The 57,399-nt window shown below is 62.4% G+C and carries 52 protein-coding genes (1 of these 52 cut by a window edge); 25 read left to right on the plus strand and 27 right to left on the minus strand.

Annotation, left to right across the window (positions count from 1 at the left end; translation table 11 throughout):
* Nucleotides 1-210 precede the first annotated feature (210 nt).
* Both ACFY68_RS08925 and ACFY68_RS08930 read left to right on the plus strand, forming a co-directional pair.
* Nucleotides 211-1,251, plus strand: coding sequence for an NADP(H)-dependent aldo-keto reductase (locus ACFY68_RS08925; RefSeq protein ID WP_387525750.1), 1,041 nt, complete (start codon nt 211-213; stop codon nt 1,249-1,251).
* Nucleotides 1,252-1,461: 210 nt separating this feature from the next.
* The gene (locus ACFY68_RS08930; RefSeq protein ID WP_346615604.1) at nt 1,462-2,382 is read left to right on the plus strand and encodes a GlxA family transcriptional regulator; all 921 of its coding nucleotides are present in this window, start codon (nt 1,462-1,464) and stop codon (nt 2,380-2,382) included.
* 91 nt (nt 2,383-2,473) lie between these two features.
* On the opposite strand, the gene zapE is transcribed toward ACFY68_RS08930, so the two are convergent.
* The 3 genes from zapE to ACFY68_RS08945 all read right to left on the minus strand — a co-directional run bounded on the left by zapE (nt 2,474) and on the right by ACFY68_RS08945 (nt 5,870).
* Nucleotides 2,474-3,568, minus strand: coding sequence for a cell division protein ZapE (zapE, locus tag ACFY68_RS08935; protein WP_346615553.1), 1,095 nt, complete (start codon nt 3,566-3,568; stop codon nt 2,474-2,476).
* Nucleotides 3,569-3,865: 297 nt separating this feature from the next.
* The gene (locus ACFY68_RS08940; protein ID WP_387525754.1) at nt 3,866-5,209 is read right to left on the minus strand and encodes a tryptophan--tRNA ligase; all 1,344 of its coding nucleotides are present in this window, start codon (nt 5,207-5,209) and stop codon (nt 3,866-3,868) included.
* Nucleotides 5,210-5,234: 25 nt separating this feature from the next.
* Nucleotides 5,235-5,870 carry an alpha/beta hydrolase gene (locus tag ACFY68_RS08945; protein ID WP_387525757.1) on the minus strand — a complete coding sequence of 212 codons (636 nt, stop codon included), beginning with the start codon at nt 5,868-5,870 and terminating at the stop codon, nt 5,235-5,237.
* A gap of 136 nt (nt 5,871-6,006) precedes the next feature.
* Here ACFY68_RS08945 and ACFY68_RS08950 point away from each other — a divergent pair, with 136 nt between their 5' ends.
* Nucleotides 6,007-6,444, plus strand: a complete 438-nt coding sequence (locus ACFY68_RS08950) for a ZapG family protein (RefSeq protein ID WP_346615556.1) — start codon at nt 6,007-6,009, stop codon at nt 6,442-6,444.
* Nucleotides 6,445-6,606: 162 nt separating this feature from the next.
* Here ACFY68_RS08950 and ACFY68_RS08955 read toward each other — a convergent pair whose 3' ends face one another.
* Nucleotides 6,607-7,803 (minus strand): methionine gamma-lyase, encoded by a 1,197-nt coding sequence (locus ACFY68_RS08955; protein ID WP_387525760.1) that lies wholly within the window; start codon nt 7,801-7,803, stop codon nt 6,607-6,609.
* Between the two features lie 127 nt (nt 7,804-7,930).
* Here ACFY68_RS08955 and ACFY68_RS08960 point away from each other — a divergent pair, with 127 nt between their 5' ends.
* From ACFY68_RS08960 to ACFY68_RS08975, 4 genes are all read left to right on the plus strand, one after another.
* On the plus strand, nt 7,931-8,410 hold the full coding sequence (locus tag ACFY68_RS08960; protein ID WP_387525763.1) for an Lrp/AsnC family transcriptional regulator: 480 nt from the start codon (nt 7,931-7,933) through the stop codon (nt 8,408-8,410).
* A 252-nt stretch (nt 8,411-8,662) separates the two neighbouring features.
* Nucleotides 8,663-9,019, plus strand: coding sequence for an S-type pyocin (locus ACFY68_RS08965; RefSeq protein WP_387525765.1), 357 nt, complete (start codon nt 8,663-8,665; stop codon nt 9,017-9,019).
* A complete protein-coding gene (locus ACFY68_RS08970; protein WP_387525768.1) occupies nt 9,016-9,279 on the plus strand; it encodes a bacteriocin immunity protein in 264 nt (87 codons plus the stop codon). The genes ACFY68_RS08965 and ACFY68_RS08970 overlap by 4 nt, the downstream gene beginning before the upstream one ends.
* Nucleotides 9,280-9,517: 238 nt before the next feature.
* On the plus strand, nt 9,518-10,033 hold the full coding sequence (locus ACFY68_RS08975) for an RES domain-containing protein (protein ID WP_387525771.1): 516 nt from the start codon (nt 9,518-9,520) through the stop codon (nt 10,031-10,033).
* Between the two features lie 188 nt (nt 10,034-10,221).
* Here ACFY68_RS08975 and ACFY68_RS08980 read toward each other — a convergent pair whose 3' ends face one another.
* The 4 genes from ACFY68_RS08980 to ACFY68_RS08995 form a co-directional block, all read right to left on the minus strand.
* Complete coding sequence (locus ACFY68_RS08980) at nt 10,222-10,854, minus strand: hypothetical protein (protein ID WP_387525774.1); 633 nt, start codon at nt 10,852-10,854, stop codon at nt 10,222-10,224.
* A 169-nt stretch (nt 10,855-11,023) separates the two neighbouring features.
* Complete coding sequence (gene cysN / locus ACFY68_RS08985; RefSeq protein ID WP_346615563.1) at nt 11,024-12,925, minus strand: sulfate adenylyltransferase subunit CysN; 1,902 nt, start codon at nt 12,923-12,925, stop codon at nt 11,024-11,026.
* A gap of 16 nt (nt 12,926-12,941) precedes the next feature.
* Nucleotides 12,942-13,859: a sulfate adenylyltransferase subunit CysD gene (cysD, locus tag ACFY68_RS08990; RefSeq protein ID WP_003251799.1), complete on the minus strand. Its 918-nt coding sequence runs from the start codon at nt 13,857-13,859 to the stop codon at nt 12,942-12,944.
* A 248-nt stretch (nt 13,860-14,107) separates the two neighbouring features.
* Nucleotides 14,108-14,866, minus strand: coding sequence for a Nif3-like dinuclear metal center hexameric protein (locus tag ACFY68_RS08995; protein WP_346615564.1), 759 nt, complete (start codon nt 14,864-14,866; stop codon nt 14,108-14,110).
* Nucleotides 14,867-15,024: 158 nt separating this feature from the next.
* Here ACFY68_RS08995 and algW point away from each other — a divergent pair, with 158 nt between their 5' ends.
* A complete protein-coding gene (algW, locus tag ACFY68_RS09000; protein WP_387525781.1) occupies nt 15,025-16,188 on the plus strand; it encodes a Do family serine endopeptidase AlgW in 1,164 nt (387 codons plus the stop codon).
* A 129-nt stretch (nt 16,189-16,317) separates the two neighbouring features.
* Here the strand turns inward: algW and ACFY68_RS09005 are convergent, their stop codons facing one another.
* The 4 genes from ACFY68_RS09005 to ACFY68_RS09020 all read right to left on the minus strand — a co-directional run bounded on the left by ACFY68_RS09005 (nt 16,318) and on the right by ACFY68_RS09020 (nt 20,475).
* Entirely contained in the window at nt 16,318-17,082 is a 765-nt protein-coding gene (locus ACFY68_RS09005; protein ID WP_387525784.1) for an amino acid ABC transporter ATP-binding protein, read from the minus strand.
* Nucleotides 17,083-17,092: 10 nt separating this feature from the next.
* Entirely contained in the window at nt 17,093-18,190 is a 1,098-nt protein-coding gene (locus ACFY68_RS09010) for an amino acid ABC transporter permease (RefSeq protein ID WP_346615567.1), read from the minus strand.
* Nucleotides 18,191-18,200: 10 nt separating this feature from the next.
* On the minus strand, nt 18,201-19,379 hold the full coding sequence (locus ACFY68_RS09015; RefSeq protein ID WP_387525788.1) for an amino acid ABC transporter permease: 1,179 nt from the start codon (nt 19,377-19,379) through the stop codon (nt 18,201-18,203).
* A 67-nt stretch (nt 19,380-19,446) separates the two neighbouring features.
* On the minus strand, nt 19,447-20,475 hold the full coding sequence (locus ACFY68_RS09020; protein WP_387525791.1) for an amino acid ABC transporter substrate-binding protein: 1,029 nt from the start codon (nt 20,473-20,475) through the stop codon (nt 19,447-19,449).
* Between the two features lie 329 nt (nt 20,476-20,804).
* Here ACFY68_RS09020 and ACFY68_RS09025 point away from each other — a divergent pair, with 329 nt between their 5' ends.
* Together ACFY68_RS09025 and rhlB are read left to right on the plus strand one after the other, a co-directional pair.
* Complete coding sequence (locus ACFY68_RS09025) at nt 20,805-21,461, plus strand: alpha/beta hydrolase (RefSeq protein ID WP_387525794.1); 657 nt, start codon at nt 20,805-20,807, stop codon at nt 21,459-21,461.
* 100 nt (nt 21,462-21,561) lie between these two features.
* Entirely contained in the window at nt 21,562-23,034 is a 1,473-nt protein-coding gene (rhlB, locus tag ACFY68_RS09030; protein ID WP_387525797.1) for an ATP-dependent RNA helicase RhlB, read from the plus strand.
* A gap of 137 nt (nt 23,035-23,171) precedes the next feature.
* Here rhlB and moaE read toward each other — a convergent pair whose 3' ends face one another.
* The 5 genes from moaE to ACFY68_RS09055 all read right to left on the minus strand — a co-directional run bounded on the left by moaE (nt 23,172) and on the right by ACFY68_RS09055 (nt 27,276).
* Nucleotides 23,172-23,618, minus strand: a complete 447-nt coding sequence (gene moaE, locus ACFY68_RS09035) for a molybdopterin synthase catalytic subunit MoaE (protein WP_346615572.1) — start codon at nt 23,616-23,618, stop codon at nt 23,172-23,174.
* A 2-nt stretch (nt 23,619-23,620) separates the two neighbouring features.
* Nucleotides 23,621-23,866, minus strand: a complete 246-nt coding sequence (moaD, locus tag ACFY68_RS09040; protein WP_387525800.1) for a molybdopterin converting factor subunit 1 — start codon at nt 23,864-23,866, stop codon at nt 23,621-23,623.
* Nucleotides 23,866-24,336: a cyclic pyranopterin monophosphate synthase MoaC gene (moaC, locus tag ACFY68_RS09045; protein ID WP_387525803.1), complete on the minus strand. Its 471-nt coding sequence runs from the start codon at nt 24,334-24,336 to the stop codon at nt 23,866-23,868. The genes moaD and moaC overlap by 1 nt, the downstream gene beginning before the upstream one ends.
* A 137-nt stretch (nt 24,337-24,473) precedes the next feature.
* The gene (locus tag ACFY68_RS09050) at nt 24,474-25,868 is read right to left on the minus strand and encodes a PhoH family protein (protein WP_346615575.1); all 1,395 of its coding nucleotides are present in this window, start codon (nt 25,866-25,868) and stop codon (nt 24,474-24,476) included.
* Nucleotides 25,869-26,148: 280 nt separating this feature from the next.
* On the minus strand, nt 26,149-27,276 hold the full coding sequence (locus tag ACFY68_RS09055) for a polysaccharide deacetylase family protein (RefSeq protein WP_387525806.1): 1,128 nt from the start codon (nt 27,274-27,276) through the stop codon (nt 26,149-26,151).
* A gap of 136 nt (nt 27,277-27,412) precedes the next feature.
* Between ACFY68_RS09055 and yaaA the strand changes: the two genes are divergently transcribed.
* On the plus strand, nt 27,413-28,192 hold the full coding sequence (gene yaaA, locus ACFY68_RS09060) for a peroxide stress protein YaaA (protein ID WP_346615577.1): 780 nt from the start codon (nt 27,413-27,415) through the stop codon (nt 28,190-28,192).
* 60 nt (nt 28,193-28,252) lie between these two features.
* Here the strand turns inward: yaaA and ACFY68_RS09065 are convergent, their stop codons facing one another.
* From ACFY68_RS09065 to ACFY68_RS09090, 6 genes are all read right to left on the minus strand, one after another.
* Nucleotides 28,253-29,470, minus strand: coding sequence for an efflux RND transporter periplasmic adaptor subunit (locus ACFY68_RS09065; protein ID WP_387525809.1), 1,218 nt, complete (start codon nt 29,468-29,470; stop codon nt 28,253-28,255).
* Nucleotides 29,463-30,926 carry a TolC family protein gene (locus ACFY68_RS09070; RefSeq protein WP_387525812.1) on the minus strand — a complete coding sequence of 488 codons (1,464 nt, stop codon included), beginning with the start codon at nt 30,924-30,926 and terminating at the stop codon, nt 29,463-29,465. Before ACFY68_RS09070 ends, ACFY68_RS09065 begins: the two co-directional genes overlap by 8 nt.
* A complete protein-coding gene (locus ACFY68_RS09075; protein WP_387525814.1) occupies nt 30,919-32,088 on the minus strand; it encodes an ABC transporter permease in 1,170 nt (389 codons plus the stop codon). Before ACFY68_RS09075 ends, ACFY68_RS09070 begins: the two co-directional genes overlap by 8 nt.
* Nucleotides 32,081-32,746, minus strand: coding sequence for an ABC transporter ATP-binding protein (locus ACFY68_RS09080; protein WP_387525816.1), 666 nt, complete (start codon nt 32,744-32,746; stop codon nt 32,081-32,083). The genes ACFY68_RS09075 and ACFY68_RS09080 overlap by 8 nt, the downstream gene beginning before the upstream one ends.
* Nucleotides 32,743-33,534: a hypothetical protein gene (locus ACFY68_RS09085; protein WP_387525818.1), complete on the minus strand. Its 792-nt coding sequence runs from the start codon at nt 33,532-33,534 to the stop codon at nt 32,743-32,745. The genes ACFY68_RS09080 and ACFY68_RS09085 overlap by 4 nt, the downstream gene beginning before the upstream one ends.
* A gap of 90 nt (nt 33,535-33,624) precedes the next feature.
* Entirely contained in the window at nt 33,625-34,074 is a 450-nt protein-coding gene (locus tag ACFY68_RS09090) for a hypothetical protein (RefSeq protein ID WP_387525820.1), read from the minus strand.
* A 917-nt stretch (nt 34,075-34,991) separates the two neighbouring features.
* Between ACFY68_RS09090 and ACFY68_RS09095 the strand changes: the two genes are divergently transcribed.
* From ACFY68_RS09095 to ACFY68_RS09160, 14 genes are all read left to right on the plus strand, one after another.
* Nucleotides 34,992-36,308: a nucleotide sugar dehydrogenase gene (locus ACFY68_RS09095; RefSeq protein ID WP_387525823.1), complete on the plus strand. Its 1,317-nt coding sequence runs from the start codon at nt 34,992-34,994 to the stop codon at nt 36,306-36,308.
* An 82-nt stretch (nt 36,309-36,390) separates the two neighbouring features.
* Nucleotides 36,391-37,872: a glycosyltransferase family 2 protein gene (locus tag ACFY68_RS09100; protein ID WP_346615585.1), complete on the plus strand. Its 1,482-nt coding sequence runs from the start codon at nt 36,391-36,393 to the stop codon at nt 37,870-37,872.
* A gap of 36 nt (nt 37,873-37,908) precedes the next feature.
* Nucleotides 37,909-39,075 carry a PilZ domain-containing protein gene (locus tag ACFY68_RS09105; protein WP_387525826.1) on the plus strand — a complete coding sequence of 389 codons (1,167 nt, stop codon included), beginning with the start codon at nt 37,909-37,911 and terminating at the stop codon, nt 39,073-39,075.
* 150 nt (nt 39,076-39,225) lie between these two features.
* Nucleotides 39,226-40,620, plus strand: a complete 1,395-nt coding sequence (gene algK / locus ACFY68_RS09110) for an alginate biosynthesis TPR repeat lipoprotein AlgK (protein WP_387525829.1) — start codon at nt 39,226-39,228, stop codon at nt 40,618-40,620.
* Nucleotides 40,617-42,095: an alginate export family protein gene (locus ACFY68_RS09115; RefSeq protein WP_387525832.1), complete on the plus strand. Its 1,479-nt coding sequence runs from the start codon at nt 40,617-40,619 to the stop codon at nt 42,093-42,095. The genes algK and ACFY68_RS09115 overlap by 4 nt, the downstream gene beginning before the upstream one ends.
* Nucleotides 42,096-42,114: 19 nt before the next feature.
* Nucleotides 42,115-43,674 (plus strand): mannuronan 5-epimerase AlgG, encoded by a 1,560-nt coding sequence (gene algG / locus ACFY68_RS09120; RefSeq protein ID WP_387525835.1) that lies wholly within the window; start codon nt 42,115-42,117, stop codon nt 43,672-43,674.
* Nucleotides 43,675-43,687: 13 nt separating this feature from the next.
* Nucleotides 43,688-45,130 (plus strand): alginate O-acetyltransferase, encoded by a 1,443-nt coding sequence (locus ACFY68_RS09125; protein ID WP_387525838.1) that lies wholly within the window; start codon nt 43,688-43,690, stop codon nt 45,128-45,130.
* A gap of 8 nt (nt 45,131-45,138) precedes the next feature.
* Nucleotides 45,139-46,242, plus strand: a complete 1,104-nt coding sequence (locus ACFY68_RS09130) for a mannuronate-specific alginate lyase (RefSeq protein WP_387525841.1) — start codon at nt 45,139-45,141, stop codon at nt 46,240-46,242.
* Nucleotides 46,243-46,433: 191 nt separating this feature from the next.
* Complete coding sequence (locus tag ACFY68_RS09135) at nt 46,434-47,891, plus strand: MBOAT family protein (protein ID WP_346615592.1); 1,458 nt, start codon at nt 46,434-46,436, stop codon at nt 47,889-47,891.
* Between the two features lie 11 nt (nt 47,892-47,902).
* Complete coding sequence (locus ACFY68_RS09140; protein WP_387525844.1) at nt 47,903-49,060, plus strand: alginate O-acetyltransferase; 1,158 nt, start codon at nt 47,903-47,905, stop codon at nt 49,058-49,060.
* Between the two features lie 21 nt (nt 49,061-49,081).
* Nucleotides 49,082-49,729, plus strand: a complete 648-nt coding sequence (locus tag ACFY68_RS09145) for an alginate O-acetyltransferase AlgF (RefSeq protein WP_346615594.1) — start codon at nt 49,082-49,084, stop codon at nt 49,727-49,729.
* Nucleotides 49,730-49,766: 37 nt separating this feature from the next.
* Entirely contained in the window at nt 49,767-51,221 is a 1,455-nt protein-coding gene (locus tag ACFY68_RS09150; RefSeq protein ID WP_346615595.1) for a mannose-1-phosphate guanylyltransferase/mannose-6-phosphate isomerase, read from the plus strand.
* Between the two features lie 153 nt (nt 51,222-51,374).
* On the plus strand, nt 51,375-51,839 hold the full coding sequence (locus ACFY68_RS09155) for a multidrug transporter (protein WP_387525848.1): 465 nt from the start codon (nt 51,375-51,377) through the stop codon (nt 51,837-51,839).
* Between the two features lie 131 nt (nt 51,840-51,970).
* The gene (locus ACFY68_RS09160) at nt 51,971-52,795 is read left to right on the plus strand and encodes an SDR family oxidoreductase (protein ID WP_387525851.1); all 825 of its coding nucleotides are present in this window, start codon (nt 51,971-51,973) and stop codon (nt 52,793-52,795) included.
* A 130-nt stretch (nt 52,796-52,925) separates the two neighbouring features.
* Here the strand turns inward: ACFY68_RS09160 and ACFY68_RS09165 are convergent, their stop codons facing one another.
* The 4 genes from ACFY68_RS09165 to ACFY68_RS09180 all read right to left on the minus strand — a co-directional run.
* Complete coding sequence (locus tag ACFY68_RS09165; RefSeq protein ID WP_387525854.1) at nt 52,926-54,377, minus strand: efflux transporter outer membrane subunit; 1,452 nt, start codon at nt 54,375-54,377, stop codon at nt 52,926-52,928.
* Nucleotides 54,374-55,435, minus strand: coding sequence for an HlyD family secretion protein (locus ACFY68_RS09170; RefSeq protein WP_387525857.1), 1,062 nt, complete (start codon nt 55,433-55,435; stop codon nt 54,374-54,376). Before ACFY68_RS09170 ends, ACFY68_RS09165 begins: the two co-directional genes overlap by 4 nt.
* A 27-nt stretch (nt 55,436-55,462) precedes the next feature.
* Nucleotides 55,463-57,004, minus strand: a complete 1,542-nt coding sequence (locus tag ACFY68_RS09175; protein WP_387525860.1) for an MFS transporter — start codon at nt 57,002-57,004, stop codon at nt 55,463-55,465.
* Nucleotides 57,005-57,118: 114 nt separating this feature from the next.
* Nucleotides 57,119-57,399, minus strand: the 3' end of a protein-coding gene (locus ACFY68_RS09180) for a LysR family transcriptional regulator (protein ID WP_387525863.1). 625 nt of this gene lie beyond the right edge of the window; 281 of the gene's 906 nt are visible here — the last part of the coding sequence; its start codon lies off the right edge, out of view; it ends in the stop codon at nt 57,119-57,121.

The following is a 57,399-nucleotide window of genomic DNA, read 5'->3' on the forward strand; positions in this document are numbered from 1 at the left end:
TACTGGATAGTGCACAGCTTGCCAAGGGCAAGCGCGCAGCCGAACACAGACGCTTTTGGGGGCTCGGGTCGGGCACGCCAATGTTCGACGGGGTTCTTCCTGCGCGGCGGTGCATCACTCCCACCACACGGAGAGGTGCCGAATTATCCAGATTGCGCGAAAAATTTCAACCTGCTTTTATGGGCTTCTTTGCCAAGGAGTGTTTTCCCGATGGAATACCGCAAGCTCGGCCGTACCGACCTCGACGTCAGCGCCCTGTGCCTGGGCACCATGACCTGGGGCGAGCAGAATGACGAGGCCGAGGCCTTTGCCCAGATCAATCGGGCCAAGGCCAGCGGGGTCAACTTCATCGACACCGCCGAAATGTACCCGGTCCCTCCCCGCCCCGAAACCTACGCCGCCACCGAACGCATCATCGGCAACTGGTTCCGCCAGCACGGCGACCGCGATGACTGGATCCTGGCCAGCAAGGTGGCAGGCCCCGGCAACGGCATCAGCCATATCCGCGATGGCCAGCTCAAGCACAACCGCCAGCACATCGTTGCAGCGCTGGACGCCAGCCTCGAACGGCTAAGCACCGACCGCATCGACCTTTACCAGTTGCACTGGCCGGAACGCAGCACCAACTTCTTCGGCAAGCTGGGCTACCAGCATCTGCCCCACGACCACTTCACCCCGCTGGAGGAAACCCTGGAAGTGCTCGATGAACAGGTGCGGGCGGGCAAGATCCGCCACATCGGCCTGTCCAACGAAACGCCGTGGGGCACCATGAAGTTCCTGCAGCTGGCGGAAAGCCGCGGCTGGCCGCGCGCGGTGTCGATCCAGAACCCGTACAACCTGCTCAACCGCAGCTTTGAAGTGGGCCTGGCGGAAGTGGCCATCCGCGAGCAGTGCGGCCTGTTGGCGTACTCGCCACTGGCCTTCGGCATGCTCTCGGGCAAATACGAGAACGGCGCGCGCCCGGAAAAAGGCCGCCTCACCCTGTTCAGCCGCTTCGCCCGCTACTCCAACCCGCAAACCGTGGCGGCCTGCAGCCGCTATGTGCAACTGGCCCGAGACCATGGCCTGGATCCGGCACAGATGGCCCTGGCGTTCGTGACACGCCAGCCGTTCGTGACCAGCAACATCATTGGTGCCACCGACCTGGTGCAACTGGAGAGCAACCTCAAGAGCGTGGAGCTGAACCTGAGTGACGAGCTGTTGGCGGCTATCGAAGCGATCCATCAGGACCAGCCGAACCCTGCGCCGTAGCCGGGAGGGGGCCGCGTTGCGGCCCTTTCTCGACACAAGGCCGCTGCTACATTCTGCGGGGTAGACACAATCGCCAAAAAATAAGACGATCCAGCCGGTGATTGACCACTCTACCCTATAAGAACAATGACAATGATGTTTACCCAACCCTCCGCGTCGTTGCGGCGCGTCAGCATCCTGGCCATTGACAAGGTGTTCGCTTCGACCTTGATGCAGGCCAAGGATTTCTTCCACCTCGCCAGCCTGCGTTACAGCAAGCAGCTGGGCCTGGGCTTGCAGCCCATGTTCGAGATCAGCCTGGTGAGCCCGGACGGGCAGCCCGTGGACAGCTTCAGCAATGTGCAGCTGCCGGTCGATGGCGGCCTGGACGATGCCGATGTGATCATCCTCCCCGCCTTCTGGGAAGACTTCGACAACCTGTTGCAGCAGTACCCACAGGTGCTGCCATGGCTGCGCGCGCAGCATGCGCGGGGCGCAGTGCTCTGCGCCGAGGCCAGCGGGGTGTTCTGGCTGGCTGAGTCAGGCCTGCTCGACGGTAAGGAGGCGACTACCTACTGGCGCTTTTTCGCCAGTTTCGCCGAACGCTTCCCGAAGATCCGGCTGAACCAGGACAAGCACCTGACCGATGCCGACAACCTCTACTGCGCTGGCGGCACCACTTCGGCCTGCGACCTGTACATCTACCTGATCGAGCGTTTCTGCGGCGCCAACGTCGCCCGTGCCGTGGCCCGCGACATTCTCTATGAGGTGCAACGCAACTACACCCCTGGCCGCATGGGCTTTGGTGGCCAGAAGCTGCACCAGGACCTGATCATCCTGCAGATCCAGCATTGGCTGGAGGAACACTTCGCCGACAAATTCCGCTTCGAGGACGTCGCCCGCAACCATGGCATGAGCATCCGCAACTTCATGCGTCGTTTCCAGGGCGCGACCGGCGACAAGCCATTGCATTACCTGCAGCGGCTACGGATCGAAACGGCCAAAGGGTTGCTGTCCAGTACGCGCAAGAGCATCAAGACCATCAGTTATGAGGTCGGCTACGACGATGCGAGCTTCTTCGCGCGGCTGTTCCGCCAGCATACGGAGTTGTCGCCGAACCAGTATCGGCAGCAGTTCATGCAAGAGGCCTGAAATGGCTGGGGCCGCTGTGTGAGCGGGCTTGCCCGCTCACACATCGATCACGCAAGGTTGAGCAAGACAGTTGCTCCCACAACTGTAATGATTACGGCTTGTGCGCGCGCGACAGGAATTCGTGCGACTGCATTTCCAGCAACCGGCTCAGGGTACGCTGGAACTCGAACGCCAGCCGCCCACCGGTGTACAGGTCTTTGAGCTCCACCTCAGCCGAAATGATCAGCTTGACGTTGCGGTCGTAGAACTCGTCCACCATGTTGATGAAGCGCCGGGCGATGTCGTCGGTGGCGACACTCATCTGCTCGACGTTGCTCAGCAGCACGGCATGGAAGATCTTGCCCAGTTCGATGTAGTCGTTCTGGCTGCGCGGCCCGTCACACAGGGCGCGGAAGTCGAACCAGGCGACGTCGTCACAGGTACGCAGGGCGTGGATCGGGCGGTTTTCGATCATCAGTACGTCATTGTCGACAGCCTGGGTGCACTCCGGCGTCAGCGCCTTGAAGCTTGCCCGCATGCTCTGCTCGGCCGCTTCGTTCAACGGGTAGTGGAACAGCTCGGCCTGCTCCAGGTGACGCAGGCGGTAGTCGACGCCGCTGTCGACGTTCACCACGTCGGTGTATTGCTTGATCATGGCGATGGCCGGCAAGAAGCGCGCACGTTGCAGGCCGTCCTTGTACAGGCCGTCCGGGACGATGTTGGAAGTCGCCACCAGCGATACGCCATTCTTGAACAGCTCTTCCATCAGGGTGCCGAGAATCATGGCATCGGTGATGTCGGAAACGAAGAATTCGTCGAAGCAGATCACCCGGGCTTCTTCACTGAAGCGCTTGGCAATGATGGTCAGCGGGTTCTTCTCGCCCTTGAGGGTTTTCATTTCCTCGTGCACGCGCTTCATGAAGCGGTGGAAGTGCGTACGCATCTTCTGCTTGAACGGCAGCGCCTCGAAGAAGGTATCGACCAGATAGGTCTTGCCTCGGCCTACTCCGCCCCAGAAATACAGGCCCTTGACCGGCGTCTGCTCCTTTTTGCCGAACAACTTGCCGAACACGCCGGGCTTGTTGTTCTGCGCGGCCACCAGGTCGTCGTACAGACGCTGGAGGTGACGCACCGCAGTTTCCTGCGCCGCATCATGGAAGAAGTCGGGACGTTTCAGATCTGCTTGATATCGTTCTAGGGGCGTCATGATTTCGTTAGCGAGGCAACAAAAAACGGGCCGTCACTGTAGCGACCGGCCCGCTTAATGGCAATCAGACTTGCGTCAAACTGTCTCAGTCCGCATGCAATCCCTGTAGGAGCGGCTTCAGCCGCGAACACGGGCGAAGCCCGTGCCATGCACCGCGGCGGATGCTTCGCGGATAAATCCGCTCCTACAAAAACTGTCTCAGTCCGCATGCAATCCCTGTAGGAGCGGCTTCAGCCGCGAACACGGGCGAAGCCCGTGCCATGCACTGCGGCGCCTGCTTCGCGGATCAATCCGCTCTTACGAAGGCTGGAGCGCTTCACGCAAGCGTTCGACGGCCGTGTCACGGGCTTCGGCGCTGTCGAACTGCGGCCCGTCGGCAACCTGCTCACCACCCAGCCACAGGCTGAAGCCCAGGCCTTCGACACGCACGTCGGCTTCGTCGCCCTGCTGCAGTTGCTTGCTCACGGCTCCCGCGCTCTTACCGTCGGCGAAGCTGCGCGACAGCAACAATTGCTCGCCATCGGCGGCCAGCAGGCGGAAGCGGAAGCTGCCGTCCTCATCACGGAAGCTGACGAAACGCGCGCTCTTGGCGGCTTTTTTCTTCACTTCGGTAGTGGCCTGCACGCTGCTGCGGAATGAGCGCAGGCCTACGGCCTCGCGCAGTTGCTCGAGGAACGGCGTGGCGATCTTGCGCGCCTTGGTGGCGCCAGCCAGAAGGATGTCTTCCAGGTCCGCTGGGCGCGAAATCAGCTGGTGATAGTGCTCGCGCTTCTCGGCCAACTGGCCGTCGAGCAACTGGAACAGCCGCTGCTTGGCATCACCCCAGCCCAGGCCCTGCAACAGTTCTTCGCGGAACTCGGCACATTGCGCCGGCGACGAGAAGGCCTGGAACAGGGTGAACAGGTGCGAGTTGTCCGGGTCCTTGGCTTCGCCGGGCGCACGCGAATCGGTGACGATGCGCGAGATGGCATCCTTCATGTCCTTGGCGCTGGTGAACAGCGGGATGGTGTTGTCGTAGCTCTTGGACATCTTGCGACCGTCCAGGCCCGGCAAGGTCGCCACGCTTTCCTCGATCACCGCCTCAGGCAGGGCGAAGAAGTCTTTGCCCTGGCCAAACAGGTGGTTGAAGCGCTGGCCGATATCTCGGGCCATTTCCACGTGCTGGATCTGGTCGCGACCGACCGGCACCTTGTGAGCGTTGAACATCAGGATGTCCGCAGCCATCAGCACCGGGTAGCTGTACAGGCCCATGGTCACGCCAGCATCCGGGTCTTCGCCGGCCTCGAGGTTCTTGTCCACCGAAGCCTTGTAGGCGTGCGCGCGGTTGAGCAGGCCCTTGGCCGCAACGCAGGTCAGCAGCCAGGTCAGCTCTGGGATCTCCGGAATGTCGGACTGGCGGTAGAACGTCACCTTGTCCGGGTCGAGGCCGCCGGCCAGCCAGGTGGCGGCGATTTCAAGGCGCGAACGCTGGATGCGCAGCGGGTCGTCGCACTTGATCAGGGCGTGGTAGTCGGCCAGGAAGTAGAACGAATCGGCACCCGGCTGCTGGCTGGCGACGATGGCCGGGCGGATGGCGCCGGCGTAGTTGCCCAGGTGCGGGGTGCCGGTGGTGGTGATACCGGTGAGAATGCGCGTGGTCATGGGTGTTCGCTTATTCAGGCTTGGCTCAATTCGAAAGGCGCGGCAGCAGCAGATCCTTCAGATCGGTCAGCTTGCCATGGAAGAAGTGTCCGCATTCTGCCACTTTCAGTAGCTCATGGGGGCGCGACAGGCTGTCGGACCATTCGTAAACCAACTGCGGCGCGACGACTTCGTCGGCATCGGGCTGCACCACGGTGATCGGGCAACGCTGGGGCAGCGGGAACTCTGCGGTCAGGCGCATCACTGCCGGGGCAATCATGAACAGCTGTTGCAGCGAGACATCGGCGCTTTCCAGCCGGCCCGCCAGGCTGGTAGCGACGAAACCACCGAACGAGAAACCCATCAGCACCAGCGGCAACTGCGGATGTTTTTCACGCAACCAGGCGGCGGCGGCCTCGGCATCAGCCACCTCGCCAGCGCCCATGTCATGGCTGCCGGCGCTCTGGCCCACGCCGCGGTAGTTGAAGCGCAGGGTCACGTAACCGGCATCACGCGCCGTGCGCTGCAGCGTCGAGACCACCTTGTTGAGCATGGTGCCGCCCTGGACCGGGTTGGGGTGGCAGATCAGCACCGCGCCGCGGGCGTCGGCCACGTCCAGGTACAAGGCTTCCAGCTGGCCGACAGGGCCGTCGATGAACAAGGGGGTTTCGCGGACAAGCAAGGCACTAACTCCGTGACCTCGAAGGGGGTCGATTCGTCTAGGTGAGGAATTCTGTTCTGATTTGCGATCGCTCGCGGTATACAGCGCAGGTCTGAGCCGTTAACGTAAAGCAAAGCCGTTTATAGAGGAAGGACTCGTGGAACTCTCGCTCCTTGTTTGGTTGTTGCCAACCCTGGCCCTGGTCATCGGTGTGGCGGTCGGTTTCATCGTGGCCCGCCTGCTGCCCAATGCGGCGCCCAGCAACACCCAGCGCCAACTGGATGACATCCAGAAGCGCTTCGACAGCTACCAGAACGAAGTGGTCACCCACTTCAACAGCACCGCCATGCTGGTCAAGAAACTGACCCAAAGCTACCAGGACGTGCAGGATCACCTGGCCGAAGGCGCCAACACCCTGGCCCTCGACGACGTCACCCGCCAGCGCCTGCTGGCTGCCCTGCACTCCGAAGCGGCCCAAGGCCCACGTGACCGCCTGACGCCGCCGCGCGACACCGCCGAAGTGCCTCGAGACTACGCGCCAAAAACGCCAAACTCGCCGGGCATGCTCGATGAGAGCTACGGGCTCAAGCGCTGATGCGCTGAAATGAAACAAGGCCTCGCGAGAGGCCTTTTTCTTGATCTGGTTTTACCGGCCTCTTCGCCGGCAAGCCCGCTCCCAGAGAAAGAACAGTGCCCTTGAGGCCCCCGCTGTACCTCTAGGAGCCGGCTTGCCGGCGATAGGGCCAGACCAGGCCACCTATCTGCAAGACCCCAATGCCTGCTCCACATCCGCGATCAGGTCCTCGACATCCTCCAACCCCACCGACAACCGCACCAACCCCTCCGAAATGCCATGGTGCGCACGCTCCTGCGGCGTATAGCTCGAATGCGTCATGCTCGCCGGGTGCTGGGCCAGCGACTCGGCATCGCCCAAACTCACCGCGCGCGCAAACAGCTGCAAGGCGTTCATGAAGCGCCGCCCCGCTTCGATCCCACCTTTGAGCTCGAACGCAATCATTCCACCTGGCAAGCGCATCTGCCGCTGGGCCAGCGCATGCTGTGCAAACGATGGCAGCCCTGGGTAGTGGATAAGCTCGACCTGCGGTTGGCTCTCCAGAAACTCCGCCACCTGCTGCGCATTGGCGCAATGGCGGTCCATGCGCAGAGCCAAGGTCTTGATGCCCCGCATCAACAGCGAAGCGTCCTGCGGCGACAGCACCGCGCCGGTCATATCCTTCAGCCCTTCCAGACGAATCCGGTCAATCAGCGCCTTGCGCCCGACCACCAGGCCCGCCGTGATATCCCCGTGGCCGCTCAGGTATTTTGTCGCGGAATGCACCACCAAGTCGGCACCTATTTCCAGAGGCCGCTGCAAATAAGGGGTGCAATACGTGTTGTCGACCACGATATGCACGTCATGCCCACGCGCTGCGTCGGCCACCGCTGCGATATCGACCAGTTGCATGTTGGGGTTGGCCGGGGTTTCGAAGTAGATCATCCGTGTCTTGCGAGTGATCGCTGCCTTCAGCGCCTTGATGTCGTTAAGGTCCACATGATGGATCTTGACCCCGAACTCGCCGATGCCATGGTGCAGGAAAGCAAACGTGCAGCCATACAACGTACGCCCAACGATCAGCTCGTCGCCCGGCCGTAGCAGCGTCCACATTGTCGAAGTGATAGCCCCCATCCCCGACGCCAATGCCAGCCCCGCCTCGCCCCCTTCCAGTGATGCCATGCGCTGTTCCAGCAACGCCAACGTCGGGTTGGAAATGCGACTGTAGACGTGCCCACCCTCCTCCCCGGCAAAGCACGCCGCACCGTACTCAACGGTTGGGAAGGCATAAGTAGCAGTCTGATACACCGGCGGCACCAAGGCACCGCCGTGGGAAAGCGGGTCGTAGCTGTGATGAATGGCACGTGTGGAGAAACCGTTGTTGTTATGGGAGTCGCGCATGGCAACAGCCTCTGGTGGTTTGCTATAAGCTTATGCCACCGAGCTGCCCGAATTTTTCCAAAGTTGCCCACACACTTGCGGGTTAATTGGAATAAAAACAACAAAAAGCACACCAGGAGGGCAAACCATGCCTGCAAGCCTCGACCGCACCGACCGCGCCCTGCTCGCCGCCCTGCAGGACAACGCCCGCCTCACCGTCTCCGAACTTGCCGACCAGGTAGCATTGACCACTTCGCCCTGCTGGCGGCGGGTCAAACTGCTGGAGGACAACGGCTACATCACTGGCTACCAGGCGATTCTTTCGCCCAAGTCACTGGGGTTCGGCGTCACCGCCTTCGTCAGCATCATGATGGATTCCCACACCAAGGACATGGCCTTGGCGTTCGAAAAGCGGCTGATGGAAATTCCCGAGATCGTGGCCTGCCACAACATCTCCGGCCGCTATGACTTCTTGCTGGAAATCCTGGCGCGGGACCTGGAGTCGTTTGGCGAATTTACCCGGGAAGTGCTGCAGCGGTTGCCGGGGGTGAAGGAGATTTATTCGAGTTTTTCCTACAAGGCGGTTAAGGAAAAACGCGTGATTCCCGTGTCGGAAACGCATATCTGAATCAGATCATTTAAACCGGTGGGAACACGCCTACCGGTTGCCAGGTCGCGCCTGAAGCCTGGTAGAGATCATCCAGCAGCTGAGCATTGTCGAAAATGGCGTGCAGCTAACAGCAAACCTTGATTCAAAGAAGCCTGAGCGCACACACCGTTTGGGCGGGCCACCCAGCCAAGAATATTCCTACAGTCATTGAGAAAAAAACTCACGCGCATTACAGCATCATGAATATTCACATCCCTAACCAGGACGCCCATGATTTCAGCAGCTCTTCAAGAGAGAAACACTGACATGGCCGCTCACCTCCCAGATCACATCGCAAAAAAGCTGGCAGAACGAATTTTCCACGACTTCGACGATTTCTCCCAAGCCTTCTGGCTGGCAATCGCCGAAGACCCCATCTACTCCCACCAATTCATCCCCTCCCAGCTCAACCGCATCAAACGGGGCTGGCCTCCCCGCGCGCCCTTCCGTGATACCGCAAAAGGCCTGCGTTCTTACCAGATCTGCCATCTCACCCCACCCGAATTCGGCGGCCTGAGGTATGACGCCGACAACCTGCGCATCATGAGCGTCATGCAGTACGCGCTCTCTTCGGAGGTGGCGTGGTGATCAGCCAAAAACACAACCTCGCGGAATACACCTATGCCGAGTTCGAGTCCGTGGTGGAAGAATTGCTGCAGGCTGCCGGCACTTCAGCTTGGCAAGATCGCCTGCTGGAGCACTTCATCGCTGTAGCAGGCCACCCCGACGGCTCGGACCTCATCTACTACACCGAAACCGCACACGAATGCTGCGCCGAGCAGGTGATCGCACAGGTGGTGGCTTGGCGAAAATCGCAGGGACTTGCCTTGTTCAAGGATACGAAATGAGAAAAACTGCACTCTTGTTGATCCCGATTTTGTCAGGATGTATGCATGGGAGACCCCTGCTTTTACCTGATAAGCAGGACCTGAAGTTCGCTTGCGACATGGACCCCTATAAACAAGGGTGCGAGAGGCAAAGCGACTACGATCAGCATTTCAAATCGATTGAGGGCAAGAAAGCCAGCTGGACCAAGGCTGTTGAATAGCGGCTTGGTCAACAGCGCGGTCAGATCGGAGAGCGGTCATGAGCAGTGAGGTACAGCGGTATGAGAACGACATTAAAAGAAAGGTACAGCAAGCACTGAACAACTATCCGGAACTGGTGCGACAAATACGGATAGGTACAATCTTGCATCGGGTTCAACCTTCCCGCTACGACGCCAACCCTGTCCACTGCCGCGCCGATTCCGATACCCGCTACGCTGACACTGCCAAACGGGTCGGCGTTTATTACTTGGGTTTCACTGAAGAAGTTGCGTTGGCGGAGTCTTTTCAGCCTGGCCAGGGCGTTGATGATCAGCCGGTACGCCTTTCTCAACTGGAGCAGACGTCGCTGCACCGGCTCAAGGCTGCTCGCGATCTGAATGTCGTAGACGTTGCCGCCTTGGCGAACAGGGCCACTCATCACAAATTGCGAGATATCGTACAGGCCAAGGGGCAAGGCAGGCAGGGATACGCCCTGACGCAGAGATTCAGCCAGGCGTGCATGCAGCTATTGAGATTGACGGGCTGCTTTACCAGTCAGCGGTGTACACCGTAACCGGCTCGATGAATGGCTGCAATGTTGTTTTGTTCGAAGGCCGCACACTCCAAGTTCTAGCGATGAGCCATCGGCTTGTATTAGAGGCGGTACTCTCGAATGGTCAAACTGCCATCGAATTTCTGGACAGCCTGGGTGTTGCCCTGGAGTAACGGCTCCAGCACTCGACCTTCGATAAGGTCCGCGATTCACTGCCCCGCCTCCATGGCATTTACGTAGTCCCGCTTGATGATTGCCAAGGCATCGCTGTCGTCCAGCAACTCGAAACGTGGCACTTCATTGCTCGGCTCCCCAGGCTCGGAATAATCCATTTTGCCGACCAGGTGCTGAACCAGAAAATTCATGGCCTCGGTATCAGCAGGGTCGACATCGAGCGCCTTGATCAGAGTCGCAACAACCGCCCGTGGCTTGTTATCGGCAAACTGAAACGCTGGGTAGTATTTTCTGCGGTTACCGATGTTGGTGTAAGCCAGCAGGTAGCCAGCCTTGGTCTTCTGGCTCAGTGCTTGTTTGGTAATACCCAATATCTCGTGCGCGGCTTTGGGGTCCAGTAACTCGCAACGGCTGGCTACACGCTCAAAGGCGCGCGCTTTCATCCTGGCCGCCGCTTCCTGATTGCGCGTTGCGACACTTCGCTTCGAGTCCACGTCTACCTTCGCCAGTGCGGCAAACGCTTTTTCGTCGGCAAGGGCCACGGCTTTAAGCACTACCGCTGCCGATGCGCGGGCAAGATGCTCTTCAAATCGCTCACGCAATGCCGCTTTGGCTGCCTCGAGGTGAGCGATTGCGGGGGGGATTTCTTTGTGCGCAGCAGTCGTCATGGTACCTCCTCAGGGGCTAAATAGACCCTCAAGGCACAGCCTAGACCGAGCTAACGACACTGTCAACTTGTCAATCTGTTCAACTGTCAACCCGCCACGAGTTTCGAGCCATGCACGCTTCATAAACAAAAAACCCCGCCGAAGCGGGGTTTTGCATGGCAGCCAGTACTTAGATCGCGCCACGCTGACGCAGCACATCCAGCACCAACTTGACGCCTTCGTCGACACTGGTGTTCTGGGTATCGATCACCAGGTCAGCATCCAGTGGCACATCGAACGGGAAGCTTTCACCCGGGATGTTGTCGCCACCGGCAGCGTACAGGCCCTGCGGGTCGCGCTCACGGCAGGCCAGTGGCGAGGCCTGGACGTAAACGGTCACTAGGCGCTCCTTGCCAATCAGTGCCTTGGCCTGTTCGCGGCCTTCGGCATCCGGGGCCACGAACGCGGCCAGGGTCAGCAGGCCGGCTTCGTTGAACTGGCGCGCCACATGGGCAGCGCGGCGCCAGTTCTCGGTGCGGCCAGCGCGGTCTTGTGGCAGGCCCTTGTTCAGGTCGTGGCGCAGGTTCTGGCCATCGAGCACGTACACCGCACGGCCCATGTCGAACAGCTTGCGCTCGACGGCGTAGGCCAGGGTGCTCTTGCCAGCGCCGGACAGGCCGCTGAACAGCACGGTGGCCGGCTGCTGGCCGAAGCGCAGCGCACGCTCTTCGGTGGAAACGTGGGCCAGCTTGCCATGCTGACCGGTGCTGCCGTGTGGCAGCACTGGCGGGGCGATGATCATGCCGGCGCCGACGGTGCCGTTGGTCAGGCGGTCGATGACGATGAACGCACCGGTGGTGCGGTTGCTGTCGTAGCCGTCCAGGGCGATGGCGCTGTCCAGCGACACCTTGACGCGACCGATCTCGTTCAGCTGCAGCGCGCTGGCTGCGTCCTTCTCGAGCGTGTTCACATCGACCTTGTGGGTAATGCTTGCGATCGAGCCCGGCACATAGCTGGTGGCGCGCTTGATGTCGTATTTCTTGCCTGGGAGCATCGGCTCTTCGGCCATCCACACCAGCATGGCGTCGAACTGATCGGTCACCGGCGGCACGTTGTCGGCATGTACCAGCAGGTCGCCACGGGAGATGTCGATCTCGTCTTCCATGGTCAGGGTCACGGCCTGGCCTGGGCCGGCGTTTTCCAGTTCACCTTCGTAGGTGACGATCGATTTGACCCGGCTGCTCTTGCCCGAAGGCAGTACGACGATTTCGTCACCCTTGTGCACCACGCCGCTGGCGAGTGTGCCGGCAAAGCCGCGGAAGTTCAGGTTCGGGCGGTTGACGTACTGCACCGGGAAGCGCAGGTCGGTGAAGTTGCGGTCGGCAGCCACTTCCACGGTTTCGAGGATTTCCATCAGCGCAGGGCCGGTGTACCACGGCGAACGCTCGCTGCGGTTGACCACGTTGTCGCCCTTGAGCGCTGACATCGGCACGAAGTGCAGGCTGCTCGGGGTCAAGTTGATGGCCTCGGCAAACTTCAGGTAGTCAGCCTTGATTGCCTCGAAGACGCCTTCATCGAAGCCTTTGAGGTCCATCTTGTTGACCGCGACGACGATGTGCTTGATGCCCAGCAACGAGGCAATGTAGCTGTGGCGACGGGTCTGGGTTTGCACGCCATAGCGGGCATCGACCAGGATGATCGCCAGGTCACAGGTGGATGCACCGGTGGCCATGTTGCGGGTGTACTGCTCGTGGCCCGGGGTGTCGGCGATGATGAACTTGCGCTTGGCGGTGGAGAAGTAGCGGTAGGCGACATCGATGGTGATGCCCTGCTCACGCTCGGCCTGCAGGCCGTCGACCAGCAGCGCCAGGTCGACTTCTTCGCCGGTGGTGCCGGACTTCTTCGAATCACGAGTGATGGCTTCGAGGTGGTCCTCGTAGATCATCTTCGAATCGTGCAGCAGGCGCCCGATCAGGGTGCTCTTGCCGTCATCCACGTTGCCGCAGGTGAGGAAACGCAGCAGTTCTTTGCGCTCGTGCTGAGCCAGATAAGCGAGGATGTCTTCGCTGATCAAATCGGATTGGTGCGACATGGAGTAACCCTGAAAATTAGAAGTAGCCCTGACGTTTTTTGTCTTCCATGGAACCGGCGCCATCGTGGTCGATGACCCGGCCCTGGCGCTCGGAAGTGCGCGTCAGGAGCATTTCCTGAATGATGTCGGTCAGCGTTTCGGCTTCCGACTCGACAGCGCCCGTCAACGGGTAGCAACCGAGGGTACGGAAACGCACCTTCTTCTTGACGATGCGGGCTTTCTCTTCCTCGGAGAGGTGCTCGAGAATGCGCTCGTCGTCGATCATGATCAGGGTGCCGTTCTTCTCGATCACTTCACGCTCGGCGGCGAAGTACAGCGGCACGATCGGGATGCCTTCGAGGTAGATGTACTGCCAGATGTCCAGCTCGGTCCAGTTCGACAGCGGGAAGACGCGGATCGACTCGCCTTTGTTGACCTTGCCGTTGTATACGTTCCACAGCTCGGGGCGCTGATTTTTTGGGTCCCAGCGGTGCTTGCTGTCACGGAACGAGTAGACACGCTCCTTGGCCCGCGACTTCTCTTCGTCGCGGCGGGCTCCGCCGAAGGCGGCGTCGAAACCATGCTTGTCCAGTGCCTGCTTGAGGCCCTGGGTCTTCATGATGTCGGTGTGCTTGGAGCTGCCATGGGTGAACGGGTTGATGCCCTGCGCCACACCCTCTGGGTTGACGTGGGTGATCAGCTCCAGGCCCATTTCCTCGACCATCTTGTCGCGGAAGCTGTACATCTCCTGGAATTTCCACTGGGTGTCGACGTGCATCACCGGGAACGGCAGCTTGCCCGGGAAGAAGGCCTTGCGCGCCAGGTGCAGCATCACGGCGGAATCCTTGCCGATCGAGTACAGCATCACCGGGTTGTCGAACTCGGCGGCCACCTCGCGGATGATGTGGATGCTCTCCGCCTCCAGCTGTTTCAAGTGCGTCAGTTTGTCGACCATGGCTACTCACGAAAAACGATCTTATGGACGGCCTTCGGGCCGTGTTCGAGCGAGCCACTTTATCACAGCGGCTGATTCTATTTAGGCGCCGGGCTAGATCGAAAAGGTCTAACGATATGACTGAGGGTTTGGCTATCAATGCACCGCCTTGCAGCTCAACCCCCGGCTCCCATAGGCTCACCACACACCTTGAAGCCTGCAGTATCCCTGTGGGAGCCGGCTTGCCGGCGATGAGGCCGGACCAGACCTCAAATCGGGTTCGGGCAATCGATGAACAGGTGCTCCACGGCAAACCGCCGGGCCAGGTAATCCCCCAGCGCCTGCACACCATAACGCTCGGTGGCATGGTGCCCGGCCGCAATGAAACTGACACCGTTTTCGCGGGCGCTGTGATAGGTCTGCTCGGACGCCTCGCCACTGATGAACAGGTCCACGCCGGCCGCAATCGCGGTGTCGATGTAGCCTTGCCCGCCGCCGGTGCACCAGCCGACCCGGCGGATCATCGCGTCGCCTTCGACCAGCAGCGGCTCACGCCCCATGACTTCCTGCACGCGACGGGCAAAATCCCGCGCGGTCATGGGCTCGGCCAGTGAGCCAACCAGCCCGACCACCTTGGGGTTCTCAGGGTCAAGCGGCCCCTCGACAGTGATGTCCAGCTGCCGCGCCAGTTGCACGTTGTTGCCGACTTCCGGGTGCACGTCCAAGGGCAGATGGAACGCCAGCAGGCTGATGTCGTGCTTGAGCAGGGTCTTCAAGCGGCGCTGCTTGATGCCGGTGATGCACGGGTTCTCGCCCTTCCAGAAATAGCCGTGGTGCACCAGTATCAGGTCGGCCTCGGCCTCGACCGCCGCATCCAGCAACGCTTGGCTGGCGGTAACGCCGCTGACGATGCGGCTGACCTGCGGCCGGCCTTCGACCTGCAGGCCATTGGGGCAGTAATCCTGGATTTTCGCACTGCCCAGGTAGCGCTCGGCTTCCTCGACCAGGGTATTGAGGGCGACGGCCATGGAAAATCTCCTCGAAATCTGCACGTTCAACGGGAACAACGCCCGTATAATGGCCGCCATTATGGGCCGTCGCCGGCGTTGGGGAAACCGGTGTATGATCGCGCGCGTTTGCGCCCCGCCGCGCCATCATGGCTCTCGCCCACTCCCAGGATTCGTTCATGTTCAAGGCTTTGCGTTATTTTGGCTGGCCCCTGCTTACCGGCATTCTGATTGCCATGCTGATCATCCAGCGCTTCCCGCAATGGGTCGGCCTGCCGAGCCAGGACGTCAACCTGCAACAGGCGCCACAAACCACCCAGATCATGCAGGGCCCGGTGTCCTACGCCGATGCCGTGACCCTCGCCGCACCAGCGGTGGTCAACCTGTACACCACCAAAGTGGTGAACAAGAGCGCCCACCCCTTGTTCGAAGACCCGCAGTTCCGTCGCTTCTTCGGCGACAACCTGCCCAAACAGCGGCGCTGGGAATCGAGCCTCGGCTCAGCGGTGATCATGAGCCCCGAGGGCTACCTGCTGACCAACAACCACGTCACCAGCGGCGCCGACCAGATTGTCGTGGCGCTCAAGGACGGCCGTGAAACCCTGGCCCGGGTGATCGGCAGCGACCCCGAAACCGACCTTGCGGTATTGAAGATCGACCTCAAGAGCCTGCCGGCGATCACCATTGGCCGTTCCGACAGCATTCACATCGGTGACGTCACCCTGGCCATCGGCAACCCCTTCGGCGTCGGCCAGACCGTCACCATGGGCATCATCAGCGCCACCGGCCGCAACCAGCTGGGCCTGAACAATTACGAAGACTTCATCCAGACCGACGCTGCGATCAACCCGGGCAACTCCGGCGGCGCGCTGGTCGATGCCAACGGCAACCTGGTCGGCATCAACACGGCGATCTTTTCCAAATCCGGCGGTTCGCAGGGCATCGGCTTCGCCATCCCGGTCAAGCTGGCCCTGGAAGTGATGAAGTCAATCGTCGAGCATGGCCAGGTGATCCGTGGCTGGCTGGGTATCGAAGTGCAGCCGTTGAGCCAGGAGCTGGCCGAGTCGTTCGGCATGGAGGGGCGCCCGGGCATCGTAGTGGCGGGGATCTTCCGCGACGGCCCGGCGCAGAAGGCCGGGTTGCAACTGGGCGACGTGATCCTCAGCATCAACGGCGAACCGGCCGGTGACGGGCGCAAGTCGATGAACCAGGTGGCGCGGATCAAGCCCAACGAGAAGATCACCATCGAGGTGATGCGCAATGGGCAGCAGTTGAAGCTGATCGCCGAGGTGGGGCTGCGGCCGCCGCCTGCTCCGGCAGCTGCCCCAAAAGAAGAGAAATAACAGAAGGGCTGCTTTGCAGCCCATCGCCGGCAAGCCGGCTCTCACAAGTTCTGCGCATATCCTGAGAGCGGCGCCGTACCTGTGGGAGCCGGCTTGCCGGCGATGGGCCGCAGAGCGGCCCCAGTTGCATCAGTGCAGGATCTGGCTGAGGAAGAGTTTGGTCCGGTCACTGCGCGGCCGGTCGAAGAAATCATCCGGCGCCGCCTGCTCCACGATCTCCCCCTTGTCCATGAAGATCACCCGGTTCGCCACGGTGCGGGCAAAGCCCATCTCGTGGGTCACGCAGAGCATGGTCATGCCGTCCTCGGCCAGGCCAACCATGGTGTCGAGCACTTCCTTGACCATTTCCGGGTCCAGCGCCGAAGTCGGCTCGTCGAACAGCATGATCTTCGGCTTCATGCACAGCGCCCGGGCAATCGCCACGCGCTGCTGCTGGCCACCGGACAACTGCCCGGGGAACTTGTGCGCCTGCTCCGGAATACGTACCCGCTCCAGGTAATGCATGGCGATTTCCTCGGCCTTGCGCCGCGGCATCTTGCGTACCCACATCGGCGCCAGGGTGCAGTTTTCGAGGATGGTCAGGTGCGGGAACAGGTTGAAGTGCTGGAACACCATGCCCACCTCGCGGCGGATTGCCTCGATCTGCTTCAGGTCGTTGGTCAGCTCCACGCCATCGACCACGATGCGGCCCTGCTGGTGTTCTTCCAGGCGGTTAAGGCAGCGGATGGTGGTGGACTTGCCCGAGCCGGACGGCCCGCACAGCACGATACGTTCGCCCTGACGCACGTTCAGGTTGATGTCCTTGAGTACATGGAACTGGCCGTACCATTTGTTCACGCCCTGCATCTGGATGATGCCTTCGAGGCCAGCAGGCTGCTTGATCGCTTCACTCATTTCGAAACTCCTAACGCTTGTGGCCAGTATCCAGCTTGCGCTCCAGGTGCATGGAGTAGCGGGACATACCGAAACAGAAGATCCAGAACACCAGGGCGGCAAACACGTAGCCCTCGGTGGCCATGCCCAGCCAGGCCGGGTCGGCGGCGGCTTGCTTGACGCTGTTGAGCAGGTCGAACAGGCCGATGATGATCACCAGGCTGGTGTCCTTGAACAGGGCGATGAACGTGTTGACGATGCCAGGAATAACCAGCTTCAGGGCCTGCGGCAGGATTACCAGGCCCATCGAACGCCAGTAGCCCAGGCCCATGGCCGCGGCCGCTTCGTATTGCCCTTTGGGGATGGCCTGCAGGCCGCCGCGTACCACCTCGGCGATGTACGCCGACTGGAACAGGATCACGCCGATCATCGCCCGCAGCAGCTTGTCGAAACTCATGCCCTCGGGCAGGAACAACGGCAGCATCACCGACGACATGAACAGCACGGTGATCAACGGCACACCCCGCCAGAACTCGATAAAGGTCACGCAGACCACTTTCACCGCTGGCATCCGCGAACGGCGCCCCAGCGCCAGCAAGATACCCAGCGGCAAGGCGCCGACGATGCCCACGGTGGCTATCACCAAGGTCAGCATCAGCCCGCCCCACTGGCTGGTCGGCACGCTTTCCAGGCCCAGGTAGCCGCCATGCAGCAGCGTGTAGGCGAGGATCGGGTACAGCACCAGGAAGCCCAGGCCGTACACGGCCTTGCGCGGGAACCGCTTGATGAACAAAGGCGCAGCGCCAAGCACGGCAAGCCACACGGTCAGGTCCACGCGCCAGCGCAGTTCGGCCGGGTAGTAGCCATACATGAACTGGCCGAAGCGTTGCTGGATGAACACCCAGCAGGCACCCTCCTTGGTGCAATCGGCGCGCGTGGTGCCGACCCAGTTGGCGTCGATCAACGCCCACTGCAGCAACGGTGGCACGATCAACCACACCAGGTACACGGCGAACAGGGTCAGCAGGGTGTTGAGCCAACTGGAGAACAGGTTGGCACGCATCCAGGCGAATACGCCGACGGTTTTCACCGGTGGCGGCATGTCAGGTTTGAAAACATGAGCATTCACGGGCGTATCCTCACCGCTCGATCAGCGCAATGCGCTTGTTGTACCAGTTCATCAGCAGCGAAATGCTGATGCTGATGGCGAGATAGACACTCATGGTGATGGCAATCACCTCGATGGCCTGGCCGGTCTGGTTGAGCACGGTACCGGCGAACAGCGAGACCATCTCCGGGTAGCCGATACCGGCTGCCAGCGATGAGTTTTTCGCCAGGTTCAGGTACTGGCTGGTCAGCGGCGGAATGATCACCCGCAAGGCCTGAGGGATGATCACTTTGCGCAGGGTCGGGCCCTCGCGCAGGCCGAGCGAACGGGCGGCTTCGGTCTGGCCATGGCTGACCGAACGGATCCCCGAGCGCACGATTTCGGCGATGAACGCGGCGGTATAGATAGTCAGTGCCAGCGTCAGCGCCAGCAGCTCGGGTATCAGCACCCAGCCGCCCACGAAGTTGAAGCCCTTCAGCTGCGGTACTTCCCAGTGCACCGGGCTGCCGAACAGCAACGCACACAGGCCGGGGATGGCAATCAGCAGCGCCAGCCCCACCCAGAACTTGTGGAACGGTTCGCCGGTTTCGTTGAAGCGCTTGTTGGCGTAACGCACCATCGCCACGATAGCCACGATCGCCAGCACCACGGCAACGACAAACGGCCAGAAGCCATCAGCCATGGCAGCGCCAGGCATGTTCAGGCCACGGTTGCTGATGAAGAACATATCGTCGATGTTGATGCTCCCCCGTGGCCCCGGCAGGGTCAGGAACACGGCGAAATACCAGAACAAGATCTGCAGCAACGGCGGGATGTTGCGGAAGGTTTCCACATACACCGTCGCCAGTTTGTTGATCATCCAGTTCGGGGACAGGCGCGCCACACCGATGATGAAGCCCAGCACCGTCGCCAGGATGACGCCGATGAAGGTCACCAACAGGGTGTTGAGCAGGCCGATGACGAACACCCGCGCGTAGCTGTCGGATTCCACATAGGGGATCAGATGCTGGGCGATACCAAAGCCGGCACTGCGGTCGAGAAAGTCGAAACCCGAGGTGATCCCCCGGTGCTGCAAGTTGGTTTGAGTGTTGTGGAACAGGTACCAGCCCAGGCCCACCACGAAGACGATCGTGAGAACCTGGAACAGCCACGCGCGCACACGCGGATCGTTCAGGGATAGCCCCTTTTGTGCGCCGATTCGATTTTGCATGAAGTGCCCCGGACAGTAGGGATTCGAACAGCCTGCGGCGGCGGGATGCCGCCGCAGGGTGCAGCCATCAGCGCACAGGTGGCGCGTACTGGATGCCGCCGTTGTTCCACAGGGCGTTCATGCCACGGTCGATCTTCAAGTCAGTGCTCTGGCCCAGGTTCTTCTCGAACACTTCGCCATAGTTGCCCACTTGCTTGACGATCTGCACTACCCAGTCCTTGGGCAGTTTGAGGTCCTTGCCGTACTCGCCGTCAGCGCCGAGCAAACGGGCGTTGTCCGGGTTCTTGGTCGATTTGGCTTCAGCCTCGACAGTCTTCGAGGTGATACCCGCCTCCTCGGCGTTGAGCATGGCGAACAGGGTCCACTTGACGATGCTGAACCACTCCTCGTCGCCTTTGCGCACCACTGGGCCCAACGGTTCCTTGGAGATGGTTTCCGGCAGCACCACGTAGTCGGTCGGCGCGGCCAGCTTGGAGCGCTGGGCGAACAGCTGCGACTTGTCCGAGGTCAGCACATCGCAACGGCCCGATTCCAGCGACTTGGCGCTTTCGTCAGAGGTGTCGAAGGTGATCGGGGTGTACTTCAGGCCATTGGCGCGGAAGTAGTCGGAAACGTTCAGCTCGGTGGTAGTACCGGCCTGGATGCAGATGGTCGCGCCATCGAGCTCCTTGGCACTGGAAACCCCCAGCTTCTTGTTGACCAGGAAGCCAACGCCGTCATAGTAGGTGACACCGGCAAACACCAGGCCCATGCCGGCATCGCGCGAGCTGGTCCAGGTGGTGTTGCGCGACAGCACGTCGACTTCGCCAGACTGCAGCGCAGTGAAGCGTTCCTTGGCGTTGAGCTGGCTGAACTTGACCTTGGTGGCGTCGCCGAACACGGCGGCGGCCACGGCGCGGCAGACGTCGGCATCGATACCGACGATCTTGCCCTGCGCATCAGGCACCGAGAACCCTGGAAGACCGTCGCTCACGCCACACTGGACGAAGCCCTTCTTCTTTACCGCATCGAGAGTGGCGCCGGCCTGGGCGGTGCTCACGGCGCCCAGCGCGGCGGCAGCGGTGAGGACTGCCAGGGTGGTTTTCAACATCTTCATTCACAACCTCCAAATCGCTCTTGTTGTATGAGCCGGAATTGCACCGCACCCTTATGAGGCGCATCCGACCCGTGTTGGCTTGTTCTTGGGTCAATTGGCGCAATGGGCTGTTCTATGACAGCCTTGCGTGCAAGGGTGTTACCGTGCCGGCCTGACCCTTGCATCGGATGTTCCATAGCAAACGGCGTACCACAGTCGACGGCTAAAGCGTTTAAGCGCACGTCAAGTAGGGAAAGTTGTATCGTTGCGACATTCTTTTTCTGACAATCATTTCCAGCGCCTTCTTTTTGCGCATGCCTTCACCAGATCCGCACACTTTCGGAGCAGTCATGACCAACCCGCTTATTCTCGAACCCCAGAAAACCGCAGACGCTTGTGTGATCTGGTTGCATGGCCTGGGCGCCGACCGTTACGACTTCCTACCGGTTGCCGAATTCATGCAGGAACGCCTGCTCAGCACGCGCTTCGTCATGCCCCAGGCGCCAACACGGCCGGTTACCATCAACGGCGGCTATGCAATGCCCAGCTGGTACGACATCAAGGCCATGACCCCGGCCCGCGCCATTGACGAAACGCAATTGGAAGAATCGGCCGAGCAGATCATTGCGCTGATCAAGGCCGAACAGGGCAAAGGCATCAACTTGTCACGGATCTACCTGGCGGGGTTCTCTCAAGGGGGCGCAGTGGTGCTGCACACTGCCTATATAAAGTGGCAAGAAGCGCTGGGCGGCGTGATCGCACTGTCCACCTACGCCCCAACCTTCAGCGACAGCCACCAGCTCAGCGCCTGCCAGCAGCGCACCCCTGCCCTGTGCCTGCACGGTGTGCATGATTCGGTGGTAATTCCGGCCATGGGCCGTACCGCCTTCGAGTACCTCAATACCTGGGGTGTTGCCGCCCAATGGCATGAATACCCGATGGAGCACGAAGTCGCTGTCGAGGAGCTGAGCGACATCCACAATTGGCTGAGCAAGCAGCTGCAATAAGCAGTATCTCTTGTAGTTGTGGGCCTATTCCGCTACGCCGCGTCCGGATCTTGCATTACACTGCCCGGCGTACATTCCTTAATCAGTTGATGAGACGATCGTGCTCAAGGCACTCAAAAAAATATTCGGCAAGGGAGACGCCGCGCCTCAGGCCGTCGCTCCTGCTGCCAGCGTCACGCCGCCCGCGCCCGCCGCGGCCCCCGTGGCTCAGCCCGAGCCGCAGCCCAGCCAACCGCGTGCCAAACCCGCCGCCAAGCCGGCCGTCGAGGCTCAAGCGCCTGCCGCAATGCCCGCTGCCGACAAGCCGGCCAAGGACAAACCGCGCCGCGAGCGCAAGCCCAAACCCCAGGCCAGCCTGTGGAAGCCGGAAGACTTCGTGGTCGAGCCGCAGGAAGGCAAGACGCGCTTTCATGACTTCAAGCTGTCCAACGAGGTGATGCACGCCATTCACGACCTGGGCTTCCCGTACTGCACGCCGATCCAGGCCCAGGTACTGGGTTACACCCTGCGTGGCCAGGACGCCATCGGCCGTGCCCAGACCGGCACTGGCAAAACCGCCGCGTTCCTCATTTCGATCATCTCCCAGCTGCAGCAGACGCCACCGCCCAAGGAACGCTACATGGGCGAACCGCGCGCGCTGATCATCGCGCCGACCCGCGAGCTGGTGGTACAGATCGCCAAGGACGCCGCTGCCCTGACCAAGTACACCGGCCTGAACGTCATGACGTTCGTCGGCGGCATGGACTTCGACAAGCAGCTCAAGGCCCTGGAAGCGCGCCACTGCGACATTCTGGTGGCCACCCCGGGCCGCTTGCTGGACTTCAACCAGCGCGGTGACGTGCACCTGGACATGGTCGAGGTGATGGTGCTGGACGAAGCTGACCGCATGCTCGACATGGGCTTCATCCCGCAGGTACGCCAGATCATTCGCCAGACCCCACCGAAAAGCGAGCGCCAGACCCTGCTGTTCTCCGCCACCTTCACCGATGACGTGATGAACCTGGCCAAGCAGTGGACCACCGACCCTGCCATCGTCGAGATCGAGCCGGAGAACGTCGCCAGCGAAACCGTCGAACAGCACGTCTATGCCGTGGCCGGCAGCGACAAGTACAAGCTGCTGTACAACCTGGTAACCCAGAACAAGTGGGAACGGGTGATGGTGTTCGCCAACCGCAAGGACGAAGTGCGGCGCATCGAGGAAAAACTGGTGCGCGACGGCATCAACGCCGCCCAGCTGTCGGGTGATGTGCCGCAGCACAAGCGTATCCGTACCCTGGAGAGCTTCCGCGAAGGCCGCATCACTGTGCTGGTGGCCACCGACGTGGCAGGGCGCGGCATTCACATCGACGGCATCAGCCACGTGATCAACTTCACCCTGCCGGAAGACCCGGACGATTACGTGCACCGTATCGGCCGTACGGGCCGTGCCGGCACCAATGGTGTGTCGATCAGCTTTGCCGGTGAGGACGACTCGTATCAGCTGCCTGCGATCGAAGAGCTGCTGGGGCGCAAGATCAAGTGCGAGATGCCACCGGACGAGCTACTCAAGCCGGTGCCGCGCAAGCATCATTGATAGCGGGGGCTGCTTTGCAGCCCAATCGCCGGCAAGCCGGCTCCCACAGGTTTCCACCGAACTCGAGAACCGTGTTGTACCTGTGGGAGCCGGCTTGCCGGTGATCCGGGGCAAAGCCCCGGCCATTCAATCAGGCCTTACCAGCGCCCCGCCGCGTCCTGATCGCTCTGCTTGCCTTCCACCCAGCGCGGCCCCTCCTGAGTGTTCTCCTTCTTCCAGAACGGCGCGCGGGTCTTCAGATAATCCATGATGAAATTGCAGGCATCGAACGCCGCCTGCCGGTGCGCACTGGCCACGCCGACGAACACGATCGGCTCTCCCGGCTGCAGTGCACCAATGCGATGCAGCACCTCGACCTTGAGCAACGGCCAGCGCTGTTCGGCCTCGACCACGATCTTGGCCAGGGCCTTCTCGGTCATCCCCGGATAGTGCTCGAGGAACATCCCCGCCACATCTCGACCGTCGTTGAAATCACGCACATAGCCGACAAAGCCGACCACCGCCCCCACGCCGACATTGGCGGCGTGCATGGCATTGACCTCTGCGCCCGGGTCGAACGCCGCCTGCTGCACTCGCACCGCCATGCTCAGCCTCCGGTGACCGGTGGGAAAAACGCCACCTCATCGCCCGCTTCCAGCGGCTCGTCCAGCCTGCACAGCTCTTCGTTGCGTGCGCACATCAGGTTCTGCTCGGCCAGCACCTCGTACTGCCCACCCTTGGCGACCAAGGCCAGGCGAACATCGTCGACCACCTTGAAGTCACCTTCCAGGCGCTCGGCATCCACACCGAGCAACTCGCGGTAACGGGCGAAATACATCACTTTCACATTCATTACGCCTCCACCTTGTAGTGGCCGCTCTTGCCGCCCAGCTTTTCAAGCAGGCGCACCTGCTCGATGACCATGCCCTTGTCCACGGCCTTGCACATGTCGTAAATGGTCAGCGCGGCGACGCTGGCGGCTGTCAGCGCTTCCATCTCCACACCGGTCTGCCCGGCCAGCTTGCAGCGGGCGACAATGCGCACGGCATCCGCGCCTTCGGCAATGAGTTCGACCTTGACGCTGGTGAGCATCAGCGGATGGCACAGCGGGATCAGGTCGCTGGTCTTTTTTGCCGCCTGAATGCCGGCAATACGCGCCACGGCGAACACATCGCCCTTGGGGTGCTCGCCATCGACGATCATCTGCAAGGTCTGCGGCAACATGCGCACGCGGGCTTCGGCAATGGCCTCGCGCTCGGTCACGGCCTTTTCAGTGACGTCGACCATGTTGGCGCGGCCCTGGGAATCAAGATGTGTCAGCACTGCTCTGCTCCTGTGAAGGGAACACAGAGTGTAAACCTGTGGGTCAGGTTTGAGCAGTGGAATGTACAGTCAGCGGTGGCCTCTTCGCGGGGTTGCCCCGCAAAGAGGCCGGGCGGAGCGCCGCCCGGCGAGGAGGGTTAGAGATGCGACTCGGCATACTCGGCCAGCACCGAGCGTGGGACGCCCTGCAAGGTGATGTGCACGCCGTGGGGGAAGTCCTTGAAGCGCTCGGTCAGGTAGGTGAGGCCCGAGCTGGTCGCGGACAGGTAGGGGGTGTCGATCTGAGCCAGGTTGCCCAGGCAGACCACCTTGGAACCGGAGCCGGCACGGGTGATGATGGTTTTCATCTGGTGCGGCGTGAGGTTCTGGCACTCGTCGATCAGGATGAGGCTCTGCTGGAAGCTGCGGCCACGGATGTAGTTCAGCGATTTGAACTGCAGCGGTACCCGCTCAAGGATGTATTCGACGCTGCCATGGGTGCTTTCGTCATCCATGTGCAAGGCTTCGAGGTTGTCGGTGATGGCGCCCAGCCAAGGCTCCATCTTCTCCGCTTCGGTGCCCGGCAGGAAGCCGATCTCCTGGTCCAGCCCCTGCACGCTGCGGGTGGCTATGATGCGCCGGTAGCGTTTGCTGACCATGGTCTGCTCGATGGCTGCGGCCAGCGCCAGGATGGTCTTGCCGGAACCGGCAGCACCGGTCAGGTTGACCAGGTGGATATCCGGGTCGAGCAGTGCGAACAACGCCAGGCTCTGATGGATATCCCGCGGTTTCAGGCCCCAGGCCTCCTGGTGCAACAGGGGTTCCTGATGCAGGTCGAGCAGCAGCAGCTCGTCGTTGCGGATGCCCTTGATCCAGCCTACGAAACCTTGCTCATCAATGATGAACTCGTTGATGTGCACAGCCGGCAGGTTGTCGATCATCTGCACCCGATGCCAGGTGCGGCCCCGCTCCTGACGGGTATCGACCTTGCTGACGCGGTCCCAGAACGAGCCGGTGACCGAATGGTAGCCCTTGGACAACAGCGACACGTCATCGACCAACTGGTCGGTGCTGTAGTCCTCGGCCGCGATACCGCAGGCGCGCGCCTTCAGGCGCATGTTGATGTCTTTGGTGACCAGCACCACGTCGAAATCGGTGCGCCGGGCGCGGACTTCGAGCAACTGGTTGATGATGATGTTGTCGTTGAGGTTCTCCGGCAGCAGCTTGTTCGGCTCGTTGCGCGGGGTCATCAGGATGGACAGGAAGCCCTTGGGCCCACTTTTGTTGCGTTGGATCGGTACACCCTGCTCGACATCGCTGGGCGAGGCATCACCTAGGGTCTGGTCGATCAGGCGGATGGCCTGGCGACATTCGGCGGCGATGGTCTGTTTACCGGTCTTGAGCTTGTCGAGTTCCTCCAGCACCGTCATGGGTATGGCGACGTGGTGCTCCTCGAAGTTGAGTAATGCGTTGGGGTCGTGAATCAGGACGTTGGTATCGAGCACATAGAGGATTGGCTTGCTGGAGGAAGGGTTGCGTCCTTGGTCATCCATACTCGGTCACCTTATGTCGAAGCCACACGGCGCGGTCTGCTGCGCCGCAGAGTGACTGCCGTGCTCCCCGTATCCGCGTTGCTACGGGCGGGAAGTAACCTGGCAAGGTGGGCTTGGATGACGCCACCTGTGCTGCAGGAATCGGCTGTCTGGTTTCTTCATACAGCAAAAACGATGACTAAAAAAAGCATTTTTACGTGTTGGTGAAGTTTATTTTTCCGAATGACGAATAGGCCTTGGCGCTGACCCCAGACGGGTCTACAGTCAAAAATCAGACCCGTTATTCCTGATAGCCGTATTCGCGGCAATCCTCCCAACCGATGCCGCTTTGCGCGGTATTGCGCAGCAACCATTCCACTGCCGGCTGCGCCTTAGGCAGGCTGTCGTGGAACTGAATCACGCCCTTGCGCCACAGCAGCATCAAGGTCACCACCCGCTGGGCTGATGCTTCAGCAGTCAACGGGCCGTCATCCTCGGCATCGATATCCCAGAGCGACACACGCAGTTGCTGGCTGGCCATGAACGCCTCGCCATCGGCCCGGCGCTGACCATACGGTGGCCGGAACAGCGGCACATATTGCTCCGGCAAATCGGCCTGCACCCGGGCCTGGCTACGTTTGAGCGAATCCTGCCAACCATTCCACTGGGCATGCGAGCGGTACTCCCAGCCCTGAATGCCCACGCATTGCCCTTTATAAAGACGGCCCAGCGCGCCCGCGGCACCGGCATCCCGGCGCTGCTGCAAGCGGTTGCCCAAGACAAAAAAAGTGGCCTGCAGCTTCTGTTTGCGCAGGTAATGGGCCAGCGTATCGGTGGTGCTGCCCTCGGGGCCAGGGCCGCCAACGAAGGTCAGAAGGAACATGCGATCGTTCAGCTCATCGCCATTGCGCTCGCGGTTGGACAGGCGCTCCACCTCGCTGCTGGTCTGTGGCAACAACGCTGCCTTGCGCAGTTGTTCATCGAGATAGCGCACATGGAACTGGTGGCTAGGCTCTATCCAACCTGTATAGAACGTGCCGACATCGGCTGCAAATGTCGCCGCCTTGGTGCGTAAATCGGCCATGGACTCAACCAGATAGCAGAACGAGGCATCCTGCTCGCAACTGCGCTGCGCCTGCTGGTAACCCTGCCACAAACGCTGCCACATGCGTGCCCGTACTGCTCGCACCTTCTGCAGGTTAATCTGCCGCAGCCCCAGGCGTGCCGCCAGGGTAGCGTCATCCAGCAGCTCGCTTTCATGCAGCACCTGGGCAAACGACAGGATCTCCGCCCGCGAGGCCACATCGAACAGCGCCGGGCTGTCCAGTTGCTCGGGCCACAGACTGCGGTCCAGGCTGGCCGGGGGAATGGGGGCGGCCTGGGCGGCCAGGCTCATCATCAAGGCCAGCAAGGCACCGGCAATGCGCACGATCGGTCTCTCCGTGACGGCGAAACGGGCACTATAGCGCCTGCTCAAACGATGGTCTGTGTCTATTGTCACCATAGTTTGGCGTTCACCCGCTCAATCCGTAGAATCCCCGGCAACGATTCCAGGAGCCGACCCGATGCTGACGGTGATTTCCCCCGCCAAGACCCTCGATTACGACACCCCGCCGGTGACCGAGCGTTTCACCCTGCCCCAGTACCTGGACGACTCCCAGGCGCTGATCGTGCAGCTGCGCGAGCTGTCGCCGGCGCAGATCAGCGAACTGATGCACCTGTCGGACAAACTCGCCGGCCTCAACGCCGCACGCTTTGGCAGCTGGACCCCAGACTTCACCCCGGCCAACGCCAAGCAGGCGCTGCTGGCCTTCAAGGGCGACGTGTACACCGGCCTGGATGCCGAAACCCTCGGCGAGGACGACTTTACCTACGCCCAGCAGCACCTGCGCATGCTGTCTGGCCTTTACGGCCTGTTGCGGCCACTGGACCTGATGCAGCCCTACCGCCTGGAAATGGGCACCAAGCTGGCCAACAGCCGCGGCAAGGACCTGTATGCCTTCTGGGGCACACGCATCAGCGAATGGCTGAACCAGGCAATGGCCGACCAAGGTGATGACCTGCTGCTGAACCTGGCCAGCAACGAGTATTTCAGCGCCGTGAAGCGCACCGCGCTCAAGGGCCGGGTGATCAACGTCGACTTCAAGGACCAGAAGAACGGCCAGTACAAGATCATCAGCTTCTACGCCAAGAAAGCCCGCGGCATGATGAGCCGCTTCGTCATCCAGGAGCGGGTCAACGACCCGGAGCAGCTCAAGCAGTTCGATGTACAGGGCTACTACTACAGTGCCGAGCAGTCCAAAGCTGATCATCTGGTATTCCTGCGCGACCACCCTGCCGATTGATCGGCGCTACACCTGCCGGTGGGCGCCGCCTTGCTGGCGACAGGGCCGCAACGCGGCCCCCTACGGGACCTGCACATAACCCGCCTGCAGCCCTTGCACTTCTACCCCTTGCGCTACCGCGATACCGACCGTGACCGCGACCCTGCGCTCCGGCCCATCAGCCGCACTGCGGTAGCGCACATAATCGCGCCCTGCCTCATCCACCCGCAGCGCTTGCGCTGGCACCGCAACCCCCTGCTCCGTTCGATGAACGCTCACTGTCACCTGCGCACTCATCCCCAGGCGCAGCCCCAATCCCGTTGGCTCGCGAGGCGCATCCAGTTCCACCAGCACGTCATACCAAGCCCCCTGCCCCGCATCGTCCCTGGCCTGAAGCCCGATACGCCGCACCTTGCCCGCCAGTGCTTGGCCCGCGACCAACACATCGGCCTCCTGCCCCTCGCGCAGCCAGGCAAGATCCTGTTCGTGCACCCCGGCCAGCACCTGCAGCTGGCCCAGGTCGATCAGCGCCAGCAATGGGGTGCCTTGGCTGACCTGCTGGCCAGCCTGCACGGCGCGTGCAGCTGCGCCGTCGCGGCTACCCACGGGCGCAACCAGGGCGGCGAAAGGTGCAGTGCCTACCTGCCGCTGTCGCAGTGCCAGCAATGCCTGCCAACGCGCTTGGGCGTTGGTCAGTTCCATCTGCGCGATGCGTAACCCATCACCCTGCCCACGCGCCAGCACCCCCTGTAGTTCGTCTTCGGCATCCTGCAAGGCCTGGCGCTGAGCCGACACTTGCTGCGCCAGGCTGTCGACCTCGATACGGGCAACGATCCCGCGCTCGAACAAGCGCCGGGTGTCTACCAAAGCCGCCTGGCTGAGCGCCAGCGAAGCGCGGCCGGCCAGCACCGACCGGCGTGCCCGCGTGACTTCAGGCCCCGCCTGCCAGCCCTGCAACTGCCGGTGGCTCGCACGGGCTTTGAGCCACTCAGCCTCGGCCTGACGTATCTGCACATCAACCTGGGCGGTATCGAGCCTGAACAGCGGCTGGCCAGCGCTCACCCGCTGCCCTTCGGCGACCATCAGTGCGGCGACCACAGCATCAAAGGGCGCAGCTTGAATTTCCTGGCGCGCCGCCTGGACCTTGCCGACCAGGCCCAGGCGGCGCTCGAGCCGTTGCGGCTCCACCCACACCCAGCGCTCGTCAGCAACCGCCGGCTCGACAACGGGCCACGCCCACCACAGCACCGGCGCCAGCAGCCCGGGCAGCAGCCATGCCAATCGCCGCCAGCTAGTCATTCAGCGCGACCGCCCAGCGCTCCAGCGTGGTGCCCAGAACCTGGTCAAGCTGCGCCTGGCCATTGAGGTAGGCGATCCTGGCATCCAGTTCGGCATGCTGGGCCTGGCGCAGGTCGCCTTCGAAACTCAGCACCTGGAAGTTGCTTGAGCGCCCCGCTGCCAGCCGCTCCCGCTCGATTTCCAGCTTGCGTCGCGACAACGCCAAGGCCCGCCCGGCAATTTCCAGCTGACGCCAGCGTACCTGGGTATCACGCACCGCACCCAGCACCTCACGCTGTAACTGTTGGTGGAACTCGGCAAGGCTGACCTGCTGGTTCTCCACAGCCACCCGTGCCCGTACCTCGGCCTGGCGGCGGCTCAAGTCGCCGATGGGTATTGCCACCTCCAGGCCCAGATAGTGCTCCCAGCTGGCGTGGTTGCCTGGCCGCTGGCGAGTCTGGCTGGCTCCACCGATCAGGGCCAAGTCCCACCACTGGGCGTTGCGCGCTACCTGCAGGTCGATGGCCGCCTGTTCGCCGCTGATCAACTGCATCAGGTAGGCCGGTTGCAGCGCTTGCGCTTTCACCAGCGCCTGCTCGGCATCCACCTGCAAGCGCTGAACCTCAACCCGCTCTACCGCCCGCAAAGGCGCGCCAAGGTCCACGGCCAACACCTGGGCCAGGGCCTGCCGGCTGGCATGCAGCTGATTACGGCTACCTTCCAGTGCCAGTTCCTGGCTGGCCACTTCGGCCTCAGCCTGAACCCTGTCGAACGCCGCCATACGCCCCGAGGCGATCAACGCCTGGTTGACCTCGAGCAATTGCCGCGCCCGCGCCAACGCCTGCTCGGCGATACTCAATTGTTCCTGGGTTTGCAGCAGCTCGCGGTAATGCAGGATGGTACGAGTGATGGCCTGGGCCACGCTGTCCTTCAGCGCCAACCGGTTGAGTTGCTCGGTGAGCTGGGCCTGGCGCAGGGGCGCGCTGGCCACCTCGCGCCCGGCGCCACGCAACAGCGGTTGGATCACCATCAGGTTGGCGCCATCCCGGTATCGTGCGCCAGCCCGGTCGGCGCGGGTTTGGCCATAGGCCCAATCCAGGCTCAGGCGAGCGCCGTAGGGTGTGAGCAAGCTCGCCGTGGGGGCCAGCTGGGTTTCGCGGTAGTGATCATCACTGTTGCGATTACCCAGGTAGCGGGCCTTGAGTTGCAGCTGCGGGGCATAGTGATCATGCGCCACGCGCAGGTCGAATTTCTGCGCGATGCGCTCAAGGTAGGCACTGCGGATAGCGCGGTTGTCGCGCAGGGCCAGGGCGATGGCATCGGCAAGTTCAAGCTCCACTTCACCGCCTTCGTAGGCTGTCCAGGCGATGGCGGATACTGCCAGTGCCTGGCTGGGGTAAGACGGGCGCAGCACTTCGGTGGCACATGCCGACCCGCCCAGCAATGCCAGCCACAGGGCAAGCACAGGCCTAATCATCCCGCAGTGCCAGCACCGGCTGCAGGCGTGCGGCAGCGAACGCCGGCTGCAGCCCGAAAAACAACCCAAGCGCCAGCGCACTGCCCATGCCCAGCGGTATCGACAACACATGCAGGGCAAAGCCCCACCCGGACATCAGGACAAAGCCTGCGGCAGCCACCAGCCCCAGCAGCGCCCCAAGCACTGCCCCACCCGCTGCCAGCAACACGGCCTCGAGCAAGAACAGCCAGGCGATGTCGCGGGCACGTGCGCCCAACGCCAGGCGCACGCCGATTTCGCGGCGCCTTTGCGTTACGCTCATCAACATCACATTCATCACCCCCACCCCACCCAGCAGCAAGGCGATACCCGCGAACCCACCCAACATCCAGTTGAACATCCGTGACTGATTGGCCATGCCTTCAAGCAACTGCTGGGGCAACTGCACGTCCACTTCGTACCCCGGCAGGCGTGCGCGCAGGTAGCGGGCGAGCAATTGCGCGGTGCGTTGCTGGCCTGCCGCATTGTGCCCACGGGCAAGCAGCATGCCGACTTGCGGGGCAACGCCCAGGCGGCGCATGCCGGCCAGCGGCATCAACAACGCCTCGTCCACCTCCAAAGGCAATAGCGGGTTGTAGCCACGGGGCGCCAGCACGCCAACTACCTCGAACAGGTAGCGGCCCAGCTGCAGGTAATCGCCTACCGTTGCGTTCAAATGGAGGGCCAACGCAGCCCCCAACAGCACGTGCGTGGCATCGTCGTCATAGCTGGACAACAACCGGCCTTCCCTGGCCTCCAGGCCCAATACCGGTGCCAACTGCAAGGTGCTGCCAGCGACCATGACCTCCTGGCGCACACTCGCCAGTTGCAGCGTGGCTACCGTGACCATCAGTGGCGCCGCTGCGCGAATGGAGGCTGGCAACCCGGCAAGGTCCAACGTTGCCGGCACCGCGCCTTCTGCCTCAGCCTGCAGATTAGCGACCAGCAGCTCGCTCCCCATGCCCTGATACAACTGCTGTGCATGCTGCGCCGCACTGTGGCCGATGTTGAGCAAGGCCACCAGCGCGGCGCAGCCCACGGCGATGCCGATCAACGCCAGCCCTGTGCGACGGCCGGCCTGGCGCAAGCCGGCCAACGCCTCGCCCAAGCGCTGTGACCAGCAAGGCCCATAGCACTCAGGCATCGAAGGCCCCGCCATTACGTACTTCGATGCAACGGTCCATGCGCCGTGCCATGGCGGGGTCGTGCGTGACCATCAGCAAGGTCACACCGCGCTCGCGGTTGAGCCGCAGCAACAGCCCGGCAATCTCCTCGGCCGTGGCGCCATCGAGGTTGCCAGTCGGCTCATCGGCCAGCAGCAACGCAGGCTCGGTCACCAGCGCCCGAGCGATAGCCACCCTTTGCCGCTGGCCGCCGGACATGTCGGCCGGCAAGTGTTGCGCACGCTCGCCAAGCCCGACCGCCTCCAGCTGCGCCCGCGCCGCCCGCCGCGCGGCCGCTTGCCCAATACCGCGGTAGCTCAGCGGCAAGGCGACGTTGTCCAGCGCAGAAAGCCGCGGCAGCAGGTTGAAGCTCTGGAAGATGAAACCCAGCATGCGGTTGCGCAGGATTGCCCGTTGGTCTGCCGTGGTTACCGTCATGTCCTGGCCAGCCAGCATCATCCGGCCGCTGCAAGGCTGGTCGAGCAGGCCAATCAGGTTGAGCAAGGTGCTTTTGCCCGCGCCGGAGGGGCCGATGATGGCGCAGGTCTGGCCGTGCGGGATGGTGAGTGAAAGGTTGTGCAGCACCGGTTGAGTGCCCAGTCGACGGGTAATGCCCTGGAGGTTGATGATCGCGTTCATGCTTTGGGTTCCCCGTTGGGCGAACTTTCAGCCTGCGGGTCGAGTGGGTTAGCAATAGCGTCCTTCGCCGGCTCCCATTCTTTGGCAAGCATGTCGATCAGCGACGTATTGAATTCAGGCCATTCAACTTCGGAGATCGAGAATTGCATCATGATGTCAGTTTCGTAATTCCCAAGGAGCTGCGCTTGCTCAATCGGAGGTAATGACCTGTAGTAATCGAGCATTTCATAAAGCCCCTGATCTTTACTTCCTGTCGATTGAATTTCAGCACTGATCTTGTGGCCCATGTAAACAGTCCACTCACATTCGCGCTTACTCAGCTCTTGCCAGGCGGCATGGCGTTCATTCATTGTAAATTCACCGCCTTCGTCATATACGATCAAACTCAACTGCTCTCGAGCGAGTTGCCCGAAAGGGTTCTCTTCCTTACCGTTTAAAAATGCTGTCGCCTGCCGCGCGCGCCCCAGCAAGGCAGGATCTTCGGTATCGGGGACGAAGGCGTCGTGGGCACTTTTGCTGAACTGGTAACTGCCACCCCACACTCTATCCAGTATCGTTTTCGCCAGCTCCGCAAGCTCTTTGCGACCCAACTGAGCATCCCTGGACGCCGCGCGTGTAGCGGCATCGCTGAGCTGGCGGGCTAACGGCGATATCTCACTTCGCGTGTCCGATGAGGGCGCTGCAACAAGCTTTGTCTGTTCAATTTCAGCAGGATCAGCGACGCGCCTGACAGATACTGAATTATCTAAATTCAATTCGCGCATCACGAAAGTATTGATGATTTCCATAACTCACCCATATCACTATTGCGTCAGCAGATGGTGTATGCCTAAACAATCTGCCTCACAGGCGAGGCAGATTGCAGCCACTGGAATGAATTACTTCATGGTGAACTCAACACTCCATGAATTATCCGCGCGCGTGCTGGTTATATTCGCCGTACACGTTGCTCCCCCGCTGGGCGTCGCAGTTTTGGTCCACTGGGGTTGTTTTATTCCACCGGGAAGCAAGCGCATTTGAAAAGTTGTACCAAATGCGCATGTTTTACGGCCAATGGTGTAACGGACCATGGCGGCATTGACGTCTGGGCTTACCACGCGCTGCACATTGAAGTTGATCAGGCCACCCGGCGGGACCCCTTGGGCCGGTTTAGGGATGGCTATCTGATAGGTACTGGTTTCGTTCGACGTAACCATCTTCAACTCTGCGGGCACAGTCCCCACATTTTTGAAGGTCACATTGACGTTAGGCCCAGCCTGCGCCAACCCGGCAGCAAGCAGCGATACGGTGGCAAGCAAAACCTGCGATGTCTTTTTCATTAGCGTCATCTCGTCTCTTCCCTGTGGTTAAGGATGAGACGCCCCCTGGTGGCCAGTGGCCCCAGGCTGCCCAAGACGCTCCGTCGTACATGAACAGCTCCAAGTGAGCGTCCCTTGGGGTTAACGACCACCCCGGGCAAAACCTTAGCTTTCGTATGGCTTTGCAGTGTTTCCGAATGTGAGCACGCACCATCAGAGGGCGTGCATCATCGCGCCACCATGTCAACAAAGCGGCGCCATAAATCCGTCTCTGCAACGGTTATCGCCAACCGTCATAAGACCGTTCGTACTTTTTTGACGAATTTTGAAAAAATTTTTTCGATACTGGCATAAAAACATCTCCCCTCAGGCTCGCCCTTTATATACAGGGGTAAAAGGCCCCTGTGCTATCAGTTTGAAAGTATTTGCCACTGAAGAATTATTTAGAAATCTTTCATCAAGGCAAAACTCACCCAGGAACTTCTCCTGCGACCTATCGCTCATAGTGCCGTAACGAATTTCATGCCCCAACGGTGTGAGAGATGACTTACAGATGACAACCGGCAGGCATCAAACGCCCGCCCCAGAAACTTCGACAGGTGCCACAGGTTCCCCTGAATGCCCTGTCCATGCAGGAGAGCCGCGCCCCTTTAAACTCGTCCTAGTGGTTGATTTCAAAGGATTTATCCACTTGAAAAAACAAGCACAGCAGGGCGCCACGTAGCGCTTTGCAATAAAGACGGCTGCATTTCAGGGCACGCCTTTTAATTACTGGCCTTTAACTGCCAACTTTGGGTGCATAACTTTTTGCGCTCCGGATTTATTCATGCCTGCGCTCGGTGAAGTGTGCTTTCGCCAGGGATCCGTGCGCCCTGAAACTGATGTTAATCAACCCAGTCCGGCTCTTCCCGGAAGAGCTGACGTGATAAACACATGAGGTGATAGCGATGCGTATCAGCATCTTTGGTTTGGGTTATGTGGGTGCGGTCTGTGCAGGCTGCCTGACGGCGCGAGGCCATGACGTGATCGGTGTGGACGTGTCCAGCACCAAGATCGACCTGATCAATCAGGGCAAGTCGCCCATTGTCGAACCTGGCCTGGAAGCACTGCTGCAGCAAGGCATCGCCAATGGCCGCCTGCGTGGCACCACCGACTTCGCCGAGGCCATCCGCGCCAGCGACGTGTCGATGATCTGCGTCGGTACCCCCAGCAAGAAAAACGGCGACCTGGGCCTGGAATACATCGAGTCGGTGTGCCGCGAAATCGGTTATGTCCTGCGCGACACCACCCGCCGCCACACCATCGTAGTGCGCAGCACTGTGCTGCCAGGCACCGTGAAGAACGTGGTCATCCCGATCCTGGAAGACTGCTCGGGCAAGAAAGCCGGCGTCGACTTCGGCGTTGCGGTCAACCCTGAGTTCCTGCGTGAAAGCACCGCGATCAAGGACTACGACCACCCACCGATGACCGTCATCGGCGAGCTGGACACCGCCAGCGGCGACGTGCTGCAGAGCCTGTACGAAGAACTCGATGCACCGGTCATCCGCAAGCCGATCGAAGTGGCCGAGATGATCAAGTACACCTGCAACGTGTGGCACGCCACCAAGGTCACCTTCGCCAACGAAATCGGCAACATCGCCAAGGCTGTCGGTGTCGATGGCCGCGACGTGATGGACGTGGTCTGCCAGGACAAAGTACTGAACCTGTCGCAGTACTACATGCGCCCAGGCTTCGCTTTCGGTGGCTCGTGCCTGCCCAAGGACGTGCGCGCCCTCACCTACCGCGCCTCCAGCCTCGATGTACGGGCACCGCTGCTCGACTCGCTGATGCGCAGCAACGAGTCGCAGGTGCAGAACGCCTTCGAACTGATCGAAGCCCACGACAAGCGCAAGGTCGCCTTGCTCGGCCTGAGCTTCAAGGCCGGCACCGACGACCTGCGTGAAAGCCCGCTGGTGGAACTGGCCGAGCGCCTGATCGGCAAGGGCTACCAGCTGGACATCTACGACGAGAACGTCGAGTACGCCCGTGTTCACGGTGCGAACAAAGAGTACATCGAGTCGAAGATCCCGCACGTATCGTCGCTGCTCAACGCCAACTTCCAGCAAGTCATCGACAACGCCGACATCATCGTCCTGGGTAACCGCGACGAGCAGTTCCGCGCCCTTGCCCAGCAAGCTCCGGACGGCAAGCAAGTGATCGACCTGGTCGGCTTCATGAGCAAACCGACCTGCACCACCAGCCGTACCGAAGGCATTTGCTGGTAAGCCCTCGGCCGGGCAGCGCAGGGCGCTCTACACAGGGCCACTGCGCTGCCCATCCCCCAAGAATTCTCCACGGATGCTGAACATGCAAAGGCTCCAGACAGTGCTGTTGCAGTGCGCCGGTTGGTTGCTCTACATGAGCCTGCTCATGTTGATCGCCCTGGCCCTGCCGGCCGATATCTTCGACTCGCAGTCGAAGCACTTCATCTTCCTGGTCGGCGCAGTCGGCATCTGGCGCTACTCCATGGGCGCCACCCATTTCATTCGCGGCATGATCTTCCTTTACGGCGTCTATCCGTACCTGCGCCGCAAGGTGCAGAAGATGGGCGCGGCGGCCGACCCGTCGCACGTGTACCTGATGGTCACCAGCTTTCGTATCGAAGCGCTGACCACCGCCCAGGTATACAGCTCGGTAATCCGCGAGGCGATCGACTGCGGCTACCCGACCACCGTTGTCTGCTCGCTGGTTGAGATGTCCGATGAGCTGCTGGTGAAGAGCCTGTGGGCCAAGTACAACCCGCCGGCACACGTAAAACTCGACATCGTGCGCATCGCCGGCACCGGCAAGCGTGACGGCCTGGCTTATGGCTTTCGCGCCATCTCGCGGATGCTGCCGGACGAGAACGCCGTGGTCGCGGTCATCGACGGCGACACCGTGCTGGCCGAAGGCGTAGTCCGCAAGACCGTCCCATGGTTCAAGCTGTACCCCAACGTCGGTGGCCTGACCACCAACGAATTCTGCGAAGTGCGCGGCGGCTACATCATGAGCGAGTGGCACAAGCTGCGCTTCGCCCAGCGCCACATCAACATGTGCTCGATGGCACTGAGCAAACGCGTGCTGACCATGACCGGGCGCATGTCGATGTTCCGCGCCAGCGTGGTGACCAACCCCGAGTTCATCGCCGACGTCGAAAGCGACTCGCTGATGCACTGGCGCCTGGGCCGCTTCAAGTTCCTCACCGGTGACGACAAGTCCAGCTGGTTCAGCCTGATGCGCCTGGGCTACGACACCTTCTACGTGCCGGACGCCGCCATCAACACGGTCGAGCACCCGCCGGAAAAAAGCTTCCTCAAGGCCAGCCGCAAGCTGATGTACCGCTGGTACGGCAACAACCTGCGGCAGAACTCCCGCGCGCTCGGCCTGGGCCTGGGGCGCCTGGGGCTGTTCACCAGCATCGTGCTGTTCGACCAGCGTGTATCGATGTGGACCAGCCTGCTGGGCCTGACCGTGGCGGTGATCGCCAGCCTCAAGTTCGGCCTCGGTTTCCTGCTGGTGTACCTGCTGTGGATCGGCATCACCCGCCTGATCCTCACCATCATGCTGCTGTGCTCGGGCCACAACGTCGGCCCGGCCTACCCGCTGATCCTCTATTACAACCAGATCGTCGGCGCAATGATGAAGATCTACGTGTTCTTCCGCCTCGACAAGCAGTCCTGGACCCGCCAGCCCACTGCCCTCAAACGTGATCTCGCCAGTTTTCAACAATGGTTCAACACCTGGTCCTCGCGGACCATGACCTTCTCGGCAGCCAGCATCTTCGTCGCTGTGCTGTTCATGGTCGTGTGAGCCCAACCCGGATCGGATTAACAGGAACAAACCACCATGAATACCGCCGTGAACGTCAATGTCGTGCATGAGTCCGAAGCCCAGCGCCAACACGCCCGGGTGCGCATCCCGGCCAAGCTGCGCTACCTGGATGGCGAACGCCAAACCCATGAGGTCAAGGTCGATGACCTGTCTGCTGGCGGCTTGAGCTTCCATGCCAAGCAGCCACTGCAGGTCGGCCAGGTGCTGCGCGGGCGCTTGCAGTTCGTGGTCGACAACCTCGGGCTGTCGATGGACATCGAGTTCCAGGTGCGCTCCTGCAACCCGAGCACCGGCCGTACCGGTGCGCAGTTCCAGAACCTCGAACCGCGCGACATCGCCACCCTGCGCCACATCATCACCAGCCACCTGTCGGGTGAACTGATCAGCGTGGGCGATGTGCTCAGCACCCTGCAGCGCGACAACTTCACCAAGGCGCGCAAGCAGAAAGACGGCGGCTCCGGGCTGTCCGCCTTCGGCCGCTTCAAGGCAGTGACCGTTACCCTCGGCGTGTTCGTGGTCGGCGTTGCCGCCTTCGGCTTCGTCGCCAAGTCGCTGTATGGCATGTACTTCATCAGCCATGCCGAGGCCGGCGTGGTCGCGGTCCCGACCACCAGCGTCACCATGCCGCGTGACGGCACCGTGAACAGCCTGGTCCAGGCCGGCGGCCTAGTGGTCAAAGGCGCGCCGCTGGCAAGCTTCAGCACCAGCATGCTGGACATGCTCAAAGGCCACCTGGACGACTCGCAGCTGGAGCCGGCCAAGGTCGAGGAACTGTTCGGCAAGCAGCTTTCCGGCACCCTCACCAGCCCATGCGATTGCGTGGTCGCCCGCCAGCTGGTGGACGACGGCCAGTACGCCGCCAAGGGCCAGCCGATCTTCCAGCTGATCCCGCGTACCACCAACCCGATGGTCGAAGCGCGCTTCAGCTACCGCCAGTTCGACGAGGTCAAGCCAGGCACCCGGGTCAACTTCCAGGTGGCCGGCGAAGACGAAGTGCGCACCGGCCAGATCGTCAGCAGCGCCAGCCTCAACAGCGAAGACCTGGCCTCCGACATCCGCGTCCAGATCAAGCCTGACAGCGGCCTGCCAGCAGAACTCGCCGGGCGCCCGGCTTCGGTCAACAGCGACCGCGGCCCTTCGCTCAACTGGCTGATCGACAAAGCCGCGGCCCGTGGTCTGTAAGAGGACAAGCCGATGACTAGCAGACAACCCGATACCTGTGGGAGCCGGCTTGCCGGCGATCGAGTGCGCAGCACTCGCCCAGCAGATGTATCGCCCGCACTGGCCTCTCGCCGGCAAGCCGGCTCCCACAGGGTCCGAGTGAACCTTGGAATGTGCGCCCTGGCTGCAGCCATCACGCTGGCCGGCTGTGCGGGCCTGCCCGACCAGCGCCTGGCCAACGAAGCCCTGAAGCGCGGTGACACGGCGCTGGCCGAGCGCAACTACAAGGCCCTGGCCGACCTGGGCTACAGCGACGCGCAAGTGGGGCTGGCCGATATCAAGGTCTCCACGGGCGACCCAGATCAGTTCAAAGAAGCCGAGGCGACCTACCGCGCCGCCGCCGCCACCTCGCCCCGTGCCCAGGTGCGCCTTGGCCGCCTGCTGGTGGCCAAGCCCAACAGCACCCAGGCCGAGCGCGAAGAAGCCGAGACATTGCTCAAGCTCGCGGCACAACAGGGCGAACAGAAAACCCTGATCCCATTGGCGATGCTCTACCTGCTGTACCCGCAGAGCTTCCCCAAGGTCAACGCCCAGCAGCAGATCGATCAGTGGCAGGCCGCCGGCTACCCGGAAGCGGGCCTGGCGCAGATCCTGCTGTATCGCACCCAAGGCACTTACGACCAGAACCTCGACAACGTCGAGAAGCTCTGCAAGCAAGCCCTGGACACCATGGACGTGTGCTACGCGGAACTGGCCACCGTCTACCAGAAGCGTGGCCAGGCCGACCAGCAGGCAGCGTTGCTGCAACAGCTGAAATCCGCCTATGCCCGCGGCACCGTACCGGCTACCCGCGTCGACAACGTTGCCCGCGTGCTGGCCGACCGCAGCCTCGGCCAGACCGACGAGAAAACCGCCAAGGACCTGCTGGAGCAGGTTGCCCCGGTCAACCCGGCTTCCTGGGTAAGCCTGGCGCAGCTGGTCTATGACTTCCCCGAACTGGGCGACACCGACCAGCTGATGGCCTACATCGACAAGGGCCGCGCAGCCGAACAGCCCCGCGCCGAACTGCTGTTGGGCCGCCTGTATTACGAAGGCAAGACCGTACCGGCCGATGCCGAAAAAGCCCAGCAGCACCTGCAGGCTGCCGCCGACGCCGGCGAAGTCAGCGCCCATTACTACCTCGGCCAGCTGTACCGCCGTGGCTACCTGGGCGAAGTCGAGCCGCAAAAGGCTGTGGATCACCTGCTCAGCGCCGCCCGTGGTGGCCAGAACAGCGCCGACTACGCCCTCGCCCAGCTGTTCAGCGAAGGCCACGGCATCCGCCCGCAACCGGGCAACGCCTGGGTGTTCGCGCAACTGTCGCAGGCCAACCCGACGCCACAGTCCACCGAACTGCTGCAGCAACTCGACCAGCAACTGACGCCTGACCAGCGCAGCCAGGCCCAGAGCCTGTTGGCGCAGGAAAAACAGGCACGCGGCAGCATGGTCCAGGGCGGCACCAGCACCCTGGCCATCGAGGCCTTGCAAGACGACGACAAAGACGTAGACGGTGAGGACTCGCTATGACGCTCAATCCCTTCGTGAAAGCCGGCATCGGCCTGAGCTTCGCCCTGCTGTGGTCCTGCCCGACCCTGGCCGACATGACGGCGCAGAAAAACTTCGGCCTGGACGTGAAGATCACCGGCCAGTCCGAAGACGACCGCGACCTGGGCACCCGCTCCGGCGGTGACGTCAATGGCCTGGGCCTCGACCTGCGTCCGTGGGTGTATGGCGAGCGCGGCAACTGGAGCGCCTACGCCATGGGCCAGGCAGTGGCCGCTACCGACACCATCGAAACCGACACCCTGCGCCAGAACGACGACGGCACCACCACCGACACCGGTGACGACAGCCGCAAGCCAGACAAAAGCTACCTGGCCATGCGCGAGTTCTGGGTTGGCTACAGCGGCCTCACCCAATACCCCGGCGAGCAACTGCGCCTGGGTCGCCAGCGCCTGCGCAGCGACGACGGCATGTGGCGCGACACCAACATCGAAGCGCTCAACTGGACCTTCGACACCACCCTGCTCAAGGCCGACCTGGGCGTGGCCCAGCGCTTCAGCGAATACCGCACCGACCTCACCGAACTGGCGCCGGAAGACAAGGACCGCACGCACATTTACGGTAACGTCGCCACGCAATGGACACCCGGCCACTGGGTTGGCGTGCGTGCCCACCACACCCATGACAGCGGCAGCCTGAAGAGCCCGGGCGAGACCATCGATGCGCTGGACAAGACCCGCACCGGCGACCTCACCTGGCTGGGCCTGGAAGCCAACAGCGACGCCTACAACTGGCGCAACGACCACACCGTCAACTACTGGGGCAGCCTGACCTGGCTGACCGGTGACCGCGACAAGCTCAATAGCGAACTGGTGGGCGACGACCAGGTGGCCACCGGCAAACAGAGCGGCGACGTCAACGCCTGGGCCACCGACCTCGGTATCCGCCTGCGCCTGGACCCCAACTGGCAGGTCGGCGCGGCCTACGCCCGTGGCAGCGGCGGCGGTGGCGACGACGGTTCGAACAACTTCGAGCAGACTGGCCTTGAGAGCAACCGCTCCAACTTCACCGGCACCCGTTCGCGCGTGCACCGCTTCGGCGAAGCCTTCCGTGGCGAGCTGGGCAACCTGCAAGCCGCCACCCTGTTCGCCTCCTGGCAGCTGCGCGACGACTACGACGCCAGCTTCATCTACCACAAGTTCTGGCGTGTCGACGGCTCGCAGAACATCGGTTCGAGCGGCATCAACGCGGCGGTCAACGACAACGGCGTGAGCCGCCCGCTGATCAACGGCGAAAAAGACCTCGGCCAGGAAATGGACGTGGTCGTCACCAAGTACTTCAAGCAAGGCCTGCTGCCAGCCTCGATGAGCCAGGCGATCGACGAGCCGTCCGCGCTGGTGCGCCTGCGCGCCGGCGTGTTCAAGCCGGGCGATGCCTATGGCAAGGAAGCGGATTCGTACATGCACCGTGCCTTCGTCGACGTTATCTGGCGCTTCTAAGGCCGGGAGAGGACCTGCAATGAACCTTCACCCGCACATCCGTCACAGCCTCCTGGCCAGCGCACTGCTACTGGCCTCGGGCCTTGCCGTCGCCGCAGAACCTGCGGTTGTCGCCAAGGAACTGCAGCAGGCCAAGACCTACACCGTAGCCAGCGCGCCGATCGAGCCGCTGCACATGGACCCGCCCAAGCTGCCCGACCTCAGCGGCTACACCGCTGAGGCCGTGCAGAAGAAGATCGACCGCCGCCACAAGGGCAAGGTCAGCGTGCGCCGCATGCTGCAGGAAGAGTCGTTGAAGGAGTTCATCGGCGGTGACAACAAGGCCGCCGAGTGGGTGCAGCGCCAGCATGGCATTCCCCAGGCGATCTTCGTCGACGACGGCCATGTCGACCTGGTGGAACTGAGCAAGAAGGTGCCCAAGCAGTACCTCAGCGAAGTCGAGCCGGGCGTGTACCTGGCGCGCCTGCCGATCGTGGTCGGGCAGAAGGGCATCCTCGAGATCGATGGCAAGGTCAAGCAACTGCGCCTGTCGCAGGAAGGCGGCGCGTTCCTGGTCAACGACGGCAAGTTGTTCGTCACTGACACCCAGGTCACCGGCTGGCGCGAAAAGGACAAAGGGCCGGCGACCTTCCGCTCGCCCACGGAATTCCGCCCGTTCCTGCTGTCGTGGGGCGGCACCGAGACTTACATCGTCAATACCAAGATGGCCAGCTTCGGCTACGCCAAGTCCAAGTCTTACGGCGTGAGCATCTCGCAGTACACGCCGAACATGGCCAAGCGCATGGGCCGCCCGGAACCCACCGGCTGGATCATCGGCTCGGAATTCAGCGACATGTGGTACGGCTTCTACTGCTACGAGACGCAGGACTTCGTGGTCAAGGACAACACCTACCGCGACAACATCGTCTACGGCATCGACCCGCATGACCGTTCGCACCGCCTGATCATCGCCGGCAACACGGTGTACGGCACCAAGAAAAAGCACGGGATCATCGTCTCGCGTGAGGTCAACGACAGCTGGATCATCAACAACAAGAGCTACGACAACAAGCTCTCCGGCGTGGTGATCGACCGTAACAGCGTCAACAACCTGATCGCCTACAACGAGATCTACCGCAACCACACCGACGGCATCACCTTGTACGAAAGCGGCGACAACCTGATCTGGGGCAACAAGCTGATCAACAACCGCCGCCACGGCATCCGGGTGCGCAACAGCGTGAACATCCGCCTGTACGAAAACGTTGCCATGGCCAACGGCCTGGTGGGTGTGTACGGGCACATCAAGGACCTGTCGGATACCGACCGCGACATCGACCTCGACCCGTTCGACACCAAGGTCTCGCTGATCGTGGTCGGCGGCGAACTGGCGGCCAACGGCTCCGGGCCCCTGTCCATCGACTCGCCGCTGTCGGTCGAGCTGTACAACGTCTCCATGCTCGCCCCGCGCAAAGCCAACGGCATCAGCCTCAACGGCATCCTCGGCGAGCGCCAGGACGAAATCCTCGACCTGCTGGTGCGCCAGCAGAAGGCCGTGCTGATCGACCCGGTCGAACGCCAGACCGAAATGATCGATTAAGGAAGCCCAGACCATGACCCCACACCTGATCAAACTGCTGGGCCTGTCCGCCGCCCTTCTGGCCATCAGCCAAGGCGTGCGCGCCGACGAAGTGAAAGCCCCGACTTTTACCGCCGAGCCCTGCTGCCAGCTGTGCCCCGAGGCGCATGACGCCAGCCGCTACACCACACGTTACCAGCAGAACTTCACCACGCTGGTGCAGGCCCAGGGCGACTGGCTGTTCCGTACCCGCGAAGACCTGCGCACCGAGTTCAACACCACGCCGGCCGGCTACAAACGCCTGCAGCAAGTGCACGACGCGTTCAAGAAGCGCGGCGTGGAACTGGTCGTGGTCTACCAGCCAACCCGTGGCCTGGTGAACCGCAACATGCTCAAGCCGGCTGAAAAAGCCGCGTTCGATTACCAGAAGGCACTGGGCAATTACCAGGCCATGCTCAAGCGCTTCGCCAGCATGGGCTACAACGTGCCCGACCTGTCGCCGCTGACCAACGAGCAGTTGGCCGCCGCCGACCAGGGCAAGGACTTCTACTTCCGTGGCGACCAGCACTGGACGCCATACGGTGCCGAACGTGCCGCCAAGATCGTGGCCGATACCGTGCACAAGATGCCGGCCTTCGAGGGCATCCCGCGCAAGGAATTCGAAACCCAGAAGTCCGGGCGCATGGGCAAGACCGGCACCCTGCACAACGTTGCCGGGCAGCTGTGCGGCACCAGCTACGCGGTGCAGTACATGGACCAGTTCGCCACCGAGCCGAAAGGCTCGAGCGGCGGTGGCGACGACCTGTTCGGTGACGGCGGCAACGCGCAGATCACCTTGGTCGGCACCAGCCACAGCGGCAAGAACTACAACTTCTCGGGTTTCCTGGAGCAATACATCGGTGCCGACGTGCTCAACGTCGCCTTCCCCGGTGGCGGCCTGGAAGGCTCGATGATCCAGTACCTGGGCAGCGAAGAGTTCCAGAACAACCCGCCGAAGATCCTCATCTGGGAATTCTCGCCGCTGTATCGCCTGGACCAGGAAACCATCTGGCGGCAGATCCTTGGCCTGCTGGACGATGGCTGTGACGCGCGCCCGGCACTGATGAGCGCCAGCAGCACCCTCAAGCCTGGCAAAAACGAGCTGATGGTCAACGGCAAGGGCGGCGTGATCAAAGACCTGATCAACCGCAACCTGCAGATGGACATCAAGTTCGAAGACCCGTCGGTGAAGGTGCTGCAGGCGACCCTCTGGTACCTCAACGGCCGCCACGAGGACATCAAGCTGGAGAAGCCGGAAACCTCCGACACCGACGGCCGCTTTGTCTTCCAGATGCGTGAAGACGAGGACTGGGCGAGCCAGAACCTGCTGGCGCTGGAAGTCCAGGGGCCGGAAAAAGGCACCCAGAAAGTCGAAGCCAAGCTCTGCAAACGCAACAACTTCGCCGTGCCCGCGCACACCGCGCAAGCCGGCCAGTGAGGCGACCCATGACCATGCTCAAGCGAACCTTCAGCCCCGCCCTGCTCACGCTGGCCCTGTTTGGCGGTGCCGCGCATGCTGCGCTGGTACCACCCCAGGGTTACTACGAGGGGATCGAAAAGCTCAAGACCAGCGACGGCAACTTCCGTTGCGAAGCGCCGCCCAAGCCGTATACCGGCGCGCTGCAGTTCCGCAGCAAGTACGAAGGCTCGGACAAGGCCCGGGCCACCCTGAACCTGGACTCGGAACAGGCCTTCCGCGACTCCACCAAGGACATCACCACCCTTGAGCGCGGCGTCGCCAAGATGGTCAACCAGTACATGCGTGACGGCCGCCCGGCGCAGCTCGACTGCACCCTGACCTGGCTGGGCACCTGGGCACGCGCCGATGCGCTGATGTCGACCAACTACAACCACACCGGCAAGTCCATGCGCAAATGGGCGCTGGGCAGCATGAGTGGTTCGTGGTTGCGCCTGAAGTTCTCCAACTCGCAGCCGCTGGCCGCGCACCAGGCCGAGGCCGAGCTGGTCGAGAAATGGTTCGCCCGCCTCGCCGAGCAAACCGTGCGCGACTGGAGCAACCTGCCGCTGGCCAAGATCAACAACCACAGCTATTGGGCGGCCTGGTCGGTGATGGCCACCGCCGTGGCCACCGACCGCCGCGACCTGTTCGACTGGGCGGTGAAGGAATACAAAGTCGGCGCCAACCAGATCGACGACCAAGGCTTCCTGCCCAACGAAATCAAGCGCAAGCAACGCGCCCTGGCCTACCACAACTACGCCCTGCCGCCGCTGGCGATGATCGCAAGCTTTGCCAAGGCCAATGACGTAGACCTGCGCAGCGAAAACAACTTCGCCTTGCAGCGCCTGGGCGAAGGCGTGCTGTACGGCGCCCGCGACCCACGCTACTTCGCTGAACGCGCCGGTGAAAAACAGGACATGAAAGACCTCAAGGTCGACAGCAAGTACGCCTGGCTCGAGCCCTGGTGCGCGCTGTACCAGTGCGTCGGCGACACGCTGCAGCGCAAGCAAGGGATGCAGCCGTTCGACAGCTTCAGGCTGGGCGGCAACCTGACCCGGGTCTACGACCCGAGCGCGGCTTCGAAGAAATAACGCAAAACCCTGTGGGAGCCGGCTTGCCGGCGATGGGCCGCGAAGCGGCCCCTGACTACCGCTGGGCAAGGCTGTCGCCTTGCATCGCCGGCAAGCCAGCTCCTACAGGGATCTAGGTAGCCCGCCACATTTGCGTGGGGGGTTTGGGGGGCGCTTTGCCCTGGATGCTGTGAACCATTAGGAGAACCGGGATGGTCTTCTCGTCCAACGTGTTCCTGTTCCTGTTCTTGCCGATATTTCTCGGCCTGTACTACCTGAGCGGGCAACGCTATCGCAACCTGCTGCTGCTGGTCGCCAGCTACATCTTCTACGCCTGGTGGCGGGTGGACTTCCTCGCCCTGTTCGCCGGCGTGACCCTGTGGAACTACTGGATCGGCCTCAAAGTTGGCGCCGCCGGGGTGCGCACCAAGCCCGCCCAACGCTGGCTGCTGCTCGGCGTGGGCGTGGACCTGGCGATCCTCGGCTACTTCAAGTACGCCAACTTCGGCATCGACAGCCTCAACGCGATCATCACCTCGTTCGGGCTTGAGCCGTTCATCCTCACCCACGTGCTGCTGCCGATCGGTATCTCGTTCTACATCTTCGAGTCGATCAGCTACATCATCGACGTGTACCGCGGCGATACCCCGGCCACCCGCAATCTGATCGACTTCGCGGCGTTCGTGGCGATCTTCCCGCACCTGATCGCCGGCCCCGTGCTGCGCTTCAAAGACCTGGTCGACCAGTTCAACAACCGCACCCACACCCTGGACAAGTTCTCCGAAGGCTGCACCCGCTTCATGCAGGGCTTCATCAAGAAGGTGTTCATCGCCGACACCCTGGCGGTGGTCGCCGACCATTGCTTCGCCCTGCAGAACCCGACCACCGGTGACGCCTGGCTCGGCGCCCTGGCCTACACCGCGCAGCTGTACTTCGACTTCTCCGGCTACAGCGACATGGCCATCGGCCTGGGCCTGATGATGGGCTTCCGCTTCATGGAGAACTTCAAGCAGCCATACATCAGCCAGTCGATCACCGAGTTCTGGCGGCGCTGGCACATCAGCCTTTCGACCTGGTTGCGCGACTACCTGTACATCACCCTGGGCGGTAACCGCAAAGGCACCTTCAACACCTACCGCAACCTGTTCCTGACCATGCTGCTGGGCGGGTTGTGGCACGGCGCCAACTTCACCTACATCATCTGGGGCGCCTGGCACGGCATGTGGCTGGCCATCGAGCGTGCGCTGGGCCTGGACACCAACCCGCAGCGCTTCAACCCGGTCAAATGGGCCTTCACCTTCCTGCTCGTAGTCGTCGGCTGGGTGATCTTCCGCGCCGAGAACCTGCACGTGGCCGGGCGTATGTACGGCGCCATGTTCAGCTTCGGCGAATGGCAGCTGTCGGAACTCAACCGCGCCCAGCTCACCGGCCTGCAGGTGGCCACCCTGGTGATCGCCTACATCACCCTGGCGTTCTTCGGCCTGCGCGACTTCTACCGCAATGCCAAGCCGACGCCCAAGGCGACCCCGGTGCAGATCAACGCCGACGGCTCGATTGGCCTGGACTGGACCCGGGTAATGACCCGCGCCCTGATCCTGCTGCTGTTCGTGGCCTCGATCCTCAAGCTTTCGGCGCAGAGCTACTCGCCGTTCCTTTACTTCCAGTTCTGAGGTTGATGACCATGACCCGGACATTACGTATCACCTATTCCCTGTCGTTCCTCGGGCTGCTGGTGGGCATGGGCGCCTGGTCCACAGGTGGCCTGCAAAGCTTCCAGCGCACCGAGCAGATGACCGTGCTCAACGGCAAGCTGGCCAAGGCCGCCGAGACGCACTACGACGCTGAATTCCCGATCAAGCGCCTGGGCACCAACCTCTGGGCCGCGCTGGACTTCAAGCTGTTCAACGAAGGCCGCCCAGGCGTTGTGCTGGGCCGCGAGCAGTGGCTGTTCAGCGATGAGGAATTCAAGCCCACCGCCGGTGCCGACCAGCTGATGCAGGAAAACCTGGCGCTGATCCGTGGCGTGCGCGACACCCTGCAGCAGCACGGCAGCCAGCTGGTGCTGGCGATCGTGCCGGCCAAGGCGCGGGTCTACTCGGAGTACGTTGGCAAAGAGCTGCCGGCCAGCCTGCATGACGACCTGTACAACCAGTTCCATGCCCAGGCCCGTCAGGCCAACGTGTTCGCCCCCGACCTGATGGCACCGATGGAGCAGGCCAAGGCCCGTGGCCAGGTGTTCCTGCGCACCGACACCCACTGGACGCCGATGGGCGCCGAAGTCGCCGCACAGGCGTTGGCCGAGGCAGTCAGCCGCCAGAGCCTGCTCAATGGCGACCCTCAGGCCTTCGTCACCGAGGCCGGCGACACCGCGCCGTACAAGGGCGACCTGACCAACTTCCTGCCGCTCGACCCGCTGTTCAGCAACCTGCTGCCGACGCCGGACAACCTGCAGCAACGCACCACGCGCCCCGCCGAAACCGAAGGCGAGGCAGGCGATGCGCTGTTTGCCGACAGCCAGATCCCGGTCGCACTGGTGGGCACCAGCTACAGCGCCAACCCGCACTGGAACTTCCTCGGCGCGCTGCAGCAGGCCCTGCACAGCGACGTCGCCAACTACGCCGAAGACGGCCATGGCCCGCTGCTGCCCATGCTCAAGTACCTGCAAAGCGATGCTTTCAAAAATGCCGCACCACAGGTGGTGGTGTGGGAATTCCCCGAACGTTATCTGCCAATGAAAAACGACCTCAGCAGCTTCGATCCGCAGTGGATCGCGCAGCTGAAGAACTCCCGTAAATCCGAAGAAAACCTGGCCTTGTCGTCCACCCGGACGAACCACTGAACGATAGAGAGGAACACGCACATGACTACCAAAACTTCCATTGCCAAAGCCCTCACCCTCGCGGCCGGCCTTTCCCTTGCTTCGATGCAGGCCTTCGCCGGCGCCGATGCCGCGCTGTATGGCCCAACCGCGCCGAAAGGCTCGACCTTCGTGCGCCTGTACAACGCCGCCAGCGCACCGGCCGCCGCCTCGGTCGGCAACACCCAGATCAAGCAGGTCGGCGCCCAGGCCAGCAGCGACTTCAGCTTCCTGCCAGGCGGTGACTACACCGCTCAGGTGGGTGGCAAGAGCGTGCCGGTGAAGCTGGCCTCGGACAAGTACTACACCCTGGTCAACAGCGCCAGCGGCAACCCACAACTGATCGAAGAGCCACCGTTCAAGAACAAACAGAAAGCCCTGGTGCGCGTGCAGAACCTCAGCGACCAGTCGCTGACCCTGAAGACCGCCGACGGCAAGACCGAAGTGGTCACCCCGGTAGCCGCCAAAGGCCGTGGCGAGCGTGAGATCAACCCGGTCAAGGTCAACCTGGCCCTGTTTGCTGGCGACAAGAAAGTCAGCGACGTCAAACCCGTCGCTCTGGAGCGCGGCGAAGCTGCCGTGCTGTACGTCACCGGTTCCGGCAGCAGCCTGTCGCCGGTCTGGGTTACCCGCCCAGTGTCCACCAACTGATCCCCTGCCTCGTTAACGACCTTATTGGAGAAACAACATGATCCCGGTAATTCTTTCTGGTGGTAGCGGTTCCCGTCTGTGGCCTCTGTCGCGCAAGCAGTTCCCCAAGCAGTTCCTGGCGCTGACCGGTGAACACACGCTGTTCCAGCAGACCATCGAGCGCCTGGTGTTCGAAGGCATGGACGCCCCCATCGTGGTCTGCAACAAGGACCACAAGTTCATCGTCCAGGAGCAGCTGGCCGCGCTGAAGCTCGAAACCCAGGGCATCCTGATGGAGCCCTTCGGCCGCAACACCGCACCTGCCGTGGCGCTGACAGCCATGAAGCTGGTCAACGAAGGCCGCGATGACTTGATGCTGGTGCTGCCGGCCGACCACGTGATCGACGACCAGAAAGCCCTGCAGCGCGCCCTGGCCCTGGCCACCGTGGCCGCAGAACGTGGCGAGATGGTGCTGTTCGGCGTGCCGGCGACCAAGCCTGAAACCGGCTATGGCTACATCCGCTCCAGCCAGGACGCCCTGCTGCCCGAAGGCGTTGCGCGGGTCGCGCAGTTCGTCGAGAAGCCCGATGAGAAACGCGCTGCCGAGTTCGTCGCCGCCGGTGGCTACTTCTGGAACAGCGGCATGTTCCTGTTCCGCGCCAGCCGCTTCCTCGAAGAGCTGAAAAAACACGACGCCGACATCTACGACACCTGCGTGCTGGCCCTGGAGCGCAGTGACGAAGACGGCGATGTGCTGAGCATCGACGAAGCCACCTTCGCCTGCTGCCCGGACAACTCCATCGACTACGCGGTGATGGAAAAGACCCAGCGCGCCTGCGTGGTGCCGATGTCGGCTGGCTGGAGCGACGTGGGTTGCTGGTCGTCGCTGTGGGAAGTACACGAGAAGGACGCCCAGGGCAACGTCACCAAGGGTGATGTGGTGGTGCAGGACAGCCGCAACTGCATGATCCATGGCAACGGCAAGCTGGTGTCGGTGATCGGCCTGGAGAACATCGTCGTGGTCGAGACCAAGGACGCGATGATGATTGCCCACAAGGACAAGGTCCAGGGCGTCAAGCAGATGGTCAAGACCCTCGACGAGCAAGGCCGCAGCGAAACCCAGAACCACCTGGAAGTGTATCGCCCGTGGGGCTCGTACGACTCGGTGGACATGGGCGGCCGCTTCCAGGTCAAGCACATCACCGTCAAGCCGGGCGCCAGCCTGTCGCTGCAGATGCACCACCACCGCGCCGAGCACTGGATCGTAGTGTCCGGCACGGCCGAGGTGACCTGCGACGAGAATGTGTTCCTGCTTACCGAGAACCAGTCGACCTACATCCCGATCGCCTCGGTACACCGCCTGCGCAACCCGGGCAAGATCCCACTGGAAATCATCGAAGTGCAGTCCGGCAGCTACCTGGGCGAAGACGATATCGAGCGCTTCGAGGACGTGTATGGGCGTACCTCCATGCCGGCGGAGCGTGGCGTGTCGGTGAAGACTATCGCGCAGTAAGGCTCGAACCGTAAGCTACAAGCGGCAAGTAAAAGCGGGCTGGCGGTGTACCTACTCTTGTGGGTGCAGCGCCGGTCCGCTTTTTTCTTGTGCCTTGCAGCTTGAAGCTTGCCGCTCCAAGATGTTCGCAGACTCGAAAGGGATTCGGACAACATGATCATCGGCGCCTTCCTCATCCTCACCTGGCTGGTACTGCTTCTGCGGTACCCGGCCAAGGCCCTGCCGATTTCGTTGGCCGCTGTCTGCGGCCTGGGGTTGGTAGCACTGTTCGTGGCCTGGCAAGACAACCGCGAAGCCACGCAACTGGCACGCCTGGACTTGCGCCTGAGCTACGCCCCCGAACAATGCCCGGCCGACCGTACCCTGCAAGTGCACATGAAGAACGGCAACAAGGTCCCGCTGACCGAGCTGCGCTGGCGGGTGGGTGCTTATGCGCCGGGCGATAGTGTCAACCTTGCCGAAAACACCTACAGTGCACCGCGCTATCGTGGGCCAGGTGATCTTCAGCCGGGGGCCGAGTGGAAGGATTGCCTGCCGCTGCCGCCGCTGCGCTCGGGCTACCGGCCGCAGACACTGGAGTTTCGTGCCGAGCATCTGCAAGGTACATTTGCCAACTAATCTACCGCCTGTACCGGCCTCTCGCGGGCAAGCCCGCTCCTACAAGGTCCCCGCTGTACCTGTAGGAGCGGGCTTGCCCGCGATGAGGCCAGTACAGTCAACACCAGCCTCCCCTGATAACAGGCGTAACCATGCCCACCGTCCTCATCACCGGTTGTTCCAGCGGCATCGGCCGCGCCCTGGCCGACGCTTTCCGCGACGCGGGCCACGAAGTCTGGGCCACTGCCCGCAAAGCTGATGATGTCGAGCACCTGGCCGCCGCGGGCTTCATTGCCCGGCAACTGGACGTCAATGACGGCGAAGCCCTCACCCGCCTGGCCGAGGAGCTGCAAGCCCACCACGGGCGCCTCGACATACTGGTCAACAATGCCGGCTACGGCGCCATGGGCCCGCTGCTCGACGGCGGCGTGGATGCCATGCGCCAACAGTTCGAAACCAATGTTTTCGCGGTGGTCGGCGTAACCCGCGCGCTGTTCCCGCTGCTGCGTCGCGCGCGTGGGCTGGTGGTGAACATCGGCAGCGTATCCGGGGTGCTGGTAACGCCGTTCGCCGGTGCCTACTGCGCCTCCAAGGCCGCCGTCAACGCACTGAGCGATGCCCTGCGCCTGGAACTTGCGCCCTTCGGCATTCAGGTGATGGAAGTGCAACCCGGGGCCATTGCCTCGCAATTCGCCAGCAATGCCCAGCGCCAGGCTGAACAGGTGCTGGCGGCGGATTCACCGTGGTGGCCGCTGCGCGATTACGTGCAGGCACGCGCCCGGGCGTCGCAGGACCGGCCAACGCCGGCTGCGGTGTTTGCCCAAGGCGTGCTGGCGGCAGTCGGCAAGTCGCCGGTACCGGGGGTGGTGCGGTTGGGGAATGGCAGTACGGCGTTGCCGCTGATGGCGCGGCTACTGCCTCGGCGGTTGCTGGATTGGGCACTGCGCAAGCGCTTCGGCCTGCTGCGCCCGCTCTGAACATTCGGCTGCCTGTACCGGCACTATCGCCGGCAAGCCAGCTCCCACAGGTATAGCGCTGTGCCTAAGGTCTGCACTGCACCTGTGGGAGCTGGCTTGCCGGCGATGGGCCGCAAAGCGGCCCCTGCCTTTAGGCTTTCTTCGCAGGCTGCTCGTCAAACGCCTGCCAGCCGCCCCCCAAGGCCTTGTACAGCCCCACCAAAGCCTGGGAAACCGCCGCCGAGCTATCGATCCACTGTTCTTCGCTGGCCAGTAACGCACCCTGTACCGTCAGCACATTGAGAAAGTCCACCGCGCCTTCCACGTACTGGCGCTGCGCAGTCTCCAGGGCAATGCGGTTCTGCCGCACTGCCTCGGCCAGATGATCGCGGCGCAGCTGGCTGGCGTTGTACAGGCGCAGCACATCGTCGATCTCGTGCCAGGCGCCGAGCACCACCTTGCGGTAGTTGAGCGCAGCTTCCTGCTGCTGTGCTTCACGCAGCTCCAGCGTACCCTTGAGCCGGCCACCCTCGAAAATCGGCAACGACAACTGCGGGCCGAAGGCGAAGCGACGCGCGTCCCAACCCCCGAAGTCGGACAGTTGCATAGCCTGGAAACCGACACTGCCGGACAGGCGAATGCTCGGGTAGAAGTCTGCCTTGGCCACGCCGATGCTGGCCGTGGCAGCATGCAGGCGCGCCTCGGCCTGGCGGATATCCGGGCGGCGCTCCGCCAGTTCGGACGGCAGGCCGATCGCGAACTGCTGCTGCGGCGCAGGCAATTCACCGCCCTCCAGCAATTGCGCCTGCAGGCTGCGGGGCGGTTCGGCCGCCAACAGGCTGAGCGCGTTGATCAGGTCATCGCGCCGCGCTTCCAGGCTCGGCAGGCGGGCTTCGATCGAGGCGACCTGAGCGCTGGCCTGGGCCACGTCAAGGCGGGTAGCGACACCTTCAGCTTGGCGGTCCTGGGACAGCTTCAGGCTGTGCTGGGCCACCTTGAGGTTGTCGCGGGTGACATCCAGCGTGTGCTGCACGGCGCGCAACTGGATGTAGTTGCCAGCCGTTTCCGACAACAGTGCCAGCAGCACGCCGCGCCGATCGTTCTCGGCGACTTCCACCGAGGCATCCGCTGCTTCTACCTGGCGCCGCACACGGCCCCAGAGGTCCAGCTCCCAACCTGCGACCAAGTCGCCTTGCCACAGGTTGAACGCCGACTTGCCGGCATGGCCCGAGGGGTCGCTCAGGCCTTCGGCGCTGTTGCGCGCGCGGCTGTAGCCGGCGTTCACATCCACCGAAGGTGATTCGTCAGCCGCCACCGTGCTGCGCAGTGCGCGGCTTTGCAGCAGGCGTGCGCTGGCAATCTGCAAATCGAGGTTGCGCTCGGCAACCTGCTGGATCAGCGCACTCAGGCGGGCATCGTGAAACGTCTCCCACCAGCGCAGCTCCAGCGGTTCGGCCTGCGGCTGGCTTGCCGCCGCCTGGCCTTGCAAAGGCGCCCATTGCTGTGGCGCCTGGCTGTCGGGGCGCTGGAAATCCGGCCCCAGGGTGCAGCCAGCCATCAACAAGGCCAGCAGCAAGGGGCTCAAGCGTAATGCGGGTTTCATCGTGCACTCACCTCTTTGCCGGCGAGCTTGTCGCCGTGGGTGTCGATGGTCGCTTCGACCGACATGCCCACACGCAAGCGTGCGAGCAGCGGCTGGCCGTCATCGAAGACGATCTTGACCGGAATGCGCTGCACCACCTTGGTGAAGTTGCCGGTGGCGTTGTCGGGTTTGACGGCAGCGAAGGTCACGCCGGTGGCCGGGGCGATGCTTTCGACATGCCCTTTCAGCGTTTCGCCAGAGAAAGTATCGACGCTGATGCTGACCGGCTGACCGGGCTGCACATGGGTCAGTTGGGTCTCCTGGAAGTTACCGACCACATAGGCGTGCTGCAACGGCACCACCGACAACAGGCGCGCCCCCGGGTTGACGAAAGCACCCACACGCAGCGCACGCTCACCGACCATGCCGTCCACCGGTGCGGTGATGCGGGTGTAGGACAGGTCGAGCTGGGCTTTTTCAACACCCGCTTCAGCGCGTTTCAACTGGCCGTCAGCACTGGCCACCTGGGCGCTGAGGATATCCACTTGTTTGCGCGTGGCCACCAGCGCCGCCTGGGTGTTGGCCAGGCGTGCGCGGGCCTGGTCGACCCGGCTGCGCGCTTGCTGGGCGTTCTGCACGGTGCCTGCACCCTGCTCGGCGAGGCGGCCGTAGCGGTTGACCTCATGGTCGGCGAACGACGCTTCAGCCTGGGCCGCCTTCACCGCCGCCTCGGCCTGGGCAATCAGCGCCGCCTGGCGCTCCAGGGTGGCGCGGGCATCGGCGCTCTGGGCCTTGGCCACCAGCAGCTGGGCCTGGGCAGCATCAAGCGCGGCCTGGTAGTCACGGGCATCGATGGTCGCCAGCAACTGGCCGGCCTGCACCTGCTGGTTGTCTTCGACCAGCACTTCCTTGATGAAGCCGGCGACCTTGGGCGCGACCACGGTGTAGTCGGCGATCACATAGGCGTCGTTGGTGCGCTGGCGGTGATCACTGCCGAACAGCCAGGGGCCGACGACGCCGGCCAGCACAGCCACGGCGAGCACCGAGCCGATCAAAAGGGTTTTGCGGTTGTTGGTCATGTTCAGTGTCTCGAATTCATCCAGGGTTCAGGCCACCGCGCGCGGCGGATAGACCCGGGTAGGCACGAAAGGAATCAGGCAGATCAGCGCCACGGCGATGCACGCCATGACCAGGTACAGGTCGGCCGAGGTCAGCACCAGCGCCTGGTCATGCATGCGCTTGGCCAGGCCCGCCGTGTTGTCGTCGATCAGCGGGGCATTGCCCAGGCTGTCCACCAGGTGGTTGGAATGGAAGTGCCGGCGCAGCGTGCCTAGGGCGTCCAGCAGCCCACCAGCGATCACAGCGGCCAGGCCTTTGACGGTGTTGAACCAGCTGGAGGCGAACGGCCCTTCCTGCGGCGTCATGCCGTTGGTGGACAGCATCAGCAGCGGCAGCACCGCCATCGGCTGGCCGAACACCTGCAACAGGTAGAACGGGTAAAAGTCGCCGCGGATCCATTCAGAAGTGAGCAGGCTGCTGCCGACGCACGACACCGCCAGCATCGCCAGGCCCGTGGCCAGCACCCAGCGGCAGTCCACCGCGCGGATGTTGCACAGCGCCGCCGTGAGCGGCAGGGCAATGAGTTGCGGCATGGCCACCAGCATCATCAGCGGGCTGGTTTGCGCCGGGCGATAGCCTTGGATTTGCGCAAGGTACGCCGAAGGAATGCTGCTCACCCCGGACAACACGATCAGTACACCGGCCAAGGTCACCAGGGCAAAGCTCAGGTTGCGCCGCGACAGCATGCGCAGCTGGAAGAACGGCAGCGGCTCGGACCATTCGTTGTACATGAACAGCACCAGCAGCATCAGGCCCCCGCCGAGCAGCCAGCAGATCAGTGGCGAGTCGAACCAGCCCCAGCGGTCACCCAACGACAGGCCCAGCACGATACAACTGATCGCTGGCAGGCCGAGCACTACACCTCGCCAGTCGAACTGCTTGAAGCGCTCCAGGCGCAGCGGGTCCTGCGGCAGGCCCCAGCCGACACAGAACAAGGCCAGCGCCGAGGGCAGGATGATCTGCCAGAACGCCCATTGCCAGCCGACGTATTCGGTCCACAGCCCCGCCAGTGGCGTGCCGAGGTTGGGGCCGAAAGTGGCAGTCAGGGCGTAGCAGGCCAGGCCATACACCTTGATCCCCGGCGGCAAAAAGCGCAGGGCCACGCTCATCAGCATCGGCGGCAAGGCCCCCGAGGCAAAGCCCTGCAGCACTCGCAGCAGCATCAGGCTGTGCAGGTCAGGGGCGAACGGTTGCAACAGGCCGAGTACGGCGAACAGGGCGATGGCGCTCATGGTGAAGCGCCGCAGCGAGAAGGTGGTGGCCAGCCAAGGCGCAAAGGCCATGGCCGAGACCGAGGCGGCGCTGTACACCGCCAGCAACCAGGCGCCTTCGTCGGCACCGATGCCCATGGCACCGCGGATATCGGCGAGGGAAATCTTGGTGACCGACTCATTGAGGCCTGCACAGAGTACGGCCAGCAACACACCGAATAGCCCGACCACTACCTGCAGGCCAAACGCCGTCTGCGCAGGCGCGGCCGGCGCGGGGGCGGCGGCCAGCGCAGCAGGGGGCGCGGTCAGGGAACTCATGGCAATACATCTCCAGCAACAATTCAGGGCTGGGGCAATTTTAAGAAGGTCGAATGCTGACGAAAACTGACTTGTTGGTAGTTTTATATTGCGCCAGACGCAATCCTGGCGGAATCACGGGTCAATCCGGCCACAGGCTTTCAACGTCTGGCGCAACCAGCGGTGCGCGGGGTCGTTGTCGAAGCGCGGGTGCCAGGCCTGCATCACATTGACCTTCTCCAATGGCACCGGGATCTCGAACGAGCGCAATGGCAACTTCAACCGCTGCACACTGTTGAGGATATTGGCGGGTATCGGCAGGATCAGGTCCGAATCCGGCAGCGAGAACATCGCCGAGTGGAAGCTGGTGGTGATCAGGGCCACGCGCCGTTCCACCTTGTGGTTGGCCAACGCCA

The sequence above is a fragment of the Pseudomonas sp. NPDC012596 genome (assembly GCF_042902325.1).
Lineage (GTDB): Bacteria > Pseudomonadota > Gammaproteobacteria > Pseudomonadales > Pseudomonadaceae > Aquipseudomonas.

Bases quoted from the DNA above. Each gene is read 5' to 3' on its own strand.
- ACFY68_RS09050 (WP_346615575.1), bottom strand. From the start codon at position 25,868: ATGGATGACCAAGGACGCAACCCTTCCTCCAGCAAGCCAATCCTCTAT.
- ACFY68_RS09020 (WP_387525791.1), bottom strand. From the start codon at position 20,475: ATGAAGATGTTGAAAACCACCCTGGCAGTCCTCACCGCTGCCGCCGCG.
- ACFY68_RS09155 (WP_387525848.1), top strand. From the start codon at position 51,375: ATGATCATCGGCGCCTTCCTCATCCTCACCTGGCTGGTACTGCTTCTG.
- moaD (WP_387525800.1), bottom strand. From the start codon at position 23,866: ATGAATGTGAAAGTGATGTATTTCGCCCGTTACCGCGAGTTGCTCGGT.
- zapE (WP_346615553.1), bottom strand. From the start codon at position 3,568: ATGACGCCCCTAGAACGATATCAAGCAGATCTGAAACGTCCCGACTTC.
- ACFY68_RS09080 (WP_387525816.1), bottom strand. From the start codon at position 32,746: ATGAACGCGATCATCAACCTCCAGGGCATTACCCGTCGACTGGGCACT.
- ACFY68_RS09005 (WP_387525784.1), bottom strand. From the start codon at position 17,082: ATGAGTGAAGCGATCAAGCAGCCTGCTGGCCTCGAAGGCATCATCCAG.
- ACFY68_RS08955 (WP_387525760.1), bottom strand. From the start codon at position 7,803: ATGCGCGACTCCCATAACAACAACGGTTTCTCCACACGTGCCATTCAT.
- ACFY68_RS09115 (WP_387525832.1), top strand. From the start codon at position 40,617: ATGACGCTCAATCCCTTCGTGAAAGCCGGCATCGGCCTGAGCTTCGCC.
- ACFY68_RS09170 (WP_387525857.1), bottom strand. From the start codon at position 55,435: ATGACCAACAACCGCAAAACCCTTTTGATCGGCTCGGTGCTCGCCGTG.
- ACFY68_RS09160 (WP_387525851.1), top strand. From the start codon at position 51,971: ATGCCCACCGTCCTCATCACCGGTTGTTCCAGCGGCATCGGCCGCGCC.
- ACFY68_RS09090 (WP_387525820.1), bottom strand. From the start codon at position 34,074: ATGACGCTAATGAAAAAGACATCGCAGGTTTTGCTTGCCACCGTATCG.
- ACFY68_RS09165 (WP_387525854.1), bottom strand. From the start codon at position 54,377: ATGAAACCCGCATTACGCTTGAGCCCCTTGCTGCTGGCCTTGTTGATG.
- ACFY68_RS08930 (WP_346615604.1), top strand. From the start codon at position 1,462: ATGCAGGCCAAGGATTTCTTCCACCTCGCCAGCCTGCGTTACAGCAAG.
- ACFY68_RS09140 (WP_387525844.1), top strand. From the start codon at position 47,903: ATGACCCGGACATTACGTATCACCTATTCCCTGTCGTTCCTCGGGCTG.
- ACFY68_RS08960 (WP_387525763.1), top strand. From the start codon at position 7,931: ATGCCTGCAAGCCTCGACCGCACCGACCGCGCCCTGCTCGCCGCCCTG.
- cysN (WP_346615563.1), bottom strand. From the start codon at position 12,925: ATGTCGCACCAATCCGATTTGATCAGCGAAGACATCCTCGCTTATCTG.
- ACFY68_RS09095 (WP_387525823.1), top strand. From the start codon at position 34,992: ATGCGTATCAGCATCTTTGGTTTGGGTTATGTGGGTGCGGTCTGTGCA.
- ACFY68_RS09145 (WP_346615594.1), top strand. From the start codon at position 49,082: ATGACTACCAAAACTTCCATTGCCAAAGCCCTCACCCTCGCGGCCGGC.
- ACFY68_RS09085 (WP_387525818.1), bottom strand. From the start codon at position 33,534: ATGGAAATCATCAATACTTTCGTGATGCGCGAATTGAATTTAGATAAT.
- ACFY68_RS09075 (WP_387525814.1), bottom strand. From the start codon at position 32,088: ATGCCTGAGTGCTATGGGCCTTGCTGGTCACAGCGCTTGGGCGAGGCG.
- ACFY68_RS09065 (WP_387525809.1), bottom strand. From the start codon at position 29,470: ATGACTAGCTGGCGGCGATTGGCATGGCTGCTGCCCGGGCTGCTGGCG.
- ACFY68_RS08995 (WP_346615564.1), bottom strand. From the start codon at position 14,866: ATGGCCGTCGCCCTCAATACCCTGGTCGAGGAAGCCGAGCGCTACCTG.
- algG (WP_387525835.1), top strand. From the start codon at position 42,115: ATGAACCTTCACCCGCACATCCGTCACAGCCTCCTGGCCAGCGCACTG.
- ACFY68_RS08975 (WP_387525771.1), top strand. From the start codon at position 9,518: ATGAGCAGTGAGGTACAGCGGTATGAGAACGACATTAAAAGAAAGGTA.
- ACFY68_RS09175 (WP_387525860.1), bottom strand. From the start codon at position 57,004: ATGAGTTCCCTGACCGCGCCCCCTGCTGCGCTGGCCGCCGCCCCCGCG.
- ACFY68_RS09070 (WP_387525812.1), bottom strand. From the start codon at position 30,926: ATGATTAGGCCTGTGCTTGCCCTGTGGCTGGCATTGCTGGGCGGGTCG.
- ACFY68_RS08940 (WP_387525754.1), bottom strand. From the start codon at position 5,209: ATGACCACGCGCATTCTCACCGGTATCACCACCACCGGCACCCCGCAC.
- yaaA (WP_346615577.1), top strand. From the start codon at position 27,413: ATGCTGACGGTGATTTCCCCCGCCAAGACCCTCGATTACGACACCCCG.
- ACFY68_RS08925 (WP_387525750.1), top strand. From the start codon at position 211: ATGGAATACCGCAAGCTCGGCCGTACCGACCTCGACGTCAGCGCCCTG.
- ACFY68_RS09150 (WP_346615595.1), top strand. From the start codon at position 49,767: ATGATCCCGGTAATTCTTTCTGGTGGTAGCGGTTCCCGTCTGTGGCCT.
- moaE (WP_346615572.1), bottom strand. From the start codon at position 23,618: ATGGCGGTGCGAGTGCAGCAGGCGGCGTTCGACCCGGGCGCAGAGGTC.
- ACFY68_RS09105 (WP_387525826.1), top strand. From the start codon at position 37,909: ATGAATACCGCCGTGAACGTCAATGTCGTGCATGAGTCCGAAGCCCAG.
- ACFY68_RS09015 (WP_387525788.1), bottom strand. From the start codon at position 19,379: ATGCAAAATCGAATCGGCGCACAAAAGGGGCTATCCCTGAACGATCCG.
- ACFY68_RS09130 (WP_387525841.1), top strand. From the start codon at position 45,139: ATGACCATGCTCAAGCGAACCTTCAGCCCCGCCCTGCTCACGCTGGCC.
- ACFY68_RS09135 (WP_346615592.1), top strand. From the start codon at position 46,434: ATGGTCTTCTCGTCCAACGTGTTCCTGTTCCTGTTCTTGCCGATATTT.
- ACFY68_RS08980 (WP_387525774.1), bottom strand. From the start codon at position 10,854: ATGACGACTGCTGCGCACAAAGAAATCCCCCCCGCAATCGCTCACCTC.
- algK (WP_387525829.1), top strand. From the start codon at position 39,226: ATGTGCGCCCTGGCTGCAGCCATCACGCTGGCCGGCTGTGCGGGCCTG.
- ACFY68_RS09025 (WP_387525794.1), top strand. From the start codon at position 20,805: ATGACCAACCCGCTTATTCTCGAACCCCAGAAAACCGCAGACGCTTGT.
- ACFY68_RS09125 (WP_387525838.1), top strand. From the start codon at position 43,688: ATGACCCCACACCTGATCAAACTGCTGGGCCTGTCCGCCGCCCTTCTG.
- algW (WP_387525781.1), top strand. From the start codon at position 15,025: ATGTTCAAGGCTTTGCGTTATTTTGGCTGGCCCCTGCTTACCGGCATT.
- ACFY68_RS09100 (WP_346615585.1), top strand. From the start codon at position 36,391: ATGCAAAGGCTCCAGACAGTGCTGTTGCAGTGCGCCGGTTGGTTGCTC.
- cysD (WP_003251799.1), bottom strand. From the start codon at position 13,859: ATGGTCGACAAACTGACGCACTTGAAACAGCTGGAGGCGGAGAGCATC.
- ACFY68_RS08965 (WP_387525765.1), top strand. From the start codon at position 8,663: ATGATTTCAGCAGCTCTTCAAGAGAGAAACACTGACATGGCCGCTCAC.